The 50,447-nt window shown below is 59.4% G+C and carries 44 protein-coding genes and 1 tRNA gene; 14 read left to right on the plus strand and 31 right to left on the minus strand.

From position 1 onward, the window contains the following. Nucleotides 1-31: 31 nt before the first annotated feature. The gene (locus AB5Y67_RS09300) at nt 32-979 is read right to left on the minus strand and encodes an IS30-like element ISAs2 family transposase (RefSeq protein ID WP_019706001.1); all 948 of its coding nucleotides are present in this window, start codon (nt 977-979) and stop codon (nt 32-34) included. Between the two features lie 78 nt (nt 980-1,057). Here AB5Y67_RS09300 and AB5Y67_RS09305 point away from each other — a divergent pair, with 78 nt between their 5' ends. The 3 genes from AB5Y67_RS09305 (at nt 1,058) to yciA (ending at nt 2,944) form a co-directional block, all read left to right on the plus strand. Then, on the plus strand, nt 1,058-1,471 hold the full coding sequence (locus AB5Y67_RS09305; RefSeq protein WP_368207690.1) for a hypothetical protein: 414 nt from the start codon (nt 1,058-1,060) through the stop codon (nt 1,469-1,471). A 190-nt stretch (nt 1,472-1,661) separates the two neighbouring features. Beyond that, nucleotides 1,662-2,480 (plus strand): SDR family oxidoreductase, encoded by an 819-nt coding sequence (locus AB5Y67_RS09310; RefSeq protein WP_325793713.1) that lies wholly within the window; start codon nt 1,662-1,664, stop codon nt 2,478-2,480. A 59-nt stretch (nt 2,481-2,539) separates the two neighbouring features. Next, complete coding sequence (gene yciA, locus AB5Y67_RS09315; RefSeq protein ID WP_005337875.1) at nt 2,540-2,944, plus strand: acyl-CoA thioester hydrolase YciA; 405 nt, start codon at nt 2,540-2,542, stop codon at nt 2,942-2,944. On the opposite strand, the gene AB5Y67_RS09320 is transcribed toward yciA, so the two are convergent. Further along, nucleotides 2,945-3,169 carry a hypothetical protein gene (locus tag AB5Y67_RS09320; protein WP_005344394.1) on the minus strand — a complete coding sequence of 75 codons (225 nt, stop codon included), beginning with the start codon at nt 3,167-3,169 and terminating at the stop codon, nt 2,945-2,947. A gap of 107 nt (nt 3,170-3,276) precedes the next feature. Between AB5Y67_RS09320 and AB5Y67_RS09325 the strand changes: the two genes are divergently transcribed. After that, nucleotides 3,277-4,122 carry an endonuclease/exonuclease/phosphatase family protein gene (locus AB5Y67_RS09325; protein WP_368207691.1) on the plus strand — a complete coding sequence of 282 codons (846 nt, stop codon included), beginning with the start codon at nt 3,277-3,279 and terminating at the stop codon, nt 4,120-4,122. Nucleotides 4,123-4,246: 124 nt separating this feature from the next. On the opposite strand, the gene AB5Y67_RS09330 is transcribed toward AB5Y67_RS09325, so the two are convergent. The 9 genes from AB5Y67_RS09330 to AB5Y67_RS09370 form a co-directional block, all read right to left on the minus strand. Beyond that, nucleotides 4,247-4,543: a GrxA family glutaredoxin gene (locus AB5Y67_RS09330; RefSeq protein ID WP_224970215.1), complete on the minus strand. Its 297-nt coding sequence runs from the start codon at nt 4,541-4,543 to the stop codon at nt 4,247-4,249. Between the two features lie 94 nt (nt 4,544-4,637). Next, on the minus strand, nt 4,638-6,077 hold the full coding sequence (gene dacB / locus AB5Y67_RS09335) for a D-alanyl-D-alanine carboxypeptidase/D-alanyl-D-alanine-endopeptidase (protein WP_005350510.1): 1,440 nt from the start codon (nt 6,075-6,077) through the stop codon (nt 4,638-4,640). A 112-nt stretch (nt 6,078-6,189) separates the two neighbouring features. Then, complete coding sequence (locus AB5Y67_RS09340; protein ID WP_058058114.1) at nt 6,190-7,950, minus strand: DEAD/DEAH box helicase; 1,761 nt, start codon at nt 7,948-7,950, stop codon at nt 6,190-6,192. A 112-nt stretch (nt 7,951-8,062) separates the two neighbouring features. Then, nucleotides 8,063-9,100, minus strand: coding sequence for an HlyD family secretion protein (locus AB5Y67_RS09345; RefSeq protein WP_019445440.1), 1,038 nt, complete (start codon nt 9,098-9,100; stop codon nt 8,063-8,065). Between the two features lie 3 nt (nt 9,101-9,103). Continuing rightward, complete coding sequence (locus AB5Y67_RS09350) at nt 9,104-9,442, minus strand: DUF3302 domain-containing protein (RefSeq protein ID WP_005337862.1); 339 nt, start codon at nt 9,440-9,442, stop codon at nt 9,104-9,106. 223 nt (nt 9,443-9,665) lie between these two features. Continuing rightward, the gene (locus AB5Y67_RS09355; RefSeq protein WP_005350521.1) at nt 9,666-11,087 is read right to left on the minus strand and encodes a carbon starvation protein A; all 1,422 of its coding nucleotides are present in this window, start codon (nt 11,085-11,087) and stop codon (nt 9,666-9,668) included. A gap of 140 nt (nt 11,088-11,227) precedes the next feature. Continuing rightward, complete coding sequence (gene btsR / locus AB5Y67_RS09360; protein ID WP_005350523.1) at nt 11,228-11,932, minus strand: two-component system response regulator BtsR; 705 nt, start codon at nt 11,930-11,932, stop codon at nt 11,228-11,230. Then, a complete protein-coding gene (locus AB5Y67_RS09365; protein ID WP_199428386.1) occupies nt 11,929-13,599 on the minus strand; it encodes a sensor histidine kinase in 1,671 nt (556 codons plus the stop codon). Before AB5Y67_RS09365 ends, btsR begins: the two co-directional genes overlap by 4 nt. 353 nt (nt 13,600-13,952) lie before the next feature. Then, nucleotides 13,953-15,188: an HD-GYP domain-containing protein gene (locus tag AB5Y67_RS09370; RefSeq protein ID WP_031227798.1), complete on the minus strand. Its 1,236-nt coding sequence runs from the start codon at nt 15,186-15,188 to the stop codon at nt 13,953-13,955. A 230-nt stretch (nt 15,189-15,418) separates the two neighbouring features. Here AB5Y67_RS09370 and AB5Y67_RS09375 point away from each other — a divergent pair, with 230 nt between their 5' ends. Further along, a complete protein-coding gene (locus tag AB5Y67_RS09375) occupies nt 15,419-17,035 on the plus strand; it encodes a phosphoethanolamine transferase (RefSeq protein ID WP_199428387.1) in 1,617 nt (538 codons plus the stop codon). 71 nt (nt 17,036-17,106) lie between these two features. Here AB5Y67_RS09375 and AB5Y67_RS09380 read toward each other — a convergent pair whose 3' ends face one another. From AB5Y67_RS09380 to nagB, 3 genes are read right to left on the minus strand one after another with little or no spacing between them, the layout of a single operon-like run. Continuing rightward, a complete protein-coding gene (locus AB5Y67_RS09380) occupies nt 17,107-18,321 on the minus strand; it encodes an ROK family protein (protein ID WP_005334312.1) in 1,215 nt (404 codons plus the stop codon). Nucleotides 18,322-18,325: 4 nt separating this feature from the next. Beyond that, nucleotides 18,326-19,471 carry an N-acetylglucosamine-6-phosphate deacetylase gene (nagA, locus tag AB5Y67_RS09385; protein ID WP_021231107.1) on the minus strand — a complete coding sequence of 382 codons (1,146 nt, stop codon included), beginning with the start codon at nt 19,469-19,471 and terminating at the stop codon, nt 18,326-18,328. Nucleotides 19,472-19,480: 9 nt separating this feature from the next. Continuing rightward, a complete protein-coding gene (gene nagB, locus AB5Y67_RS09390) occupies nt 19,481-20,281 on the minus strand; it encodes a glucosamine-6-phosphate deaminase (protein WP_005334308.1) in 801 nt (266 codons plus the stop codon). Between the two features lie 273 nt (nt 20,282-20,554). Between nagB and nagE the strand changes: the two genes are divergently transcribed. The 3 genes from nagE (at nt 20,555) to glnS (ending at nt 26,824) form a co-directional block, all read left to right on the plus strand. Then, nucleotides 20,555-22,033 carry an N-acetylglucosamine-specific PTS transporter subunit IIBC gene (nagE, locus tag AB5Y67_RS09395; RefSeq protein ID WP_181224397.1) on the plus strand — a complete coding sequence of 493 codons (1,479 nt, stop codon included), beginning with the start codon at nt 20,555-20,557 and terminating at the stop codon, nt 22,031-22,033. A 121-nt stretch (nt 22,034-22,154) separates the two neighbouring features. Beyond that, the gene (locus AB5Y67_RS09400) at nt 22,155-24,818 is read left to right on the plus strand and encodes a beta-N-acetylhexosaminidase (RefSeq protein ID WP_043818486.1); all 2,664 of its coding nucleotides are present in this window, start codon (nt 22,155-22,157) and stop codon (nt 24,816-24,818) included. Nucleotides 24,819-25,162: 344 nt separating this feature from the next. Then, nucleotides 25,163-26,824 (plus strand): glutamine--tRNA ligase, encoded by a 1,662-nt coding sequence (gene glnS / locus AB5Y67_RS09405; RefSeq protein ID WP_129504345.1) that lies wholly within the window; start codon nt 25,163-25,165, stop codon nt 26,822-26,824. 114 nt (nt 26,825-26,938) lie between these two features. Here glnS and fur read toward each other — a convergent pair whose 3' ends face one another. Beyond that, nucleotides 26,939-27,367, minus strand: a complete 429-nt coding sequence (gene fur / locus AB5Y67_RS09410) for a ferric iron uptake transcriptional regulator (RefSeq protein ID WP_005334301.1) — start codon at nt 27,365-27,367, stop codon at nt 26,939-26,941. A 241-nt stretch (nt 27,368-27,608) separates the two neighbouring features. Here fur and AB5Y67_RS09415 point away from each other — a divergent pair, with 241 nt between their 5' ends. Continuing rightward, nucleotides 27,609-28,082, plus strand: a complete 474-nt coding sequence (locus tag AB5Y67_RS09415) for a DUF4442 domain-containing protein (RefSeq protein ID WP_021231104.1) — start codon at nt 27,609-27,611, stop codon at nt 28,080-28,082. A gap of 90 nt (nt 28,083-28,172) precedes the next feature. On the opposite strand, the gene fldA is transcribed toward AB5Y67_RS09415, so the two are convergent. From fldA to AB5Y67_RS09435, 4 genes are read right to left on the minus strand one after another with little or no spacing between them, the layout of a single operon-like run. Next, complete coding sequence (fldA, locus tag AB5Y67_RS09420) at nt 28,173-28,697, minus strand: flavodoxin FldA (protein ID WP_005334298.1); 525 nt, start codon at nt 28,695-28,697, stop codon at nt 28,173-28,175. Between the two features lie 39 nt (nt 28,698-28,736). Continuing rightward, nucleotides 28,737-29,033 carry a LexA regulated protein gene (ybfE, locus tag AB5Y67_RS09425; protein ID WP_005334297.1) on the minus strand — a complete coding sequence of 99 codons (297 nt, stop codon included), beginning with the start codon at nt 29,031-29,033 and terminating at the stop codon, nt 28,737-28,739. A gap of 20 nt (nt 29,034-29,053) precedes the next feature. Further along, complete coding sequence (locus AB5Y67_RS09430; protein WP_005334296.1) at nt 29,054-29,275, minus strand: DUF2788 domain-containing protein; 222 nt, start codon at nt 29,273-29,275, stop codon at nt 29,054-29,056. 55 nt (nt 29,276-29,330) lie between these two features. Further along, nucleotides 29,331-30,113 carry an alpha/beta fold hydrolase gene (locus AB5Y67_RS09435; protein WP_164979987.1) on the minus strand — a complete coding sequence of 261 codons (783 nt, stop codon included), beginning with the start codon at nt 30,111-30,113 and terminating at the stop codon, nt 29,331-29,333. A 274-nt stretch (nt 30,114-30,387) separates the two neighbouring features. Here AB5Y67_RS09435 and seqA point away from each other — a divergent pair, with 274 nt between their 5' ends. Beyond that, nucleotides 30,388-30,897 (plus strand): replication initiation negative regulator SeqA, encoded by a 510-nt coding sequence (gene seqA / locus AB5Y67_RS09440; protein ID WP_164979986.1) that lies wholly within the window; start codon nt 30,388-30,390, stop codon nt 30,895-30,897. A 58-nt stretch (nt 30,898-30,955) separates the two neighbouring features. Next, entirely contained in the window at nt 30,956-32,620 is a 1,665-nt protein-coding gene (gene pgm / locus AB5Y67_RS09445; RefSeq protein WP_150388794.1) for a phosphoglucomutase (alpha-D-glucose-1,6-bisphosphate-dependent), read from the plus strand. Between the two features lie 122 nt (nt 32,621-32,742). Here pgm and AB5Y67_RS09450 read toward each other — a convergent pair whose 3' ends face one another. After that, nucleotides 32,743-33,321 carry a TetR/AcrR family transcriptional regulator gene (locus AB5Y67_RS09450; RefSeq protein WP_190973273.1) on the minus strand — a complete coding sequence of 193 codons (579 nt, stop codon included), beginning with the start codon at nt 33,319-33,321 and terminating at the stop codon, nt 32,743-32,745. A gap of 109 nt (nt 33,322-33,430) precedes the next feature. Between AB5Y67_RS09450 and AB5Y67_RS09455 the strand changes: the two genes are divergently transcribed. Beyond that, nucleotides 33,431-34,096, plus strand: coding sequence for a peroxiredoxin-like family protein (locus tag AB5Y67_RS09455; RefSeq protein ID WP_144712447.1), 666 nt, complete (start codon nt 33,431-33,433; stop codon nt 34,094-34,096). An 84-nt stretch (nt 34,097-34,180) separates the two neighbouring features. On the opposite strand, the gene mltB is transcribed toward AB5Y67_RS09455, so the two are convergent. The 10 genes from mltB to AB5Y67_RS09505 form a co-directional block, all read right to left on the minus strand. Next, nucleotides 34,181-35,272, minus strand: a complete 1,092-nt coding sequence (gene mltB, locus AB5Y67_RS09460) for a lytic murein transglycosylase B (RefSeq protein ID WP_005334288.1) — start codon at nt 35,270-35,272, stop codon at nt 34,181-34,183. Between the two features lie 104 nt (nt 35,273-35,376). Then, nucleotides 35,377-36,018 carry a CDP-alcohol phosphatidyltransferase family protein gene (locus AB5Y67_RS09465; RefSeq protein WP_005334287.1) on the minus strand — a complete coding sequence of 214 codons (642 nt, stop codon included), beginning with the start codon at nt 36,016-36,018 and terminating at the stop codon, nt 35,377-35,379. A gap of 16 nt (nt 36,019-36,034) precedes the next feature. Continuing rightward, nucleotides 36,035-36,685, minus strand: coding sequence for an ATP-binding cassette domain-containing protein (locus AB5Y67_RS09470; protein WP_110302875.1), 651 nt, complete (start codon nt 36,683-36,685; stop codon nt 36,035-36,037). 23 nt (nt 36,686-36,708) lie between these two features. Beyond that, entirely contained in the window at nt 36,709-38,343 is a 1,635-nt protein-coding gene (locus tag AB5Y67_RS09475; RefSeq protein ID WP_199416218.1) for an ABC transporter permease, read from the minus strand. 77 nt (nt 38,344-38,420) lie between these two features. After that, nucleotides 38,421-39,617, minus strand: coding sequence for an ABC transporter substrate-binding protein (locus AB5Y67_RS09480; RefSeq protein WP_168769875.1), 1,197 nt, complete (start codon nt 39,615-39,617; stop codon nt 38,421-38,423). 17 nt (nt 39,618-39,634) lie between these two features. After that, nucleotides 39,635-41,788, minus strand: a complete 2,154-nt coding sequence (locus AB5Y67_RS09485; protein ID WP_199428388.1) for an FAD-dependent oxidoreductase — start codon at nt 41,786-41,788, stop codon at nt 39,635-39,637. Continuing rightward, on the minus strand, nt 41,788-42,369 hold the full coding sequence (locus AB5Y67_RS09490) for a carboxymuconolactone decarboxylase family protein (RefSeq protein ID WP_021231092.1): 582 nt from the start codon (nt 42,367-42,369) through the stop codon (nt 41,788-41,790). The genes AB5Y67_RS09485 and AB5Y67_RS09490 overlap by 1 nt, the downstream gene beginning before the upstream one ends. Nucleotides 42,370-42,394: 25 nt before the next feature. Next, nucleotides 42,395-43,069 carry a DUF1499 domain-containing protein gene (locus tag AB5Y67_RS09495; protein WP_110302879.1) on the minus strand — a complete coding sequence of 225 codons (675 nt, stop codon included), beginning with the start codon at nt 43,067-43,069 and terminating at the stop codon, nt 42,395-42,397. A 179-nt stretch (nt 43,070-43,248) separates the two neighbouring features. Next, the gene (locus AB5Y67_RS09500) at nt 43,249-43,527 is read right to left on the minus strand and encodes a peptidylprolyl isomerase (protein ID WP_005334269.1); all 279 of its coding nucleotides are present in this window, start codon (nt 43,525-43,527) and stop codon (nt 43,249-43,251) included. A gap of 123 nt (nt 43,528-43,650) precedes the next feature. Next, nucleotides 43,651-44,025 (minus strand): hypothetical protein, encoded by a 375-nt coding sequence (locus AB5Y67_RS09505; RefSeq protein ID WP_110302880.1) that lies wholly within the window; start codon nt 44,023-44,025, stop codon nt 43,651-43,653. Between the two features lie 514 nt (nt 44,026-44,539). Here AB5Y67_RS09505 and AB5Y67_RS09510 point away from each other — a divergent pair. Beyond that, nucleotides 44,540-46,315 (plus strand): autotransporter assembly complex family protein, encoded by a 1,776-nt coding sequence (locus tag AB5Y67_RS09510; protein ID WP_005334265.1) that lies wholly within the window; start codon nt 44,540-44,542, stop codon nt 46,313-46,315. 61 nt (nt 46,316-46,376) lie between these two features. After that, nucleotides 46,377-50,177 carry a translocation/assembly module TamB domain-containing protein gene (locus tag AB5Y67_RS09515; RefSeq protein ID WP_199428389.1) on the plus strand — a complete coding sequence of 1,267 codons (3,801 nt, stop codon included), beginning with the start codon at nt 46,377-46,379 and terminating at the stop codon, nt 50,175-50,177. A gap of 176 nt (nt 50,178-50,353) precedes the next feature. On the opposite strand, the gene AB5Y67_RS09520 is transcribed toward AB5Y67_RS09515, so the two are convergent. Next, a tRNA-Tyr gene (locus tag AB5Y67_RS09520) sits at nt 50,354-50,438 on the minus strand. Nucleotides 50,439-50,447: the final 9 nt, after the last annotated feature.

Genomic DNA, 50,447 nt, shown 5'->3' on the forward strand with positions numbered 1-50,447 from the left:
CGCGAATTCAACTTCGAAGTGCGACACTCGCCTATGCCGCCTGACGGTACTCTTCGAATACCTTGACAGGCTGCCTGAATCCGAGACATTTCCGAGGTCGTAGGTTGAGCCACTGCTCCGCTCTCCTGACATCCTCGTCCGTGACCTCTCTCAGGTCTGTTCCCTTTGGGATAAACTGCCTCAACAGCCCATTGCTGTTCTCGTTCAGACCGCGCTCCCACGAAGAGTAAGGGTGCGCAAAGTAAGTCTCGGCACCCAGCGCTTCCTCTATCGCCTTGTGTTCGGCAAACTCGCCGCCGTTGTCAAAGGTGATGGTATGCACCTGCTCGATGTAGGGAGTTAACATCTCGATTATCGCATCCCGCACCACCCCAGCCTGTTTGCTCGCGACCCGCTTGACCAGATAGAGCCGGCTCTTGCGCTCCACCAGGGTGACCAGTGCACCTGTGCCTTGCTTGCCCAGCACCGTGTCCGCCTCCCAATCACCGAGCCGCTCCCGGCTATCGACGATAGCCGGCCGTTCATCAATAGAGCGGGCTTCCTTGATGGGAGAACGCAGGCTGCTCGCCCCCTTGCGGTAGCGCTTGTGGCCCTGGCGCAGATGGCGGTACAACTGGCCACCCCGGGCTTTGTCGGCGGCCACATGGCGGTATATCCACTCGTGACTCACCATGAGGCCTATCTGCTTGCCCACCGCGCTTATCTGCTCCGGGCTCCACCACCAGGCGAGTGTCAGCTCGACAAACTGGATGACATCGGCAGATAGCCGAGATTTGGCCGCACTGGCCCGTCGGTGGGTGGCGTGCTGATGCGCATTGTCTGGCTGGTAGCCCTGCGGCCCGGCGTTACGACGCAGCTCCCGGTAGAGGGTGGAGCGATGAACGCCAATGGCGCGTGCGGTGGCAAGGATGGACATCCCCTGTGCGCGAAGCACCGATAACTGGTATCGTTGCCCCTCGGTCAACTGCTGATAGCTCATGGTGATACTGCTTTTACTTTGGCGAGCAGAAGGGTACCACCAATCAGCAGTTGGCCACCTCTCGCCATTCATCCATGAGTGTCGCACTTATTATCTGAATTCCCGCTATTCGGAAAAATTGATTTTTATGCCGACATCGGTAACAAAAAAGTAAAGTGTGTCGATGAGCGGATTACAGGTATAAGTCGTAGCGAATATCGCATTGCGACTAAATCAACAATTTCTCTTGATGGGCACTTGTACAATGAAAATGTTCGCTTTGTATTAATCTATTATTCAGATAATCAGAAGAAGTTTGCATTTTTTGAGAGGAATGGTTTTATTGGACATGAATGGAATAAGACGCCCAATCACATGGGGAATGCTGACTACACAGCTGAAAGTATAGCGGAAATGTTAGACCGTTATGGTTATTCAAAGATTTTCACTAATTATGTATGCCTTGAGAGTTGTGGCTTCAGAGATGGTTTTAAAGTGGCTTTTCAAAAATAAATTAACAATGGAGGTATCAAGTGTTTGTGCATTTAGCATACGTTATTTTGTGAGAGGCATTGTATATTAAAACTTTGATACTGAGAGCATTCGTAGTGAGCTGATTTTATCCATCTGCAGGCTAAAGCTTCCCTTTCTTACCAAGGCAGGTAAGCTGCGGGGAAAATAGTGTCAAGCAGGAGAAGGGACGATGACAGAGCAATATTTCGCCGGGACGATCGGTATTCTGGGGGCGGGTTGGCTCGGGCTGCCGTTGGCGCAAGCCCTGCAGGCGGCAGGCAAGCAGGTGGCGGTGACGGTCAGCAGCGCCGAAAAAGCGGCCCGTTTGCAGGGGGAGGGGATCAACGCCCACCCGCTGACGATTTCTGCCCATATGTCGGATGCGTGGCCCATCCCCTGCGACAGTCTGGTGATCTGCGTACCGCCCAGCAAGACCGATGATTATCCTCAGGCGGTGGCAAAGGCCTGCGCGTTGGCCAAAGCGCACGGCACGCGGCGGGTGCTGTTTGTCAGCGCCACCTCGGTGTGGGGCGCAGGACAACAGGAGGGGGAAGAACCCCAACCCCGCCATGCCCGTGGCGAGCGGATGCTGGCGGCGGAGCAGGCGGTGCTGGCGGCCGGTTTCGAGACGGTGATGATAGTGCGCCCCTCCGGCCTTTATGGCCCTGATCGCCATCCCGGTCGTTTCCTCGCGGGCAAGACGCTGGATGGCGGCGCCCAGTCGGTCAATCTGGTCCATCTGGACGATGTGGTGGCGGCTTGCATGTTGCTGCTGGAGCGGGGCAAGGATGGGGATGTCTTCAATCTGAGCGCGCCTGTGCATCCGCGCCGCGAGCAGTTCTACCCCTTTGCGGCGCGCCAGCAGGGGTTGCCTGTGCCGGTCTTTATCGAGCCTGCCGGTGAATTTCAGCCCATCGACGGCCAGCTGATTTGCCAGCAGATGGGATTCAACTATCGCTGGCCCGATCCGGCCCACTGGTTTGCCGTGCTCGCCGCCTCGGGCAATTGAGGTTTGCCAAGGGGGTGATCGCCCCCTATCATGCCGCCATCCATGAGAGAGAGGCGGTAATGATGGTAGATACAAAACGTCACCCCGATGGGGAGTTGTTGCTGAGAACCCTGGCAATGCCAGCCGATACCAACCCCAATGGCGACATCTTTGGTGGCTGGATCATGTCCCAGATGGATATAGGTGGGGGCATTATGGCCAAGGAGCTGGCAAAAGGACGTATTTGTACCGTATCCGTCGAAGGCATGACGTTTCACAGTCCGGTCAAGGTGGGTGATGTGGTCTGCTGCTACGGCCGCTGCATGAAGATTGGCCGCAGCTCCATGAAGCTCAAGCTGGAGGTGTGGGTCAAGCCGGTACTGCGGGAAAACGATGCCCAGCGTTACTGCGTGACCGAGGGGATCTTCACCTATGTCGCCATCGACGAACAGGGCAAATCCCGCCCGGTTCCGGTGAGTGCCTGATTAAATCAGCCGGGCATTGATGATGGATATTTCCTGCTCAAGCCCGGTTTTTTGCCGTATCATGCGTTCCAGCATCTCTTCCGAGCCCACATATTGCAGGGTGTCAAACAGGCAGAGATCGCATTGAGGGTCCCGTCTTATCTGATAGACGGTGGACAGCTCCACTTGATGACAATTTCCTTGTTGATCATAAAACGTCACGTTGTACCGAAGTTCTTTCGCCATGAGACAAGGTCCTTCTGGTTGGGTGGAACAGGGACTATCAGCTTAGTCGGCGTGGATGACGTTTGTGATGGTCGCAACAAAAAGCAAAGGCGGGCGGTTGTTAGCCAATGAAAAATAGTTATCGCATTCTTGGCACCTCCCTGCTGACCCTGGGGTTGGTAGGCTGTTTTGAGGTGCCGGATCAGAACCATCTGGTCACAGCTCAAGGGATTGTGCCGGGACTCGACTGCCAGCGTCCGCCGCTGGTAGCGTTGGCGACCACGGCGCTGCCTCGTGAATTCGGGGTCACGGTGTGGAATCTCTACAAGGGCCAGCGCAAAAACTGGCGCGAAGGGATGGACAGTTATGCCAAGGGGCAGGATCTGGTGCTGTTGCAAGAGTCGGCCACCCGTCCCGATATGCTCGACTGGCTGCGGGCCGGTGATTTCCAGTGGCAACAGCTGCAAGCTTTCACCCAGGGCGGCGTGTCGTTCGGGGTGATGACGGTGGCCAAGACCCCGCAGGCGTTCGTCTGTGGCGTGCGCTCCCCCGAGCCATTGCTGCGTATCCCCAAATCCGGGCTGGTGAGCCTCTATCCGCTGCAGGGCGATCCTGATGGCGTCATGGTCATCAATATCCATGCGGTCAATTTCGAGCTTGGGATGGCCACCTTCCGCGAGCAGCTCAACGATTTGACTGCCTTGGTGCGCCGCCATCAGGGGCCGGTGATCCTGGCCGGTGATTTCAACACCTGGAGTGACAAGCGTCAGTTCTGGTTAAGCAAATTGGTGGACGAGCTGGGCCTGCAAGAGGCCGTGCCGGTGCCTGACTTGCGCCGAACCGCCTTCGATCGCCCGCTGGATCACCTCTACTACCGCAATCTGGACCTGGTTGAGGTGAGTTCACCGGCCACCGACAGCTCCGATCACAACCCCATCATTGCGCGCTTTGCCGCCCAGTCTGTGACTCCCTGACCCCAGTCTGTGACTTCCTGACAAGATATGGTGCGAGTTCCGCTAATAAAAAAATCCGGCGCCTGATGGCGCCGGATTTTTTATATGCTCTGGCGGTCAACCCGCTCGGGATGACCCGCAGGCATTACTGGTAGAGACCCAGATTCGCTTTGGCGTAGGCTTCGAAATCGGTGCAGCCACCGATGTGCTGCTCATCCAGGAAGATCTGCGGCACGGTATTGACCGGCTTGCCGGCGCTCTTGGCCAGATCTTCTTTGGTGATCCCTTCGGCATGGATATCCACGTAGCGAAATTTGAAGTCATCGCGCTGTTCGGTCAGCTGCTCGGCGATCTGTACGGCACGGACACAGTAGGGGCAACCCGGGCGACCAAAAATCACTGCAAACATATTTTCTCTCCGTTTTTTAAGCCGTTTTTGTATGGCCGTTGATATGAGGCAGGCAACAGCATAGCCCTGCCTCGTGGCGACTTGAAGCCGAAATTATCGATACCCTGATTCGAGTGGGCCTATTGGCTCAGCTCTCATCGGCGATCTGGATAGGCTGCTGCTGATAGATGCTCTCCAGCACCCCCTTTTCGAATACAGTCCAGGGCCACGGCGCCTTGCTGGCACGGTAGCGCTCATGGGTGGCCGGATCTTGCGACAGGCCGCGCTGGAACATCACGAACGCCTTGCGCTGGCCGCCTGCCGTGTCGATAAAGCCCACCAGATTGGAGGTGCCGGTGATGGTACCGGTCTTGGCGTGCACCTTGTTCTTCATCATGGGGGCGGTGACGCTGCGCCGCCACGCCAGGGTGCCATCCACCTGCGAGCTTGGCAGCAGCTTGATCAGGCCAAGTTCGGCATCATTTTTCTGTATGAAGTTCAGCACCGACATCATCTGACGGGCGCTGATGAGATTGTGAGCGGAGAGACCGGAGCCGTCAGCCAGGGTGGCATTGCCCAGATCGATCCCGTTCTTGGTCAGAATGGCGCGCACCGCCATGGTGCCGCTGCGATAGCTGCCCGGCTTGTTGTAGTAGTGACGGCCCACGGTTTTGAGGAAGGTGTCGGCGTAGAGGTTGTCCGATTTCTTCAGCATCTTGGCGAGCATTACCGGCAGGGAGACCGAGTAGTGGGTGCCGAGGGTCTCTGCCCCTTCCGGGGCCTTGTGGGTGACCCGCAGCAGGCCATCATGCTTGATACCGGCCCGGTTCATCGCCCAGCGGATGTTGTCCCAGCCCCAGGCTTCCACGTCGTGAATGGCGAAACGCAGTCCCTGCGGCTCCTTGTTCGGAGTAATGCAGCCCTTGAGCTCGTAGAAGTTGCCCTTGGCCATGTCCACTTCCAGCGCGCAGAACTGGCGTGCCATGTCGCCATAGCTCATCACCTCCACGTTGTCGGCACCGATGCCGATGGGGACGCCGGTGGCCACGTTGCCCACCGCCGGTTTGCCAATCTGGGTGGCAGTGATGGTGCCGTAGGCGCAGTTCTTGTCGATGATGACCGAGGAGACGGGCGCGGCGAAGCAGAGGGTCTGATCCCCCCACGACCAGCCGTTGCCGCGCTCGTAGCCGTTGTAGGCGCCGGTGTTGACGTAGACATTGCCCTTGATGCTGGTGACGCCGAGTTGCTTGAACAGGGCCAGCAGATCCATGCGGGAGAGGGTGGGGTCGCCGACGAAGTTGATCCAGATATCGCCGTTGATGGTGTCACCCTGTTTGGCACCGGGTTGGGCCTGAATGTCAGTGGCGAAGCGGAAATCGGCACCCAGCTCGAGGCGGGCTGCCAGCGCGGTGAGCACCTTCATGGTGGAGGCGGGGGCGATCATCTGATCCGCATGGCGGGCGAACTCGACGCCGTTATTGCCCTGCACCATGATGGCGTACTGGCCACCCTGAGGGGGAGTCAGCGGGGCGGCGTGAGCCGCCAGAGAAGAAAAGAGAGCACAAAAACCAATCAACAGCCGCTGCATAACATCCTCTAACGTGACGAAGGGCCCGGCAGTGGTGCCGACCCTGATAATTCAACCAGCCGATGCGGGATCGACGGGATAACGCAATTCATGCCATGTATGCCGGTCGCCATCATGTCATCGAGTTGGCGGTACGATAGCGACCCTCATAATCAAAAATTTTCTCTTTTATCTGCCAGAAGCGACCCGATTTGCGGGCGATGACAAAATCCGGATGACGGAACTGGCTTTGCGCGGCCAGCACGCTCGCCAGGGTGGCAAATTCGGGCTCCAGCCCCGGGGCGGGCCAATGATGACGCACAAAGTGCTGTTGAAACAAGCGCCGTGCGCCCGGGGAGTGAAATCCGAAGTATTCACTGAGGGTCAGCCCATCCTCATCGTGGTAGGTCACCTCCAGCCGCTCCCCCTGTTTGCCGCGCCCGGCTGTGAGGGTTAGCCCCGCACAGCGGATCACCATGCAATCCTTGAGATTGAGCGCCTCTTTGAGCTTGTCGTCAGGGTCGACCAGCAGCTGATCGCAGCTCTGGCAGCGGCGGGCGGCGATGTCGTTCTCCGCACCGCAGCCGGGGCAGATCTTGGCGCGAAAGCGGTAGTCGCACTCCTCGCGGTTGCCCTCATCATCTTCGAACAGCCCCTGACAGCGGCGACCGTAGTGCTCGATCACCTTGCCATCCTCGTCGGTCTTGCCCCAGAAGGTGTTGGCAAAACCGCAGGCGGGGCAGGGCACCTGTACCGGTTCGGTACCGGCGTGGGGGCGAGGCTCCCCCACTTCGGGGGCAAACAGGTTGAAGTTGTTGCCCGCATAGTCGAGCACCAGACAATCCTCCTTGCCCGGCGAGAGGCGCAGGCCCCGCCCGACGATCTGCTGATAGAGCGAGACCGACTCGGTGGGGCGCAGCATCACGATAAGATCGACGTGGGGGGCGTCGAAGCCGGTGGTGAGCACCGCCACGTTGACCAGAAACTTGAGCTCGCGCGCCTTGAAGGCGTTGATGAGGGCATCGCGCTCCGGCCCCGGCGTTTCGCCGGTAATAAGGGCTGCCTGCTGGCCTCTGGCGCCAAGCAGGCCGTGAATTTCACGGGCATGCTCGACGGTGGCGGCAAAGATCATCACCCCCTGCCGGTCGGCTGCATACTCCAGCACCTGACTCAGGATATGGGGTGTAACACGCTCCTGCCGCTTGAGCTCGCCGTTGAGATCCGCCTCGCTGAAGAGGCCATTCTCCCGCGCCACCAGCTTGCTGAAGTCGTAGTGAACGATGGGGGCATCCACCATGCGCGGCGGCGTCAGGTAGCCGTTTTTGACCATAAAGCGCAGTGGCAGCTCGAACACGCAGTCGCCAAACAGCCGCTCGCCGTGGCTTTTGACCATGCCGTGGTAGTGGCGCCGGTAGATCCAGCCCAGCCCGAGCCGATAGGGGGTGGCGGTGAGACCGAGGATCTTGAGGGCCGGATTGGCGGCCTTGAGGTGGCCTAACACCTGATGGTACTGGCTGTCGTCATCCAGCGAGACCCGATGGCACTCGTCGATGATGAGCAGCGAAAACGCCCCGTCGAAGGCAGCCAGATTGCGCGCCACCGACTGCACCGAGCCAAACACCACCTGGGCGCTCGCCTCCTTGCGAGCGAGCCCAGCGGCGAAGATGTCGGCCTTGAGTCCCCATGCTTCGTACTTGGCGTGGTTCTGCTCTACCAGCTCCTTGACGTGGGCCAGCACCAGCACCCGACCGCGTGCCTTGCGGGCCAGCTCGGCGATCACCAGACTCTTGCCAGCCCCGGTGGGCAGCACAACCACGGCGGGATCCGGGTGTTTGCGAAAGTGGTTGATCACGGCGTTGACGGCGTCGGTCTGATAGGGTCTGAGAACGAACATGAGGGCGTGGCGTTTTGGCATGGTACGGCGCAGGGTGGCGCCATTATAGGGTGCTTGCCGCCACAAAAACAGCGGGCCGGCATGATGCCGGCCCGTTGAATAGATTGTGTGCTTAGTGGAAGGGGAAGAGGTAGTTCATCCAGCTTGCCATGCGCAGCAGCACTTTGCGCATTACAGAAACATGGTGGAAATACTCGGTATAGACAGCGGCCTGGCCGCTGGCACCGGCAATCACCTGATACTTGGCCCACTCGGGGTCGGTGATGGAGATGAGCACCGGCATGCGGCCCGGACGAATGGCGCTGGTCTGATCCAGCAGCATAGCGTTGGCCTGCACGTTACCGGCGGCAATGGCCGGGATCACGGCGGTTACCTTGCCCTTGAAGATCTTGCCGGGGATACCGTCAATCACCACTTCGGCCTCGTCACCCACCGCCAGACGCTGCATGCTGTTCTGCCAGAACCAGCCAACATAGGCAGTCTCATCTTTATGGATGAAGGTCATCACCGGACGGTACATAAACGGGGTGGCGATCATGCCTGGACGCAGGGCAAGCTGCACCACATGGCCATCGCTCGGGGCATAGACCACGGTCTGGGCCAGCTGGTATTTGGCTTCATCGAGCTGGGCCTGCAGATCTTCCAGCGTGGCGCGTTGCTGATCCATCTGGGCGGCGATCTCATCTACGCTCGCTTGAGTCACGTCGAGGTCACGCTGCTTGCCGACGCCGCGGCGCATCAGGTCACTGGCGCGATCTCTGTCCAGTTTGGCGGAGCGTAGTCTGGCGTCAATGGACTTGAGTTGATCCTTGTTGGCATCAAGCCGGGCGCTCAGGCTCTCCACTTTCAGTCTGAAAGGCTCGTCATCGAGGCGAAACAGCACATCGCCCTTCTTCACCGGCTGGTTGGCTTGCACCGGCACCTCGACTACCCGGCCCTTGACCAGCGGTACGATAGGGGTGGAGAGGTAGTAGTTGCGCGCCATCTCGGAGTAGGGGTGGTTGTAGTTCATCAGCATGATGAGGGTGCCGATGAGCACCACACCACCCAGCGCGGCAGTCGGAACAGTCCACTTGTTGAGCGGGATGCGGAAAATTTTGAATATGGCGACACACAGCGCCGTGTAGGTCAGGATCAGTAGCAGGTCCATGGTTTATCCCTGTTGCTCACTCTGTTCGATAGTGTTGATACGGCTCTTCAGATCCGCCAACTCCTGCTTGAGGGCCGCCAGCTCCTCTTCATCTTTTTGCAGCCGCTGGCTAAAGCCCCAGCCGCGATCGGGGCGATAGATGGTTGCCCAGATCCAGAGGAAGGGCCACAGCACATGCAGGGTAAACAGGCTGACCCAACCTGCCACGTGAATGGCATCCTGATGAGGGTGATTCCGATGTTTGGCAATCTCGTAAGGAATATCGTGGATAACGATGACTCCATAAAAAATGACCAGCCCGACAAAGACGAGCAGACCAAGTGCAAAATAATCAAGGGCCATTTATAACCTCCACTGGCATGACGCACAGCTTAATCATTGGTTCCAACAAGCACGAAAGCAATTAAGAATCACACATTTATCGTCAGTTCGCCCGGAATCTTAAAGCTATTCGCTGTATTGAAGCTGAAGCCGTTCAACAGTTGCATTATTAGTCTTTTTGTCATTAAAAAAGGCGCCATCAGGCGCCTTTTTTGTGCTGCTTTCGCTGCATTTTTTGCTGTTTTTACCCTTCGCTGGTACTGCTGACCAGCGGCTGGCGGAACTTCATCAGGAAGGCCACGGTAATGGCCGCCGTTGCAGTCAGGCCGATGATGGTGGAGGTCCCCATCTCCAGCCCGAACCCGATGGGGGCGTTGGCCAGATAGGTGATCACCACAGCGGTCATGAACATGGCTGGAATGGTGCAGATCCAGTGCAGCTTGCCCTCTTTGATGAGGTAGGCAGCAGCGGCCCACAGCATGATGACGGCGGTGGTCTGGTTGGCCCAGCCGAAGTAGCGCCAGATCACCCCGAATTCAGCCTTGGAGATGATGAAGCCAAGGATAAACATGGGGATGGCGATCAGCAGACGCTTGGCCAGCGGCTTCTGGGTCATCTTCAGGAAGTCCGCCACGATCAGGCGTGCACTGCGAAATGCGGTGTCACCAGAGGTGATGGGCAGGATCACCACGCCGAGGATGGCCAGAATGCCGCCCACGGTGCCGAGCAGGCTGGTGGAGACTTCGTGTACCACGGCTGCCGGGCCGCCGTTGGCCATGGTAGCGTTGAGCGCTTCGGTGCTGTCGTAGAAGGAGAGACCCAGGGTGCACCAGATAAGGGCGATGATCCCTTCACCGATCATTGCACCGTAGAAGATGAAGCGGCCGGATTTTTCGTTCTGCATGCAGCGCGCCATCAGCGGTGACTGGGTGGCGTGGAAGCCGGATACCGCGCCACAGGCGATGGTGATGAAGAGCAGCGGCCAGAGCGGCAGTTCGGTCGGGTGCAGGTTGGAGAAGTCCATCCCGGTGTTGTAGAAGCCTTTGCCGGAGGCGATCAGGCCAACGATGAGGCCGACCGACATGAAGACCAGCAGGGCGCCGAAGATGGGATAGAAGCGACCGATGATCTTGTCGATGGGGACTATGGTCGCGAGGATGTAGTAGGCAAAGATTGCCACGATCCAGTAGACCAGATCGGTGGAGGTTAGGTTGGCGAGCAGCCCTGCCGGGCTCAGCACGAATACCACGCCCACCAGCATCAGGAGCACCACGGCAAAGAGGTTCATGAAGTGCTTGGCGGCGGTGCCCAGATGCTCACCGACCACGGTTGGCACCGAGGCACCCTTGGCGCGCACCGACAGCATGCCGGAGAAGTAGTCATGTACCGCACCGGCGAAGATGCAGCCAAAGACGATCCAGAGCATGGCGACCGGGCCGTAGAGGGCACCCAGGATCGGGCCGAAGATGGGGCCGACACCTGCGATGTTGAGCAGTTGAACCAGATAGACTTTCTTGTCCGACATCGGGACATAGTCCACCCCGTCAGCCATGGTGATGGCGGGGGTTTTCAGCTCGGGTTTCGGGCTGAATATCCGTTCGATGAATTTGCCGTATATGAAGTAGCCGGCCACAAGTAAGCCGACACAGAGGAAGAACCAGATCATTGCTACGCTCCTGCATTGTTATTTTTTAGTGTGCAGAGCGAGTCTAAAACGGTTGCGCCTGACTGGCAGGTGAAACTCCCCGAGCGGCGCTTTGGCGCGCCGAACGGTCGGCGGCTGTGATCAGGCGCACACTCCGCGGCTCAGTCCAGCCCCAGCTGATCTTTGAGCTCCTTGAGATAGCGACGACTGACCGGCACCCGGGCGCCGCTCGGGGTGACAATCTCTGCCAGCTGGTTATCCAGCAGCCGGATCTCGAAGATGGCGTTGGGGGAGACCAGATACTGGCGGTGGCAGCGCAGCAGCGGGCTCTTCTCCTCCAGGGATTTGAGGGTGAGCTGGGTGTGGAACAGCTCGCCCTGGCAGGCCACATGGACCCCGCCCAGATCGGAGAAGGCATATTCCACCTGCGCGATGGGCAGCAGCCTGACCCGATTGTGCAGATAGCCCGGAATATGTTCTATGGTGGGGGCCAGCCGCTCGATGGGCTGCGGGGAGATATCCTGCTTGAGGCGAGCGAGGGTCTTGGCGAGCCGGGCGGGCTCCACCGGCTTGAGCAGGTAGTCGAAGGCGTTCTCTTCAAATGCCTGAATGGCATATTCGTCAAAGGCGGTGACAAAGACGATGCGGGGCAGGGGGTCGAGCATGGCGACCAGCTCCATGCCGCTCAGCTTGGGCATCTGGATATCGAGGAACACCACGTCAGGCTTGAGGCGCTGAATAAGCGGCAGCGCCTCAATGGCGTTGGCCGCTTCCCCCACGATCTCGATGGCGGGATCGCAGGCCAGCTGCTGCCTCAGCTCTTCGCGGGCATAGTGTTCGTCATCGACAATCAGGGTGCGGATCATGGTTGCTCCTTGGGGATGGTGAACGAGACCCGGGTCCACTGCTCAGGCTCGCAGGCAATAGTCACGCCATAGCGCTCGCCAAAGGCGCTTTTCAGTCGCCGATCGACAATGGTCATGCCCAGGCCGTCGCCCGCGGGGTGCGCTTGCCAAGTGCCTGCATTATCTTCCACATGGATGGTGACGCTGGTGGGATGCTCATCGGTCCAGAGGCGAATGCGCCCCTGCTCCAGCAGAGTCGAGATGCCGTGCTTGATGGCATTTTCGATCAGCGGTTGCAGGGTGAAGCTGGGCAGGTGAAGTGTGGCCAGATGGGGCGGGATCTCGTTTATCACCGTCAGCCGATCGCCAAAACGGGCCAGCTCAATCTCCAGATAGGATTGGCAGTGCTCCTGCTCCTCTTGCAGGGTCGCAAGGCCGCTCTGGCGTTTGAGGTTCTTGCGAAAGAACAGCGAAAGATGCAGCAGAAGATCTCGCGCCTTGTCCGGATCACGCCGGGTGATGGCACTGATGGTGTTGAGGGTGTTGAACAGAAAGTGGGGATTGATCTGGGCCTGGATAAGTTTCAACTCGGACTGCACCAGCAGCCGCTGATGCTGCTCCAGCCGACCGGCCAGCAACTGCTGTGACAGCAGGTTGGCAATCCCTTCCCCCAGGGTGTGGTTGATCTTGAGAAACAGCCGCTTCTTCGGCTCGTAGAGCTTGATGGTGCCGATCACTCCTTTGTCCCCCTGCAGCGGGATCACCAGCACCGAACCCAGCTGGCATGCGGGGGAGAGGCTGCAGCGATAGGGCTGACTGTTGCCATCGGCAAACAGCACCTTGTTCTGGGCGATGGCCTGCATGGTGATGGTTGACGCGATGGGGGTACCCGGTAGGTGGTGATCTTCGCCGGTGCCGATAAAGGCGAGGATCTGCTCGGTGTCCGTGATGGCGACAGCCCCCACGCCGGTCTCCTCCTGAATGATGCGGGCAATCTTGTTGCTCGCCTCCGGGGTAAAGCCCTGACTCATGATCCCCACTGTGCGGTTGGCGATATTGAGCGCCTTGGCGGAGAAGACCCGGGAGAACTTCTCATACATCCGCTGCTGGTCGCGGATCATGCTGATAAAGAGCGCCGCGCCGCAGGAGTTGGCCAGAATCATCGGGGTGGCGATGGTGCGCACCAGCAGCAGGGATTTGTCGAACGGGGTCGCCACCAGCAGGATGATCACCATCTGCATGATCTCGGCATAGAGGGTGGTAAAGAAGGCGATGCGTGGTTCAAACAGGGCATCCGTTCGCCCCGAGCGCATCAGTCGCCAGTGCACTATGCCCCCGAGCAACCCCTCGCAGGTGGTGGAGATGGCGCAGGCGAGATCGGTAAATCCCCCCAGCGTATAGCGGTGCAGACCGCCGGTCAGCCCCACCAGAAAGCCCACCAGCGGTCCCCCCAATAATCCCCCCAAGACGGCGCCGACTGCCCGGGTGTTGGCGATGGCATCGTCGATATCGAGGCCCACATAGGTGCCGAGGATACAAAAGCTAGAAAAGATGATGTATATCAGTATCTTGTGAGGTAGTCTCACTGAATAGTTGGCAAGCGGGCGCAGCAGCGGGCTTTTCGAGAAGAGATAGGCGATCACTAGGCTGACGCTCATCTGTTGCAGCAAGGAGAGGACCAACTGCATAAAAAACGCTCCTCATAAGCCAGCTGAAAAAATAGCCAGCCCGTGAATAAGTGTGATCAGGATCTTGTTCTGTTGGCCCAACTGGGCGCAACGGGCCGTCAGTTTGCCAGAACAAGTGGATAAAACCATATTAAATCAGCATGTTAAATTGATATTTGTGTAAGCGGCAGCGGGTTGATATTGATGGATGGAGCATGAATGTATCCGCTGGATACGCCACACGGAGGTGGCATGCTCCGCCCGGCCCCTTGGCTGGGCGTTTTTTATACATGGTCAGTTGGCAACCTTCTGATGGGGGTTTGAGCAATTATTCCGGTTTGTCCAATGAGTTATCCCCAGCTTCTGGGGATAACTCAGAATGCAAAGTAGTAGCAGAAGCGGCGGGTCAGGTTGAAGAACTGCCGTTGTCCCTCATCGAGCTCTTCCTGTTTGATAAAGGCGGTGATGGTGCGTTCATCTTCCCGCAGATCGATCATGGCGACGGCTTCAGGCCGCTGGGCCTTGATATAGGGCAGGATCTTCGGCTTGAGGGGCATGGTGGGTTCGGTAGAGAGCACCAGCGCGATGCTCTCGTCCGAGAGTTTCACCAGTGATCCCGGCGGATAGACCCCCAGCACCTTGACCAGCAACTTGACCAGATTCTGGTCGAACTTTTTCTGGGATAACTTGTAGAGCTGGCTGATGGCCTGACTCGGCGCGGCCGGGTTGCCGCTGTTGCGGGGATGGAGCAGCTCGTCGTAGAAGTCGACCAGCCCGATCAACCGCGCCAGCGGCGGGATCTCCCCGCCCTTGATCCCGAGCGGATACCCGCTGCCGTCGAGCCGTTCGTGGTGCAGATGGGCGACCTGACGGATTTTCGGTTCAAAGGCGTTGAGCTGGGTCAGCATCTCCAGCCCGTACTGGGGATGCATATTGAGGAAGTTCTGCTCGGCCTTGCTGAGATCCCCGCGTTTTTGGGTGATCTGGCTAGGGATCTTCAGTTCACCGATATCGTGGATAAGTCCCGCAAGTCCCGTCTCTTCCAGTTCTATAGGATTCATCCCCAATTCGCGTGCCATCAGCATGGCAATGAAAGCCACATTGAGGCTGTGTTGCAGCAGGATATCTGTGTGGGGGCTGCGAATAAGGTGGAGCCCGAGAGGCCCTTCATGCTGACTGAGGGTGAAGGCGGCATTACGGACGATCTGGGCGGTGTTGGCCAGCCCTTCATCCGGTTTGAGGTTCAGCGCCCCGAGTGCATCGCGCAGCTCGCTCATGGATTGGCCAAAGGCTTTGTCGGCGGCGCGCATGGAGCGGCGAAAGGCCTTTTCGTCAAAGGGGGGCGGGCCCGAGGCAATCAGCTCTTCCAGCTCATCAAGATCAGGCCCGGCATCCGGGATATCGCCGCGCAGCAGCGGCTCTATGGGCAGATCGCTCTTGTCGGGGTCGACCATCAGCAGGGTGAGATCAAGATGACGGAGAATGTCGAGTTGCTGCTGATCCTTGATCTTGAAGGTATTGAACATAAACGGGTGGTTGGTCCATCCAGTGGGAAGATGGATATAGTGGCCTACTCTCAATTGCTCTATCGAGGCTTGGATCAGTGCCATCGGTTAACCTGCATTTCGTGAATGCCTACTCAACAAGCTAGCAAAATCCGATGGATAGACAACTAAAAATCCATTTCGGGGCTGCGGAGCACCCCGTGCTGTGATGGGGCGCACGAGCGCCGTGCTTCTCCTCTTAATTCGCGCTTAAGTTTTACTTCCTACGCTGGCCCCGTCGTTTTTGTTGGCTTGGCCGGCCCGCTGCACTGCAGGCCGGTATGTAGGAGTTGTTTATGCGTGTAACTCTCGGTGTACTGCAGACCAATCTGTTGCTGGTACTCTTTTTCGCCCTGGTACTGAATTGGCCAATCTTTTTGCATTTCTATACGGTGCTCAGCGCCCTGACCCATGTCAAAGCCGGATTTGCCATCTCGATTCCGCTGGTGCTGATCGCGGCGCTCAATGCCGTGTTTATTCCCTTCACGTTCCGGTTTGTGCTCAAGCCCTTTTTTACCGTGCTCATTCTGACTGGCTCCATCGTCAGCTACGCCATGCTCAAATACGGCGTGATCTTTGATGCAGGCATGATCCAGAACATAGTGGAGACCAACAGTGGTGAGGCGGGGGCCTATTTGAATGGCTCGGTTGCGCTCTGGTTTCTGCTGACCGGGCTGCTGCCTGTTCTGGTGCTCTGGTCGCTGCGGATCCGCTATCCGGCTCGCTGGTATCAGGGGTTGGCGTGGCGGGCAGGTGCACTGGCTATCTCTCTGCTGTTTATCGGGGGCGTCGCGTCACTTTACTATCAGGATTACGCCTCGGTCGGGCGCAACAACAAGTCGCTTGCCAAAGAGATTGTGCCTGCCAACTATGTGCACGGCCTCTACAAATATGGGCGGGATGTGCTGTTTGCCACGCCGATCCCCTACCAGCATCTGGGGACCGATGCCAGGGTGGTGGCACGGGGAAGCAAGCCGACTTTGATGTTCCTGGTGGTGGGGGAGACGGCGCGCAGCCAGAACTACTCCCTTAACGGGTATGGCAAGGCGACCAACAGCTTTACGGCAAAAGAGCAGGGAGTGGTGTCGTTCAAAGATGTGCGCTCCTGCGGTACAGCAACAGCCGTTTCGGTGCCCTGCATGTTCTCCAACCTCACGCGCCGTGGCTACGATGACCAGCTTGCCAGCTCCCGTGACGGCCTGCTCGATGTGCTGCAACATGCCGGAGTCTCGGTATTGTGGAAAGAGAATGATGGCGGCTGCAAAGGGGTGTGCCGCAATGTGCCGACCATCGAGATCCTCCCCAAGTCCTATCCTGCGCTCTGTCAGGGGGAGTCTTGCTATGACGAGGTGTTGCTGGAGGGGCTGGATCAGCAGATTGCCGGCATGAAGGGCAACAAGCTGGTGGCTTTTCACCTGATGGGCAGCCATGGCCCGACCTATTTTCGTCGTTACCCTGCCAGCGAGCGCGCCTTTATGCCGGACTGCCCGCGCAGCGACATTGAAAACTGCAGCAACGAAGAGCTGGTCAACACCTATGACAACACCATCCGCTACACCGACAAGGTGGTGGGGTTAATGATCGACAAGCTCAAGTCGCTGGAGAGCCAGTACGATGTGGGGCTGGTCTATCTCTCCGATCACGGCGAATCCCTTGGGGCCATGGGGCTCTATCTGCACGGCACGCCCTACAAGTTTGCGCCGGATGATCAGACCCGGGTGCCGCTGCTGACCTGGTTCTCGCCTCAGTTACAGGCCGATCGCCAGCTGGATATGGGTTGCCTGGCAGCGGAGGCGAGCAGTCAGCGTTTCTCCCATGACAACCTCTTTCACTCCATGCTGGGGGTCATGGATGTGCAGACGAGTGTTTACGACAACAAGCTGGATCTGTTCAAGCCATGTCGGGCGGGCTAAACCGCCAGCAAGCACACAATAGAAAACGGCAGCCACTGGCTGCCGTTTTGTTATCTCGCAAGATCAGTGTCTTACTTCTGCTCCATGATGATCTGCAGCAGATCCCCCTCCAGCAGGGCGCGCTTGACCAGTGCAAAGCCGCCATAGGTCGGCTGGTTCTGGAAGCGGGCTTTCACGATGGGCAGGCCACGGTGGAAGCTCGGCAGGGATTGATGCTCGACGCAGCGACGGATGGCCGGGAAGAGGATCTCTTCGGCGGCGGTGATTTCGCCGGCGATCAGCACCTTCTGCGGGTTGAACAGGTTGACCGTGATGGCCACCGCCCGTCCCAGATGCTCACCCACGTTCTCGATCACGCTGCGGGCCAGCTCATCACCTGCCAGTGCCGCCTTGCACACCTCCTGAATGGTGATGTGCTTCTCCTGCAGTGCGCTCTGGTGACCGCGGCTGATGAGCTCCTTCACCTTGTCGATGATCGCTTCGTTGGAGGCGATGGTCTCGAGGCAGCCGAAGTTGCCGCAGTGGCAGCGCTTGCCGAGCGGCTCGACCTGGATATGGCCGATCTCGCCGACGTTGCGGTTCTGACCGAGGAACACCTGACCCTTGGTGATGATCCCCGAGCCCGTCCCCTGGTGGACGCTCACCAGAATGGAGTCCATGCAGTCGCGGGACTCGCCGAAGAAGTGTTCGGCCAACGCCAGCGAGCGGGTGTCGTTGCCCACATAGCAGGGGAGGTTGAAGTGGTTCTCAAGCAGCTTCGCCAGTCCCAGATTGCGGATCTGGTACTTGGGGGTGTAGATGACCATGCCGGATTCCGGGTTGACCAGACCCGGCATGGTCAGCGCGATGCTGATGAGGTTGCGACAACGTTCGCGGTTGGCATCGATAAAGGCGCCAATCTCTCGCAGCAGCATGTCGACCACGGGTTGCTGGTCGATCTCGGTCACCTGAATGACGTGCTGGTCGAGCTCCTTGCCATCGAGGTCATAGAGACTCAGTTGCAGGTAGCCGCGGCCCAGCTTGGCAGAGACAAACTGAAAGCGATGTTTGATGGTGGTCAGGGAGATGGCACGCCGCCCGCCGGTTGAGGCTTGCGGAGAGGTCTCCTTGATCAGGCCATGCTCGATCAGTTGCCGGGTTATTTTGGTCACGCTGGCCGGGGCCAGCTGACTCAACTCGGCAATCTTGACCCGGGAGATGGGGCCTTGCAGGTCGATGAGCCGATACACGGCTGCACTGTTGACCTGCTTGATAAGATCTACGTTTGCTATTTGTCCGCCAGTCATGATGTCACTGTTGTGTGTAGTGTCCGTTAACCACGGTCCCACGGACCGTGAAGTCCTGATCGAAGACAGTGAGGTTGGCTACTTTACCGACCTGGATACTACCGAGACGTGAGTCCCATCCAATGGCGCGAGCGGGGTAGAGGCTGGCCATTCTCAGTGCTTCATCGAGCGGTAATCCGACCTGCTTGACCAGATTTTCCACCCCCTCAATCATGGTGAGGGAGGAACCGCCGAGTGTACCATTCTCGTCGACACACTGACCATCGCGTAAAAAGACGGTGGTGCCACAAAAATCAAATTTCTCAAAGCCTTCCGGTGCACCGGCTGCCGCGGTGGCATCGGTGACCAGCACCAGTCGCTCCCCCAGCGCCTTGTGAGCCAGACGCACGTTGGCCCAGTGCACATGGTGGCCATCGACGATGATGCCCGCATAGACATCCTTGCGATCGTAGATGGCGCCCACGACGCCCGGCTCGCGACCGTTGAGGGTCGGGGTCATGGCGTTGTAGAGGTGGGTCGCAAAGCGAATACCGTTATCGAACCCAGCCATGGCCTGATCGTAACTGGCGGCAGTGTGACCGGCCGAGACCAGAATGCCCGCTTCCACCAGACGGCGGATATGGGCCGGCTCGTTGCGCTCCGGAGCCAGGGTGATTTTGGTGATGGCATCCGCGTTGGCGCAAAAGAAATCGATCATCTCGTCCGCTGGCTGGCGAATTTGCGCAGCAGGGTGGATCCCCTTGCGCTTGAGGTTGGTGTAAGGCCCTTCCAGATGGACGCCCAGCACCTCGTTGGGGTGTGCAGCCATGTAGTCACGGGTCACCGCAACGGCCTGCTTCATATCCGCATCCGGACTGGTGATCAGGGTCGGCAGGAAGCTGGTGGTACCGGATTTGAGGTTGGCCGCCTGCATGGTCGCCAGGGTCTCGACCGTGATGTCGGTGTTGAACATCACTCCGCCACAGCCGTTGAGCTGGACGTCGATAAAACCGGCGGTCAGGTTGGCGCCTTTGAGGTCAATCTGCTCGATGCCCGCAGGCAGTTCGGCCAGGTGAGAGATGGCGACAATTTTGTCGCCCTCGATAAGCACCCCGTAGCCGGTCAGCACGCAGCTGCCGGTGTAGAGGGTGCAGTTGGTCAATGCGTACATGACGACTCCTTACAGACGGCCGATGTTGGCGGCTTCCAGCTGCTGGAAGTAGCGAACGGTCTTGACCTTGAGCTCCATGGTGGAGGGCTCGTCGCACACCATCATTCCCTTCGGATGCAGTTGCAGGGTGGAGATGGTCCACATGTGGTTGACGCTGCCTTCCACGGCGGCCTGCAGGGCCAGTGCCTTGCCGTGACCGGTGACCAGGATCATGATCTCTTCCGCATCCATCAGGGTGCCGACACCCACGGTCAGGGCCAGTTTGGGCACCTGCTCCATGTCGCCACCGAAGAAGCGGGAGTTGGCGATACGGGTGTCTTCGGTCAGGGTCTTGACCCGGGTGCGGGAGGAGAGGGAAGAGGCCGGCTCGTTGAATGCGATGTGGCCGTCGTTACCCACGCCACCCATGAACAGGTGGATCTTGCCGTAGGACTTGATCTTGTCTTCGTAGCGCTTGCACTCGGCCACCAGATCCTCGGCATTGCCGTTGAGGATGTTGATGTTTTCGGGACGAATGTCGATGTGACTGAAGAAGTTGTTGTGCATGAAGCTGTGGTAGCTCTCCGGGTGATCTTCCGGCAGGCCGACGTACTCGTCCATGTTGAAGGTGACCACGTTCTGGAAGCTCACTTCACCGGCTTTGTGCAACTCGATCAGGCGCTTGTAAGTGTTGAGCGGGGTGCCACCGGTGGGCAGGCCCAGTACGAAAGGGCGATCGCTGGTCGGCTTGAACGCGTTGATGCGGTCAACGATGTAACGAGCAGACCACAGGCCTACTTGGCTGGCAGATTTCAACGGGATCAGGCGCATATGGGATACCTCTGTGTCGGGTTGCGACCGGTTTGGCGGTGGCAATTGGCTAAGACGGATTCAAGTTGTTTTATAGCGTAAATAAAGATTGCGAACTAAGCCACATCTATCCACCACCTTTATCTTGTTTGGGTGATAACGATCACGATTATCGGTTTATTAATTTGCGCAGCGAAATAAAAGCCCTAGACTGCCAATCAAGCCTTGATGGCTTATGCGTCAAACGTGATAAGCACTTAATTTCTAGAAAAACATTAACTAAGGAGAGGAACCGTGAACATTCTCGGTTATTTGCAAAAGATCGGCCGTGCCCTGATGGTGCCGGTAGCGGTATTGCCTGCCGCAGCGATCCTGATGGGGGTTGGCTACTGGATTGACCCGAATGGTTGGGGTGGTGACAGTGCGCTGGCTGCCTTCCTGATTAAAGCGGGCGCAGCCATTATCGATAACATGTCCGTACTGTTCGCAGTCGGTGTCGCTTACGGTATGTCCAAGGATAAAGACGGTTCTGCTGCCTTAGCAGGTCTGGTCGGCTTCCTGGTCGTTACCACCCTGCTGAGCCCGGGTGCTGTGGCCCAGATCAAGAGCATCCCGGTGGAGCAGGTTCCTGCCGCGTTTGCCAAGATCAGCAACCAGTTCGTGGGTATCCTGTGTGGTGTTATCGCCGCTGAGCTGTACAACCGCTTCAGCAGCGTCGAGCTGCACAAGGCACTCTCCTTCTTCTCCGGTCGTCGTCTGGTACCGATCGTAACCTCCGTGGTGATGATCGTCGTATCTTTCATCCTGATGGCCGTATGGCCGGCAATCTACGGTGGTCTGGTCTCCTTCGGTGAGTCCATCGTGAGCCTGGGCTCTACCGGTGCCGGTATCTACGCCTTCTTCAACCGTCTGCTGATCCCGATCGGTTTGCATCACGCCCTGAACTCCGTGTTCTGGTTCAACGTGGCCGGTATCAACGACATCCCGAACTTCCTGGGTGGTCAGGCTACCATCGATGCCGCTCTGGCCGCTGGCAAGAGCCTGGAGCAGGTGAAAGGCGTGGTCGGTATGTATCAGGCTGGCTTCTTCCCCATCATGATGTTCGGTCTGCCGGGTGCCGCTCTGGCCATCTACCACTCCGCCAAGAAAGAGAACAAAGAGAAAGTTGCTTCCATCATGATCGCAGCTGCCTTTGCCTCCTTCTTCACTGGTGTAACCGAGCCGCTCGAGTTCTCCTTCATGTTCGTGGCGCCGGTACTGTATGTCATCCACGCCGTACTGACCGGTATCTCCGTGTTCATCGCTGCCTCCATGCAGTGGATGGCCGGTTTCGGTTTCAGTGCCGGTCTGGTGGATATGGTGCTCTCCAGCCGTAACCCGCTGGCGACCAACTGGTACATGCTGATCCCTCAAGGTCTGGTCTTCTTCGGCCTCTACTACACCGTGTTCCGCGTAGTGATTGCCAAGCTGAACCTGAAAACCCCGGGTCGTGAAGATGACGAAGATACTGCTCCGGCTGCCGCTCAATCTACCAACCGTACCGAGCTGGCCAAGCAATACCTGGAAGTGCTGGGTGGTCAAGATAACCTGGTCTCCATCGATGCCTGCATCACCCGTCTGCGTCTGACTCTGAAAGACCGCAGCATCGTCGATGAGCGCAAGCTGAAAGCCCTGGGTGCGGCCGGTGTGGTCAAACTCGGTGAGCAGAACCTGCAGGTGATTCTGGGCCCATTGGCCGAAATCATCGCCGGTGAGATGAAAGCCCTGCGTTAATCGAGCGACTCGCTCACCTCAAGTCTAAGTCCATTGTTGACATAACTAAGGGCCCCGCTCAGGGGCCCCATATAAAAAAGCCAAGAAAATCCAACCTTTACTTCAAATGAGAGCAGCAGTTATGAACTTGAAACATTCTCTGTTAGCCATTGCCATGTCTACCGTTTTTGTCAGCCAGGTCCAGGCAGCCGATGCCGCCAAGCAGGCCGTGGTCGACTCCCTCGCCAACAACCTGGTGGTCAAGTATGAAGTGGTCACCAACGACGGTGCCGGTGCCGGCCTCGATTGCCAGGCGCTCGGTTCCGAGTGGGCAAGCTGTGGCGTTGCCAAGCTGCACCTGACCAATACCGGTGCGGACGTCACCTCCAAAGACTGGAGCATCTACGTCTCCTCCATCCGTCGTATCCAGCGTGTGGATAACGACCAGTTCACCATCACTCACCTGACCGGCGATCTCTATCGTTTGACGCCAACCGAGAAGTTCCAGGGCTTTGCCAAGGATGCCACGGTCGAAGTGCCGCTGGTGGTGGAATACTGGGTACTGTTCGAATCTGACATCATGCCGAACTGGTATGTCGCCAGCGAAGGTGCCGAGCCGAAAGTACTGGCCAGCATGAGCAACATCAATGATGCCAGCACCTACGAGAAGCCGATGCCGGCTGATGGCTGGAAGCGTACCAAGGATGACAAGAACATCCTGATGAACAGCGAGACCCGTTTCGCGGCCAACCAGACCAGTACCCTGCTGCCGGCTGGCAAGATTGACAACCAGATCCTGCCGACCCCGATGAAGCAGGTAGTCAAAGCGGGTCCGCAGGTTGACTTCTCTACCATCAAACTCAATGCCCTGGATCTGCCGAGCGATCGCGCCGAGGCCCTGAAGGCTCAACTGACCAAGCTGGGTGTTACCCTCTCCGACACCGGCTACCCGGTGACCATCAAGCTCGGCAGCAAGCTCAAGCAGGCTGAAGGCTATGACATGACCATCGGTCAGAAGGGCACCGTGATCCAGGGTCGCGATATCGACGGGGCATTCTGGGGTGCACAATCCCTGATCTCCCTGCTGGGTGTTGATGACAAGCTGGTGAGCCCGATGACCGTCGAGGATGCGCCGCGCTTTGAATACCGTGGCATGCAGACCGACGTGGCCCGTCACTTCCGCAGTCTGGATACCATGAAGAAGCTGGTTGACCAGATGTCTGCCATGAAGCTCAACGTGCTGCACCTTGGCCTGACCAACGATGAAGGCTGGCGTCTGGAGATCCCGGGTCTGCCGGAGCTGACCCAGGTCGGTAGCCAGCGTTGCCACGACGAGTCCGAAACCAAGTGCCTGATGCCGCAACTGGGTTCCGGCCCGACCAGCGACAACCAGGGTTCCGGTTTCTACAGCAAGTCTGACTACGTGGATCTGGTGCGTTATGCCAAGGCCCGCGGTGTGACCGTGATCCCCGAAATCAACATGCCGGCCCACGCCCGTGCTGCCGTGGTCTCCATGGAAGCGCGCTACAAGCGTCTGATGGCGGAAGGCAAAGAAGCGGAAGCCAACCAGTTCCGTCTGACTGATCCGGCTGACACCTCCAACGTCACCTCAGTCCAGTTCTACGACAAGATGTCCTTCATCAACCCTTGCCAACCGGGTGCTGCCACCTTCGTGGCCAAGGTAATGGATGAAGTTGCCCAGATGCACCAGGCCGCCGGTCAGCCGCTGACCGCATGGCACTACGGTGGTGATGAGGCTAAGAACATCATGCAGGGCGGTGGCTATCAGGATCCGGCCGTCACCAAGAAAGAAGAGCTGGTCGCCTGGAAAGGTAACGTCGACTCCAGCAAGCAGGACAAACCGTTTGGCAAGTCCCCGATGTGCCAGAAGATGATCGACGAAGGCAAGATCAAGGAAGTGGGCGAGCTGCCGGTTTACTTCGCCAAGGAAGTGGGCCAGATGGTCAAAGACCGCGGCTTCTCTACCCTGCAGGCGTGGGAAGATGGTCTGAAGTACGCCAGCGGTGCCAAGGACTTCGCCACCGACAACACCCGTGTCAACTTCTGGGAAACCCTCTACTGGGGTGGCTTCAACGAAGCGATGAAGTGGGCCCACAAGGGTTACGAAGTGGTGCTCTCCAACCCGGATTACCTCTACTTCGACTTCCCGAACGAAGTACACCCGGCCGAGCGTGGCTACTACTGGGCAACCCGTTTCAACGACACCCGCAAGGTGTTCGCCTTCGCCCCGGAAAACCTGCCGCAGAACGCCGAGACCTCGGTTGACCGCGACGGCAACGCCTTCGTGGCCAAGGGTGATCAGGATCCGGTCAAGTTCAAGGGGATCTCCGGTCAGCAGTGGAGTGAAACCGTGCGTACCGATGCTCAGTACGAGTACATGGTCTACCCGCGTATCTTCTCCGTGGCTGAGCGTGCCTGGCACAAAGGTGGCTTCGAGCTGAACTATGTGAAGGGTCGCGAGTTCTCCGGCGAGACCAAGTTCGTCAACAAGGCCACCCTCAACAAAGAGTGGAACCAGTTTGCCAACGTGCTGGGTCAGCGCGTGCTGCCGAAACTGGATCAGGCCGGTGTTGAATACCGCCTCTCCGTCCCGGGTGCCAAGGTAGTGAACGGTGTGCTGGAAGCGAACGTAGATCTGCCGGGTCTGCCCATCCAGTACAGCCTGGACGGTACCAACTGGAGTGCCTATGACGCCGCGGCCAAGCCGAGCGTGAATGGCAAGGTCTACCTGCGTACCACCAGCTTCGATGGCAAGCGCACCAGCCGTGTCACCGAACTGAACTGATAGCAGTCAACCGTTAACATGAGGTGGGTCGCAAGACCCGCCTTTCCCAAGGGCGATGGCGCATCGGGTTTGGGAAAGGTTGACTGTGCGTGTGAGCCTTTGTTGTGTGTAATTGTCTGTTTTGTGTTTTTCATCACTTTCAGCCCCGCCCAGTGCGGGGCTTTTTTATGCATTTGGTGTGCAATGTGCCAAGCCACACCGTTTTTAGCGGCGCAATGGCCCGGAAGTGCCAAATTCAGGTTGAGACAGCGCCCGTAATAAGGGATCATACCCGGCTTGACGGCGGGGGGATGAGGGTGCCAGCCGGCACAACTTCCGCCAGTGACGCTTTTTTGAGGTGAGCCATGAGTCAGGCGAACAGCCCAACTAACTTTATTCGTCAGATCATTGATGAAGATCTGGCCAGCGGTAAGCACAGCAGCGTGCATACCCGTTTTCCGCCCGAGCCGAACGGTTATCTCCATATCGGCCACGCCAAGTCCATCTGCCTGAACTTCGGCATCGCCCGCGACTATCAGGGCCAGTGCAACCTGCGTTTCGATGACACCAACCCGGTGAAGGAAGATATCGAGTACGTAGAGTCCATCAAGCAGGACGTTCAGTGGCTCGGCTTCCAGTGGAATGGCGAGATCTGCTACTCCTCCGACTATTTCGACAAGCTGCACGGCTACGCCATCGAGCTGATTGAAAAGGGTCTGGCCTATGTGGACGAGCTGACGCCCGAGCAGATGCGCGAGTACCGTGGCACCCTGACTGAAGCTGGCAAGAACAGCCCGTTCCGCGATCGCAGCGTGGAAGAGAACTTGGCGCTGTTTGCCAAGATGAAGAATGGCGAGTTCGCCGAAGGCACCGCCTGCCTGCGCGCCAAGATCGACATGGCATCCCCCTTCATGGTGATGCGTGATCCGGTTATCTACCGCATCAAGTTTGCCCACCATCACCAGACCGGTGACAAGTGGTGCATCTACCCGATGTATGACTTCACCCACTGCATCTCGGACGCGCTGGAAGGGATCACCCACTCCATCTGTACTCTGGAGTTCCAGGACAACCGTCGTCTGTACGACTGGGTGCTGGACAACATCACCATCGACTGCCACCCCCGTCAGTACGAGTTCTCTCGTCTGAACCTCGAATACACCGTCATGTCCAAGCGCAAGCTGAACCTGCTGGTGACCGAGAAACACGTCGATGGTTGGGATGACCCGCGCATGCTGACCGTCTCCGGTCTGCGTCGTCGTGGTTACACCCCGGCCTCCATCCGCGAGTTCTGCAAGCGCATCGGCGTCACCAAGCAGGACAACATCGTCGAGATGAGCATGCTGGAAGCCTGCATCCGCGAAGACCTCAACGAGCATGCACCGCGCGCCATGGCCGTGCTGCATCCGGTGAAAGTGGTCATCGAGAACCTGGCTGCCGACGAAGTGCTGACTGCCCCGGCCCACCCGAGCAATGCCGAGATGGGTACCCGCGAGTTGAACTTCACCCGCGAGATCTTCATCGATGAAGCGGACTTCAAAGAAGAGGCGAACAAGCAGTTCAAGCGTCTGGTGCTGGGCAAGGAAGTGCGTCTGCGCAATGCCTATGTGATCAAGGCCGAGCGTATCGAGAAAGATGCCGATGGCAAGGTCACCTGCATCTACTGCACCTACGATCCCGAGACTCTGGGCAAGGATCCGGCCGATGGTCGCAAGGTGAAAGGGGTGATCCACTGGGTCAGCGCCACTCACTCCCTGCCAGCGGAAGTACGTCTCTACGATCGTCTGTTCAAGGTGCCGAACCCGGGCGCCGAGGATGACTTCGAAGCCGCGTTGAACCCGGAATCCCTGGTGATCATCGAGGGGGCTCGTGTCGAGGCTTCCCTGAAGAACGCCAAGCCGGAGCAGGCTTACCAGTTCGAGCGTGAAGGTTACTTCTGCGCCGACAACAAGCTCTCCAGCCCGGAGCATCTGGTGTTCAACCGCACCGTTGCCCTGCGCGACTCCTGGGGCAAGGTAGAAGGCTAAGCCGATGGGGCAGGGGAGACCCTGCCCTGTGCTGCCAGCGGCCTGCGCCGGACAATAAAAAAGCCAGCTAATGCTGGCTTTTTTATTGTCCGTTATCTGCAAGTCACGGGCGACTTATTCGTCGTGCTTGCACTCACCTGTTGCACAGTGACCGTAGAGGTAGAGGCTGTGGTTGGTGAGACGGATATTGAATTTCTTGGCGATCTCGCGCTGACGCTGTTCGATCACTTCGTCGGAGAACTCGATCACCTTGCCGCAGTCGAGGCAAACCAGGTGGTCGTGGTGCTCCTGAGTGGCCAGCTCGAATACCGACTTGCCACCTTCGAAGTGGTGACGGGTAACGATACCGGCATCATCAAACTGGTTGAGAACGCGATAAACGGTAGCGAGACCAATCTCTTCACCCAGGTCGATCAGTCGTTTATAGAGATCTTCGGCGCTGGTGTGCTGGCAGTCCGGCTGTTGCAGGATTTCCAGGATTTTGACCCGGGGCAAGGTGATCTTGAGCCCGGCCTTTTTTAACGCTTGGTTGTTGTCTGCCATATTCTACTTATTCGCATTCTCGAAGGTGGGGTTATTCTGATGGACTGCCGCAGGAATGGCAACCTTGAACTCGCTTGGCCTGTCATTATAGGTCGTAGCCTCCCTAAAAATAAACCCAGCAATTCAAGGGGTTTAGCCATAAATGGCCGGTTGGATTGAAATAATCAATCGTGTCGTCCGACTTGCTGGCATGGCAGATGTTGATAAGATGTAACTTTCATATTCTGGTCGGATGAGATCCATGGATTGGCTTTTTGACAATGCGGCTTGGGTGCGCCGTGCACTCAACGCCTGGCCCCCTTTCTGGGGCGCCGGTATCAAGATAGAGACCCTGAGCGATGACTTTCGCTACTGTCGGGTGACCCTGAAATCCCGCTGGTGGAACAAGAATGCCAACCGCACCCAGTTTGGCGGCAGCATGTTTGCCATGACTGACCCCATCTATCCGCTGATGCTGATGGGCTACTTCAAGAATCGCTACTACGTCTGGGACAAGGCGGGCAGCATCAACTACATCAAGCCGGGCAAGGGCAAGCTGGTGGCCGAGTTCAACCTGACCGAGGGCAAGCTGGCCGAAATAATGGCGGCGACTGAAGGTGGCAACAAACACTTCCCAGAATTCGAGGTCTCGGTGCAGGACAAGAGCGGCGAACTGGTTGCGCAGGTCAAGCGCACCCTCTATGTGCGAGCCAAACCGGAGCACAGAGGTGAATAACAGGGAAGAATAAAGGCAGGCATCGCAACAAGCAGATACAACAAGGGCCCCGTCGGGGCCCTTGTTGTCAGAGGTATGAGGGGAGGCGGATTACTCCAGCTCGCCCAGGCACATCTCTTCGTGCAGCTGCTTGCACCAGCCCTTGACGCGCTCGGCAGTCAGCTCCGGCTGGCGATCTTCATCGATACCCAGACCGACAAAGTGCTTGTCATCAACCAGTGCCTTGGAGGCTTCGAACTCGTAGCCGGCAGTCGGCCAGTGACCGATGATGATGGCGCCTTTTGCTTCGACGATGTCGCGCAGGGTGCCCATGGCGTCGAGGAAGTACTCGGAATAGTCTTCCTGATCACCGCAACCGAAGATGGCGACCAGCTTGTTGGTGAAGTCGATTTCGCCCAGATCGGGGAAGAAGTCGTCCCAGTCGGCCTGGGCTTCGCCGTAGTACCAAGTCGGGATGCCGAACATCAGCAGATCAAAGCTCTCGATGTCGGCCTTGCTGCTCTTGGCGATGTCACGGACTTCAATCAGGTTTTTGCCCAGCTCTTTCTGGATCATCTTGGCGACAGCTTCGGTGTTACCGGTATCGCTGCCAAAAAACAGACCTACACTTGCCATAGTGTTTAGTTACCCGTATTTGGTGTTAATGCTCAACGCTCAGACTGCAATGTCCACCGCAAAGGCGGACTCAATCTGTTGTTTCAGGATAGATTGGATCAGCTCGGCTCGGCTGATGTTCTGTTGTAACGCAAGTTGGTTCAGGCGCTCCAGCAACTCGGCCTCCACCTTTAACTCTACCCGCTTCAGCCCATTTTCCCGATCGCGCTTAAGCTGGTTACGCTTGTTGATCTTGAGCTGGGTCTCGCGGGGGAGTGGATTGGTCTTTGGCCTGCCGGGGCGCTTCTCATTTGCGAACAGATCCAGTGTTGTTCGATCAGTTTGCTGTTTGGCCATACATCACAGATGAAAATAAGTTAGCCGAGTCCTGAGCCTTCCCAGCCCAGTTCGATCAGCCCCTTGGCGACAAAACCCGCACAACCCAGAAACAGTACCAACCAGACGATAAAACGACCGAAACGGGGCACATTGCCGCGCTTGAGCACGTCCTGAATGGCCAGGCCAATCAATATGAAAATGGCCACAAAGAATAACTTGAGGCCCAAACTTTCGATCAGGTCGATATGTTCACTTAGCATGGATTGCGCACACTCCTTATGACGGGCGCACTATATCACAAAGGATTTGAAACTGTTAACCGCCTGTCGACAGGAAATCCACAACCAATTTATTGAACAAAACCGGCTTTTCGGCGTGCAGCCAGTGGCCCGTGCCCGCAATAACCCGCACCTTTGCCGCCGGGAATTGGGCCAGTGCCGTCTCGCTGTATTGCGGCTGCATATAGTCGGAATCCCCCCCCTTGATAAAGAGCACCGGCCCCTCGAAGTGGCGATCATCCTCTGGCCAGCCCATGATGTTGGCGTAGTTTTGCTCAAGGGCTGGCACATTGAAGCGCCAACCCCAACCATCCTCGCCTTTGGCGAAGGATTTGAGCAGAAACTGGCGCACCCCGGCGATCTCGATGTGCTGCGCCAGCATGGCTTCCGCTTCACTGCGGCTTTGCGGCGGCGTGCGCAGTGTAGCGTTGAGTCCGGCAAAGACATTCTGGTGGCGGGAGTGGGGATAGGCGACCGGCGCCATGTCGGCCACCACCAGCTTGGTCACCCGCTCTGGCGCCAGCTTGGTGACCTGCATCCCTACCTTGCCACCCATCGAGTGGCCAATCAGGGTGGCTTCGGCAATATTCAGCCGATCCATCAGGGTCAGGATATCGGTCGCTTGAGCTGGATAGCTCATCTCGCTGTTATGAAAGGAGGCGCCGTGGTTGCGCAGATCGACGCTGATCACCCGATAGTGTTCGCATAGGGCTCGGGCCAGCAGGCCGAGGTTGTCGAGGCTGCCAAACAGGCCGTGGATCAGAATGACCGCCGGGCCCTGACCCTGCTCCTTGAAGTTCAATATGCTGTTTTGTTGCAAAATGACACCTTGTCGGTCGTGGGTGCGTATCGCTGTTTTATTTAACGCACTGGAAAGAAAAGGATTTCGTCCAATGGATTGGGATTTTATGTGGTTTTTTTTCTAAAAAATCCTGTCCGGATCGGCTATCAGTGCGGCTGATCACACACTTGGCCCGCTATTATGCCGTATTCTCGATGAGATTCATGTACATCTGCCAGCCCCTTGCTTGGGCTGTCGGGTTTGCCTATGTATAATCGCCGCATCCGAATTTCGACGAGTCCAGCGCATCCCTATGAAAACCATCGAGCTTGATGACGATCTCTACTTCTATATCGCCAGCCAGACCCGGCACATTGGTGAGAGTGCCTCCGATATCCTGCGCCGTCTGCTGGAACAGCCTGCTCACCAACGTGTGCCGGTTGCCGAGCCAGTTGCCGTCGCGCAGCCCAGTACGGTAGCCACCCAACAAGGGCTGCAAGCCTTGCTCGATTCCGGTGAGCTGCAAAAAGAAGATAAGTCCATCAACCGCTTTATGCTGGTGCTGAGTACCCTCTACCGGGATAACCCGGAAGGCTTTACCCAGGCCACCGAAATCAAGGGGCGCAAGCGCGTCTATTTCTCGCAGGATCCCGAGGCTCTGCGTGCCAGCGGTAGCACCACCAAGCCCAAGCCGGTACCGGAGACCCCGTTCTGGGTGATCACCAACACCAACACCAGCCGCAAGCAGAACATGGTGGCCCAGCTGATGGCCAGCATGGGCTATGGCGAAGAGGTGATCGCGCAAGTGTGTGGCGCAATTTAACGATTCTTCAAGACTCAGGCCTTGCCCGGCAAGGCCGCCATTACGCAAGGAAAACGCCATGGCTCAGCATTCCCACGCCGGTCAACCGGCCCGTTTAAGCGACCTGACCAACATCCCCCGTCTGGTCAGCGCCTACTACCTCAACAAGCCGGACATGAGCCGCCCCGAGCAGCGGGTGGCCTTCGGTACCTCCGGCCACCGCGGCAGCGCCCTGCACTGCGCCTTTACTGAATCCCACATTCTGGCGGTGACCCAGGCACTGGTGGAGTATCGCCAGCAGGCCGGTATTACTGGCCCGCTGTTTGTCGGTATGGATACCCACGCCCTGTCCGAATCCGCCTTTGCCAGTGCGGTCGAAGTGCTGGCGGCCAACGGTGTTGAAACCCGCATTCAGGCTGGCCTCGGCTTTACCCCGACCCCGGTCATCTCGCACGCCATCCTGCGCTACAACTCTGGCAAAGAAGGGGCCAGCAAGCCTGCAGCGCGCGCCGACGGCGTGGTGATCACTCCGTCCCACAACCCGCCGGAAGATGGTGGCTTCAAGTACAACCCGCCCCATGGTGGCCCCGCCGAAGGGGAGATCACCAAGTGGGTGGAGGACCGTGCCAACGCGATTCTGGAAGCGGGTCTGGCTGGCGTGAAACGGATGCCGTTCGCCGAGGCGCTCAAGAGCCCGTTCGTGGTCGAGCACGACTATGTCACCCCTTATGTGGATGATCTGAAGAACGTGCTGGACATGGACGCCATCAAGAACGCGGGCATCAAGATCGGTGTCGATCCGCTGGGCGGCTCCGGCGTTGCCTACTGGGACGTCATCGCCAAGACCTATGGCCTGAATATCGAGGTGGTGAACTACAAGGTCGACCCGACCTTCTCCTTCATGACCCTGGATAAAGACGGCAAGATCCGGATGGACTGCTCCAGCCCGTTCGCCATGGCGAGCCTGATTGCCCTTAAAGACAAGTTCGACATCGCCCTTGGCAACGACCCTGACTACGACCGTCACGGCATCGTCACCAAGTCTGGCCTGATGAACCCGAACCACTATCTGGCGGTGGCGATCCAGTACCTCTTTACCCATCGCACCGGCTGGTCTACCGATGCGGCCGTCGGCAAGACGCTGGTATCTTCTTCCATGATCGACCGGGTTGCCGGCGAGATTGGCCGCACCCTGAAAGAGGTGCCGGTCGGCTTCAAGTGGTTCGTGGATGGCCTCTACAACGGCGAGTTTGGCTTTGGCGGCGAAGAGAGCGCGGGTGCCTCCTTCCTGCGCAAAGATGGTACTGTCTGGACCACCGACAAGGATGGTTTCATTCTGGCGCTGCTGGCTGCGGAAATTCTGGCGGTGACCGGCAAGGATCCGCAGGCCCACTACGACGCACTGGAGGCGAAATTCGGCCGCTCCAGCTATCGCCGTATCGACGCCCCGGCCAACAGCGCCCAGAAAGCGGTGCTCTCCAAGCTGGATCCGGCACTGGTAGAAGCCTCCACCCTGGCGGGTGAGCCCATCATCGCCAAGCTGACCAAGGCGCCGGGCAACGATGCCGCCATCGGCGGTCTCAAGGTAGTGACCGAGAACGGCTGGTTCGCGGCGCGCCCCTCCGGCACCGAGTCCATCTACAAGATCTACATGGAGAGCTTCAAGGGCGACACGCACCTCGACCTCATCCAGCAGGAAGCCCAGCAGATCGTCTCCGCGGCACTGGCTAAGGCAGGTGTCTAAGCCACGCATCACGTCAGCGCCCGGGTCCTCGGGCTAAAGACAAGGTGAAGAGAGGAGTCAAATCGGCTCCTCTGTTTTTCTGTGGTGGCTACGAATTGTGCGAGGGGCTGCTGGTCTGTGGCTTAAAGCATGGCCTGTATCTGGGCCAACACAGCCTGTACCTTAGCGGCAGGTGGATGGGTGCGACCCAGTACGCGCATTCCCCACACCATGGTCATCAACAAAGCCGCGAGGGTGTCGATATCGCGCTCGGCGGCCAACTCTCCAGCTGCTTGTGCCTGGTGCAAGTTATTGGCCACCCGCTGTTCCACTTCGGCCAAGTGAACGCTGGCTTCATGCTGAATCGTTGGATTTTGGCGCCCCACTTCCAGCAGGGTATTGACCAGCAGGCAGCCACGATGTGCCTCGCTGGCTATGGCATCCCGAGCTACAGCATCGAGCAAGGCTCGTACACCGGCTAGGGGAGAATCTGCCGAGGCCAACAACAGTTCGATCTGCGCCAGACTCTGTGCTGAATAACGCTGCAACACTTCGATAAACAATCCCTCTTTAGAGCTGAAGGCGCCGTACAGGCTGCTGGGCTTCAACCCCATTCTGTCAACGAGTGTGGCGATGCCAGTGTTGCTGAAGCCCGTTTCCCAGAAGCTGTTGAGGGCAATCTCCAGAACTTGTTCTCTGTCAAATGATGCCGGTCTTGCCATTTCGATTCCTGCTTGTGTTGTCTTTTTGTAGTGATCACTAAAAAATATCTTGACCAGTGTTGGTGGCTTGTTTGATATTGTAGTGACCACTACAGAAAGGATGATAATCATGCCCACACTTGAGCAAAAAATCAAAGAGTACGATGCGATAAAGCGAACTAAAGTCCCTGGTGATGTACTGGCGGTGATGGAGGGGGCAACAGAAGCGCTAAGGGCGAGCGGATTGGGACAAGGGGCATTTGTCACTGGCGATCAGTTTCCTGACTTTGCGTTGCCCGATCAGCACGGGGTGGTACGCCCGCTCTCCCACTATCTGGCTGAGGGGCCTGTGGTGCTCAACATCTATCGAGGTGGTTGGTGTCCTTATTGCAATCTCGAGATGCAGGCACTCAATATCGCTTTGCCCGAGTTTGTGAAACGGGGGGTCACCCTCCTCGGTTTGACTCCCGAGATGCCAACAACCGCGCAGGACACTCTCACCGCCAACGAGCTGGCGATCACTGTGCTCAGCGATGAAGGCAACCGGGTGTCGGCTTCGCTGGGGTTGGTATTCGAGCTGCCCGAGGTGCTGCGCCCAATCTATGAGCGTTTTGGTATCGATATTCCGGCCAGCAACGGGGATGACAGTTTTACTTTGCCTGTCCCGGCGACGTATATCCTTGGCCAGGATCGGGTGGTGCGCTACCACTTCGTCAATGTGGACTACACCCAACGGGCAGAACCGACCCAGCTGATCGTTGAGCTGGACAGACTGGCCGCGGCCGGGATGCTTTAAACCGACACTGCGCCAGAAGGTGCAGTATGGAGTGCAGACGAGGCGGGCCTTGACGGGCCAGCCTCGTATTTATAAGCGGATGACCTAGTAACCGCCTTTGGCCTCTTTCACCGCCAGACCCAGCTGCCACACCGCCATGGCGTAGTGGGTGCTGTGGTTGTAGCGGGTGATGGTGTAGAAGTTGGGCAGGCCGTACCAGTATTGGTAGCCGGTGCCGACATCGAGGCGCAGCAGGCTCGACTCGCTGTGGTTGCCGAGGGGGCTGGTGGGCGTCAGCCCCGCGCGGCGCAGGGTGGCGACCGGGTAGCGGGTCTGGAAGCCATGCTCATAGCCGGGCAGTTGGCCCTGACCGCGCACCGCCACCGGTTGGCCTTTCTCCCAGCCGTGGGCCTTGAAGTAGTTGGCGACGCTGCCGATGGCATCCACCGGATCCCACAGGTTGGTGTGGCCGTTGCCATCAAAGTCCACCGCATAGCGCTGGAAGCTGGAGGGCATAAACTGGCCGTAGCCCATGGCGCCCGCATAGGAGCCCTTGGGTTCGGTGGGGTCCATCCCCTCATCGCGGGTCATCACCAGGAAGGCTTCCAGCTCGCTGGTGAAGAATTCGGCGCGGCGTGGGTAATCAAACGCCAGGGTGGCCAGCGCATCCAGAATGCGGGTCTTGCCCATCACCCGGCCCCAGCGGGTCTCCACCCCGATAATGCCGACGATGATCTCAGGCGGCACCCCGTAGATCTGCTCCGCCCGGTTCAGCTCGCTTGCGTATTCACGCCAGAAGTTGACGCCATTCTGTACGTTGTCCGGGGTGATGAACTTGGCGCGATAGCGGTTCCAGGCACCGGTCGGGCCGGTGGGCTTGGCGGTAGTCGGCGCCTGGGCATCCATCAGGCGGATGATCCAGTCGTAACGCTCTGCTTGTGCCAGCACCTGATGCAGCTGGGCATTGTCAAAACCGTGCTTCTCGACCATCTTCTGGACGAACCGGTCCACGTTGGGGCGATTGGCGAAGTCCCCCTTGCTAACCCCTTGTGTATAAACGGGTTTGCTCGATGGCGCCTGATTGATAAAGGCGCTCTTGGGCTGGGGGACGACCAAGGGCTTTGGCGCGGGGGCGCTGCTGCAGCCACCGAGCAGGGGGAATAATGACAGAGTGAGAAGAGAGGCAAGGCGACGCATAGGGTTCTCAAAGAGACTGATAAAGTGTCGCAATGGTAAAACATTGTCATCCCCGTGCAAGTGTTCCGTGCGCCTTGTTTGCCGCCAATTCATCGTGCGATGGATTAGCCCTTCTGTGAGGGCTGTGCTGTTTCGCGCTGGGGGGGACGCAGGGTGTGGTAACCGCTCCAGAGTCGGGTCAGGGTGGTAATGGCGCAGAGCATTGCAAAGCCGTAGGCGAGCGGGGCGAAGGCGGCGGGCCACAGGCACATCAGCACAAAGAGGGCGATGGTCTCGCTCCCCTCGGTGAGGCCGCCCAGATAGTAGAGGGACTTGTGGTGATAGACCGGATTGTCGATCCCCCGCTTGCCCGCCATGATGGCAAACGCCAGAAAGCTCGAGCCGGTGCCCATAAAGGCAAACAGCAGGGTGGCGGCGGGCAGCGCATTGGCAGGGGCGGCGAGGGCAAAGCCCAGCACCACGGCGGCGTAGAAGATAAAATCCAGCGTGATGTCGAGAAAGCCGCCGCAATCGGTGATGCCGGTTTCCCGCGCCACGGCGCCGTCGAGCCCGTCCAGCAGCCGGTTGAGCAGGATGGCCACAAGCGCCCATGAATAACAGCCAAAGGCCAGCAGCGGCAACGCCAGCATGCCGATGGCAAAGCCGGTGAGGCTCACCTGATTGGCACTGACCCCGGCGCGGCAGAGCGGTTTGGCAAGCTGAGTGAGGGGGCTTCGGATCACGGGGATCAGATGGCGATCAAACAAGGTGAACACTCCTCGGTTAACAGTGGCATTCGGTGAGGTTGAGTATGGTGCCCGGCGCGTCTTCCGCATCGTGGGTCACCAGAATAGCGGGGATGGCCAGCGCCTTGATCTGCGCGAACACCAGCTCGCGAAAGGCTGCCCGCAGCGGCTTGTCGAGGCGGGAGAAGGGCTCGTCCAGCAGCAGGGCGTCGGGTTCCGCCAACAGCGCCCGCAGCAGGCTGACCCGCGCCCGCTGACCCCCTGACAGCAACTGCGGCAGCTTGTCAGCCTGATCCGCCAGCGCGACTTGTGCCAATGCGGTCAGTGCCTTTTCCCGCCGCGCGCGTTTTCCCTTGATGGTCGCTGGCATGCCGAACATCAGGTTCTCCGCCACCGTCAGATGGTCGAACAGCAGGTCATCCTGAAACAGCATGCCGATGCGCCGCGCCTGCGGCGGTAGGGCGTTGAGTGGCCGCTCGCCGAGCCTTATCTCCCCCTCCAGCCGGATCGGGCCGCTATCTGTCTGCGCGCCGGGCAGTACCCCGGCCAGCCCCGCCAGCAGGGAGCTTTTACCGCAGCCGCTCGGCCCCATCAGTGTCAATACCTCGCCGGGGGCCACCTGCAGGGCAGGGAGCGAGAGCAGTGGATTTTCATCAAGGTAAAGTCGAAGAGGCGTGGTGCTCAGCATATGGCTGTTTCCATCATCAGAGTTCATCGTGAGCCGCCCCCCTTGAGCGCCGGATTGATCCGCGCCGGCAGCCAGAGCGCCAGCAGATAGATAACGAGCGGCAGCAGCAGTTGCAGCAGGCCGTATAGCCCCGCCAGTCGCCGGTTGAGGCCGCTGCCGATGGCCACCGCTTCGGTGGTGATGGTGACCACTCTGCCAGCCCCAAACAGCAGGGTCGGCAGGTATTGGGCCAAACTCACCGCCGCCCCGACGCTGAAGGCAAACAGCAGCGGGCGCGCCAGCAGCGGCGCTTTCACCTGCCACCAGGCTCGCCATGGCGTAGCCCCCAGCAGCAGGGCGCTCTGGGTGATCCGCGGATCGAACTTGCGATAGGGGCCGTGCAGGCACAAATAGACATAGGGAAAGACAAACAGCAGCTGGCTCCAGAGCACCCAGCTCCAGCCAATGCCGCTGCTTATCGCGTCATGTGCAAGCCAGTCCAGCCCGATCCGGATGCCAAAAAGCAGGCTCGCCTGCGGCAGCAACAGTGGCAGGCAGATAAGCCAGAGTGGCCAGGGGCGGCGGCCGGCTTGTGCCTCCAGACTCAGCACCGCCATCATCAGCGCGAGCAAGCCGCTCGCCAGTGCCAGCAGTGCGCTGGTTGCCAGCAGTGGCAGCAGGGTTGGCAGCAGATCCAGCCAGTAGTTACCACTCCACTGACTGGGCCAGAGGGCGGGAAAGGGCCAGCGGCGCGCCAGCGACCAGAGTAGCAGGGCCGCCAGCACCGCCAGATTGAGGGTGATCAGGGTGAAGGCAAAGCCCGCTGCGAGCCGGTTGGCAAAGAAGTGGGGCGCCGCCCGTTTGCCATTGAGCCAATAGCCTTTGCCCATCTCTTTATGAAGCCACTCCAGTAATCTGAGCATGGCAATGAGCAGCGCCGTGATGGCGAGCAGCAGCAGGGCGCCGCTGGCGGTGGCGCCGCGCCAGAGCAAATCCGGATCCTGATACCAGAGCCACAACCGCACCGCCAGCGGGGTGGGGGAATCGGGCCCGAGCAGTTGGGCGAGATCCACCACCGCCACACCGTAGGCCGCCACCGCATAGATGGGCAGGCGCAGGGCAGGCCAGAGCGCTGGCAGCAGCAGGCGCCACCAGATCTGGGGGGCGCTAAAACCGAGGCTCGCCCCTAGCCACTGCTGGCGTGCCAGGTGGATGGGTTGCTGTGCGGCCATCGCCATCAGCAGCAAAAAGGGGGTCTCCTTGAAAACGAGCAGTGCAATCAGCCCGAGCCCCCAAGGGTCGCGAATGGTCTGCCAGTCGGGGGGGAGATCAAACCCGGTCAGCGCTGGCGAGACGAGCCGCAGCAGCCAACCGGAGGGGGCGAGCAAAAAGGCAAAACCGATGGCAAAGGCGACGTGGGGCATGGCCAGCATCGGCGAGAGCAGACGACGGAGCAACCCGAAAGCCCGGCTGTCGCTGTGGGCCAACAGCAGGGCGGTCAACAGCAGGCTGCCAAGGGTTGAGGCGGCGCCAATCCACAGGCTCAGTGCTGCTGAGTGCCAAAGACCGGGTTGGGCGAGCAGCAAGGCGAGATGAGAGGCGGCCATCCCCTCCGCCAGCAGTTGCCACAGTCCCGCCAGCAATGGGATGACGAAGATCGCCAGATAAATGACCGCCATCCCCGCACTCATACTGGGGTGGCGTGTCAACCGGCGCCACGGTCGGGAGCGGGAAAGCGGGTGACCAGAGGCACTCATCAGTGACCGTAACGCTCGGCCCAGGCTGCTTCCAGCTTGAGCTGCCAGCTGGGGTGAGGCTCGGCCACTGCTTTGAAGCGTAGTGCCGGTTGCCCCTTGGCTGAATCAGGCAGGGTATCGGCCCGCAGCACGCTGGGATCACCCCAGAAGGCCGGATTGGCTTTTCGTGCCTGCGCCGCCGGGCTCAGCAGGAAGTTGGCCACCACCTTGGCACCCGCACGGGCGCTGGCGTTGAAGGGGATGGCGAGAAAATGGCTGTTGGTGAGCGCCCCTTTCTCCATGGCGACAGCTTCAACACTGGGGGGCAGGGCGCCAATCTGGGCGGCGCTCTGCGCCTCCTGCGGATTGAAGCTGATGGCCATGGCCAGTTCGCCATCATCAAGCAGCTGGCGGGTTTCGGCGGCGCTGGTGGGGAACAGTTTGCCCTTGCGCCAGAGTGCCGGATGCAGCTCATCGAGCCAGGCCCAGAGCGGGGCGGCCACGTTGGCAAAGTCGCGCTCGGTCGCCTCCCGATAGAGGGGGGCGGGGTCTGGCGTCAACTCCAGCAGGATCTGCTTGAGAAAACTGGAGCCATGGAACTGGGGCGGCTTGGGATAGGTGAAGCGGCCGGGATGGGCCTTGGCCCACGCCAGCAGGGCTGCTGCCGAGCTGGGCGCTCTGGCGACCTCTTCGGTGTCGACCATCAGATTGAGCTGGCCGATGCCCCAGGGGGCTTCCAGCCCTTCTACCGGCAGGGTGAAGTCCTCACTCACCGGCAGGGTGCTGTCTACTAGCGCCATGTTGGGTAGCTCGGCGGTAAAGGGAGCGCCGAGCAGCCCCTGCTCCTTGAGCGCCTTGAAGTTCTCGCCGTTGACCCAGAGCAGGTCGATGGGGCCGCCAGCTTGCTTGCCCGCCTGCTTGTTGGCCAGCAACTGGCTGACGCTCTGGGCGATGTCATCCACCTTCACCTGCACCAGTTTGACCTGATAGTTGCGTGCCAGCTCCTGCCCGGCCCACACCAGATAGGCGTTGATCTCCGGGCTGCCGCCCCAGGCGTTGAAGTAGACGGTCTGCCCCTTCGCCTCCTCAAGGGTCTGCTGCCAATGGTCATTAGGGGTGGCTAACAGCGGGCCGCTGGCCAGCAGTGGCAGGGTGCACAGCAGGGCACTTAGCCGCCGTTTGAGCTGTGAGTTGAGTTGTGAGAATGGCTTGAGCATAAACGTTTCTCTGGTTGTCAGGCGCCACGGCGCCAGCGGTGATAACGGGCCAGCAACGCCAGCACCCGGGTGGGTTGGTGGGCCCGTTTCCATTCACCCGCCACATATTTGTTCCCCTCCATCAGGGTGGGATAGGCGTGAATGGTGCCGAGGATCTTGCCAAGGCCGAGGCGGTGACGCATGGCGAGCACGAACTCGGCGATCCGCTCACCGGCGTGAGTGCCCACTATGGTGGCGCCAAGGATAGTATCCTTGCCCGGCACGGTCAGCACCTCGACAAAGCCGTGGCGCTCGCCATCGGCAATGGCGCGCTCCAGCTCGGCCAGCTCGAAGCGGGTCGCCTCGAAGGGAATCCCCTGCGCCTCGGCCTCCTTGCGATTGAGGCCGACCCGGGCAATCTCCGGCATGGTGTAGGTGGCCGCCGGAATGACCCGATAGTCGGCCCGAAAGCGCTTGAACTGGCCAAACAGGGCATTGACCGCCGCATACCAGGCCTGATGGGCGGCAAAGTGGGTGAACTGGTAAGGGCCCGCTACGTCTCCCACCGCCAGTATGCTGGGGAAGTTGGTGGCAAGAAAACCATCGACCGCTATGGTGCCGCGGGGGGCCAGCTCGACCCCCAACGCTTCGAGCCCGAAGCCGCTCACATTGGCGACCCGACCCAGTGCCAGCAGCAGTTGATCCCCTTCCACCACCTGTGTCTCATCGCCACGGTGCAGTTGCAGCCGGATGGGGAGAGCCCCCTCTGCTGCGGGCAGATAGTCGGCTCGTTCGGCGCGCCAGCCGGTGAGTAGCTGCACGCCATCTTGGCTCATTTGCCCGGCCAGGGCGTCGGCTACCTCTCTCTCTTCGCGGGGCAGCAGTTGCTCCGAGAGTTCCACCAAGGTCACGGGAATGCCGAGCAGGGCGAAGCTCTGGGCCAGCTCGCAGCCGATGGGGCCGCCGCCCAGCACCAGCAGGCGGCGCGGCGGGGTGCGTAGCTGCCAGAGGCTATCCGAGGTGAGGTAAGGCACCTGATCCAGCCCCGGCAGCTTGGGCACCAGCGGTCGGGCGCCGGTGGCGATGACGATATGGCGGCTGGCAAGGCGCTGGCCGTTAACCTCCACCTCCCAGGGAGAGACCAGCCGCGCCTCCCCTTCGATGCACTCCACTCCAAGCCCTTGATAGCGTTCGATGGAGTCGTGTGGCTCGACCTCCTTGATCACCTCAGCCACCCGCTCCATCACGGCGGCAAAATCGGCGCGGGAGTGGCTTGGGCTAAAGCCCAGCTCGTCGGCTTTACGCTGCTCTGCGGCAAAGCGGGCGCTTCGGATCAATGCCTTGGAGGGGACGCAGCCGCTGTTGAGGCAATCGCCCCCCATCTTGTGCTTCTCGATGAGCGCCACCTTGGCTTTCACCGCTGCGGCGATATAGCTGGTAACCAGCCCACCTGCACCGGCACCGATCACCAGCAGGTTGTAGTCGTAGCGAGCGGGTTTGCGGTAGGGGGTGAGCAGGCGCCGCTGGGCAAGGTGTGCGGTCAATTTCTTGACCAGCCATGGCATCAGCCCCAGCAGGGTCAGCGCGACCATCAGGCCGGGGGAGAGGATATTGCCGGTGCTGGTTAACTGGCCAAGCTCGCTGCCCGCCAGTACATAGACGAAGGTGCCAGGCAGCATGCCAAGCTGGCTGACCCAGTAGTAGGTGCTGACTCTGATGGGGGTGAGCCCCATCAGCAGATTGACCAGAAAGAAGGGGAAGATGGGGATGAGGCGCAGGCTCAGCAGATAGAAGGCCCCCTCCTTCGCCATGCCGGACTGAAAGGTGGCCAGCTTGTCGCCAAAGCGGACGGTGACCCAGTCGCGCAGCAGAAAACGGGCGCTGAGAAAGGCCAGGGTCGCGCCTATGGTGCTGGCAAAGGAGACCAGCAGCAGCCCCCAGGCGACGCCGAACACAGCGCTGCCACCCAGGGTGAGCAGGCTGGCGCCGGGCAGGGAGAGGGCGGTGCTCAGCACATAGATAAGCACGAACAGCAGGCTGGCCGAGACAAAGTGGCTGTCAACCCATTGCGCCACTGCCGCCTGCTGGGCCTGCAAGGCGTCCAGAGTGAGGTAACGGCCAAGATCGAGGGCAAAAAAGGCACCGATAAGGCTCCCCATCACCAGTGCAAGCAGCAGGCGGGTCCGGTTCATCAGGCGTCCTTGCTGTCTGGCTGGGCAGGGCGTTCCGGTTGCACCGGCAGCTGGCAGAAGCCCTGCGGCGCGATATCGAGGGCGGCGTTGAACTTGGCCGACATGTTCTGGAATGCGATAAGGCCGGTCAGCTCCACCATGGCGTCGTCGTCGAACCAGGGTTTGAGGCGGGCCGCCTGCTCATCGCTCACCCCATCGAGGCCAGTCATCGCTTCGGTATAGTCGAGCACTGCTTTCTCCCGCTCGTCAAACAAGGGGCTTTCGCGCCAGTTGGCCAGCGCCTCCACCTTCTCGCTGGAACCGGCTCTCTTTACCAGGGTCATGGCGTTGATGTCGACGCAAAAACGACACCAGTTGAGCTGGGAGACCCGCACCGTCACCAGTGAGCGCAGCACGGGATCGATGGGGGAGCGCTTGCGGTTGATGACCCCGTAGAGGGTGGCGACGGCGGCAAACAGGCGCGGCGAGCGACCCCAGCACTTGCCCGGAATAAGCACCTGACCATAGTTGCGCTTTTGCAGCCAGAAAAAGGGGCGGATAAACCAGGCATATTCCCGGTCGGGTTTGACCTCAACGCGCATCAGTTACCTTCTTGTTGTTTCACACTTACGGTTTCAAATTGGGTTTGTAGGCCTGACCAAGGCGCTCATTCAGGCGGATCAGGAAATCCTCGATCCGCGCCCGGTTGGTGCCCAGATCGCTTTGCCCCTGACGGGAGGCTGATCGCATATCGATGCGGGTCTCTTTGGGGCCGGCAAAGACCCGCAGCGCCACATCATCCTGAAAGCCGAACCAGCCGGTGGTAACCACCGCATCCAGACCGTCGGGGCTGGGTCGTACCTGCCAGCCCAGCTCCTGCATCAGTTCGCTGGCTTCAATCAGCACTTCGGCAGGAGAGGCCTTGGTAAAGAGAGGACCGGGTTTTGCCTCAACTGCTTTCAGCGGTGCGCTATTTATTGGCAGATCCTGCGCTGTTCTGAGCTCTGCCGCCCAGCGTAGCTGGGGGGGATTGTAGGGATCTGTGCTCACATCATTGATCAGCGGCATCCGCAGCGCCTGCAGCACAAAGGTCAGCGGCAGCAGTAGCGGCAAGGCGCCAAGGCCGCTGGCGTAGCGGTTGCGGCTCCAGGGCAGGCGTACCAGCAAGATCAGGGAAACAAGGGCTCCGATGAGACAGATCGCAAAACCGATCCACCAAGGCCAGAGATGAAGGCGGCTGCCGAGGGCGCCAGCGAGCGGGAGTAACCAGGCCAGCAGGGGCCACAAGCAAGAGCGGGGCATAGCACGGGATCCATCGTCGAATGTGGACAATGCCGAGAAGGATAAACTTAATTGCCTGATAACGTTAGTAAATTGATGAGAGTTTGGCGTGGTTTTGGTCAGTTTTGCGAGGGAGATGCAGAGGTCGGTGAAGCCCGCCTGACGGGAGCTTCACCGAGAAAATGGTCAGTTGCGATGACTTAGTTGCGATAGAGCACTTTGATCAGATGGAAGCCGAACTTGGTGCGCACCGGTCCCAGCACCTTGAGCAGTTCGCCCTTGAAGACGGCATCGTCAAAGGGCTTGACCATATCCCCTTTATTGAACTCCCCCAGATCGCCGCTGCGTTTTGCAGAAGCGCAGGTGGAGAAGCGCTTGGCCATCTGGCCGAAGTCGGCTCCCTTCTCGATCTTCTCCTTGATCTCCAGACACTGTTTTTCGGTCTTGACCAGAATGTGCTGGGCACAGGCTTTTTTCATCGGGGCGCTCCTGGGAGTAATGGCGAAGGTTGTTAACGCCAAGGGTGGTAGCAAATCGGGGCGCAAGAGTACCCCAATTTGCCACTGGCGTCAGCCATCACAGCCCGCCCTTTATCGGCCGTATTATTGGCGAGCGCGGGTGGCCAGCATGGCGCGTGGACGAGCTTGCCAGATGATCTCCAGCCCGAGCAGGGCGTAGAGGCTCCAGACAGCCAGCGGATTGAGCCATTCGCCCCCCAGTTGCAGGGTCATCAGAGCGCAACCTGCCAGCAACAAGGTGACCCCCGGCAGCCGCCAGTGGACGGGCAGGGGGGCCAGCATCGCCATCGCCAGCAAAATGCCGAGGCCAAACGGCAGGTTCAGGGCGGTAAAGGCCAGCGCCTGTTGGCCACTCATGCCGGTCAGCAGGGCCAGCAGGGCACTGCAACAGGCGAGAAAGGTGATGAACTCGAGACGATCGGCAATATAGTCAGCCATCTGTTCGCTACGTGCATGCATGATGTGTCTCCTTCAGTTGATGGTTCAAGTGTGAGGGAGGGACGTCTGCAAAGGCAGCGGGATAATTCGATTGCGCTGAACGAGCAATTCTTAATCACCCGCTACGGCGGGCTTTGGCGTGTGCCGGGCTGGTTAAACGGTGAGGGTGGGGCGATGCCGACAAACTCTGTCGTGGTGGGTTTCTGGTGGTAAAGAGAGGGGGAGAGGTGACAAATGGTGCCTGACGACGAAGGCAACCTTGTTCAGAGCGGGTCAGTTCGCTCCCATCGGGAAAGCGGGCGGTGTCATTGTCACCAAAATGTGTGATTTGTGGTCAACCTCTTAAAAGATATGGCGAATTTGCCAATGGCACCGCGCTGTCGCTGGCCGATGCCTATGTTAGGATAAGGTTCGCCATTTTTCTGGCGCGCATTTTTGTGTCACGGCCATGCACGGCATGGCGTGCTGCGCCGCATTCGGGGTTGGCCCGAAAGGGCGCTGGTTTCCTTCACCACAGATTCAGGAATATTGACCTTTGACAGGATGCATTTCATCCCTGCTGGCAGGGCGTTCACTGTCCGGCCCTGCGTTTCGCCGCGGCCTGCGGGTACTGGGGGTGGGCCTGTTGCTGTCGCTGCTGGCTTCGCCCGCGTTTGCCGCCAAGCTCACCTATCAGGTCAAGGGGTTGAAAGGGGAGAACAAGGATAACGTCGAAGCCTACCTCAATGCCCTGCCGGTCTATCAGGAGCGGCAATACCGTCCGGCCCGCGCCAAAATCACCGAGAGCGTGCAAAAGGCGCTGCAGGTTTATGGCTACTACCAGCCGAAAATCACCCTGAGCCGCGACAAGAAGACTCCGTCCAAAGTGGTGATTGAGGTGGACAAGGGGGAGCCGGTCATCGTCTCCCGCCTCGATATTCTGCTGGAGGGGGATGCGGGCAGCGACGAGCTTTACAGCGCCCTGCTGGACAAGTTGCCCCTCAAAGAGGGGGAGCCCCTCAACCACGCCAAATATGAATCCATCAAGGCGGATCTCGGCAGCCTCGGGCTGGCCCGCGGTTACTTTGATGCCAAGCTGAGCAAGAGTCAGGTCAAGGTGTTCCCGGACAAGGGGACGGCAGAGATCTTTATTCTGTTCGAATCGGGCCATCGCTACCGTTTTGGCGAGATCCGCTACGATGCCACCCCCGAAGCGCTTCACCTCATTCGCCCGCTTATCAACATCAAGAGCGGCGACCCCTATCTCGCCATCCGTCTGGCCGAGATGTCGCAGGATGTCTCCTCCACCAAGCTGTTCCGTCAGGTCGATATCAAGCCGGTATTGAGCGAGGCGAGCAACTATCGGGTGCCCATCGCGGTGACGCTGGATAACCGGGTCGATCACGAAATCGAGACCGGTATCGGTTACGCCACCGACGTAGGGCCGCGGATGAGTGCCACCTGGGAGAAGCCCTGGGTCAACCGCTACGGCCACCGTCTGTTTGCCACCGCCAAGGTGTCGGCGCCGGAGGCCGAGCTCAGCTTCGACTACCAGATCCCGGTGGGTAACCCGCTGCGGGACTACTACTCCATCCAGACCGGCTACCAGTACAAGGACAACAACGATACCCGCTCCGATCTCACCACTATCGGTGTACACCGCTGGACGCGACGGCCGGAGAGCTGGGATCGGGACGTCTTTATCCGGCTGGAGAACGAGATCTATACCCAGGGTGCCGACGAGGGGAACAGCTTGCTGCTGATCCCCGGGGTCTCCTGGTCCCGACTGCGGGTGCGCGGCACTCTGGTGCCCGATTGGGGGGATCGCCAGCAGCTGACGCTGGAGTTCTCCGACCCCAGATGGGGCTCCGACATCAGCTTTATGCGGGTGTGGGGGCGCAGCAAGTGGCTGCGAACTCTTGGTGATAACCACAGATTCCTGATGCGGGCAGAGCAGGGGGCCATCATAGGTGACAGCTTCTCGCTGGTGCCGCCGTCCTTGCGCTTCTTTACCGGTGGCGATCAGACGGTGCGCGGCTTTGGTTACGAGAGCATCTCCCCCACCGGGCCGGATGGCAAGCTGACCGGTGGCCGCTACACCAGCGTGGCCAGTCTGGAATACAACTACCGCTTCAGCGAGAAGTGGCTGGGGGCCATGTTTGTGGATGGCGGCACCTCCACCACCGATTACAGCGAACCCTGGAAAATAGGTACTGGCGTCGGTGTGCGCTGGGTCACCCCCATCGGTCAGGTCAGGCTGGATCTGGCGGTCGGGGTATCGGAGGAGGACAAGCCCTTGCGGCTGCATTTCGCATTGGGGCCTGAATTATGATGTTGTCTAAACGCTTTTTTCTTTGGCCGCTGCGGCTGTATCTTGCGCGGGGGTCTGCATTGTGATCTGGCTAAAACGTATTTTTCTCTGGCTGATGGGGCTGGTGTTCCTGCTGCTCATCGGCGTCAGCCTGCTGGGCTTTACCCATCAGGGCAACAAGTGGTTGTGGCAACAGGCCAAGGGAGCGCTTCCTTCTCTTAAGGGGGAGCTGGTGGCCGGTCAGCTTGGCTATGGCTGGACTCTGGAAGGGGCGGGTTGGCAGGATGAGCTGGTGGATGTCACTGTGGATCGCGCCGTGCTCGACTGGGATCTCGGCAAGTTGCTGCAGGGCAAACTCTGGATCAAATCGCTTGAAGTGACTCATCCGGTGGTGAAGGTGGCTGACTCGGAGCCTGCACCGGAAGAGCCTTCCGAACCCTTTGTCTGGCGCCCGCTGCCACTCAAAATTCAGGTCGACAGCCTCAAGGTAGCCGATCTCGATCTGGCGGTGCCCGGTGTGGCTGTGACCCTGGGGTCCCTCGATATCGGCGCCACCCTCAATCGCAAGGGGCTGATTGTACGCGGCCCGGTGCTCGATAACCTGAAGGTGACGCTGGATGATGCGGCACCCGCCAGCGCAGCCAAATCTGCCAAGCAGCCGGCCGCTAACGAGAAGCAAGCCGGTGCTGCGGTGGCGCGCAACGACAAGGCCAGCGCCAAGACCCCCAAACAGGGCAAAGGGGCGCCAGCTGCAAATACGGCAAAGGCAGCCCCCATTCTCCTGCCCGCCATTCACCTTCCTTTCCCCATCCAGCTGGAAGGGGTCAGCGCGACCCGGGTGCAATATAAGCAGGGCGAGCTGATTGAAGGGCTCGACAAGCTGCTGCTGTCGGCCACTGCTGCCGACGATCGCATCGAGGTGCGCGAGCTCTCGCTGCGCCACGCCATGGCCGATCTGGCGCTCAAAGGACACATCCAGCTCAGTGATGACTACCCGCTGGCGGTGACCCTGGATGCCAAGGCCCGCAAGGGACTGCTGGATGGCGAGCTGCAAGGGGAGCAGGCCACGCTGGCGCTGAGCGGTTCGGTCGGCAAGCTGGGGTTGGCGTTGTCGGCAAAGGGACCGATTGCAGCCAATCTCAAGGGCTCGCTGGCCGCCCTCGACCCGGATCTGCCCTTTGATCTGGCCCTCGACTGGAAGAGCCTCGGTTGGCCTCTTCACAAGCCAGCCAAAGATGAGCCGAGCTATCGGCTGGACAAGGGGAGCCTGACTGCCAAGGGCAAGCTCTCCGGCTACCAGTTTGCCCTCAATACCTCCGGCAAGGGGACCGATGTCCCCCCCTTCAAGCTTGCGCTGGACGGCAAGGGGGATCTGGAGCGGCTCAGCAAGATCGCCTTGCAGCTCAATGCCCTCAAGGGTGAGCTGAAGCTTGATGGCAAGCTCGCCTGGAACAAGGGGATCGAGTGGCAGGGGACCACCCTGTTCAAGGGGATCAATCCGGCCGAGCTGCTGCCCGAGCTGAAAGGGACGCTGGCCGGTGAGCTGGAGAGCCGTTTCGTGATGAACGAGGCGGGTCACTGGGAGCTGAAACTGCCCAAGCTCAAGGTGGATGGCAAACTCAACCAGTACCCGCTGGCCCTCAAGGGGGAGCTCAGCGGCAACGACAAGATGGAGTGGCAGATCCCGGCGATCTCGCTGCAAAGTGGCCCCAACCAGTTGCAGGCCAAGGGCAGTATCAGCAGCGCCCAGTGGAAGCTCGATGCCAACCTGCAGGCTCCCCAGCTGGGGGGCATCTATCCCGGCCTGAAAGGGGATATCAAGGGGCAGGTGAAGGTCAGTGGCAATCAGCAGACGCCAAAAATCGATGCGGATCTCGCCTCCGAGCGGCTCTACTATGCCGGCACCGACCTGAAGGGTATTAGCCTCAAGGGCAATGCGGTGATCGGCGCCAAACCGGCCGGTGAGCTCGCGTTGTTGGTGGCGCAGTTGAAACAGGGCGAAACCAAGCTCAGCCAGCTGGCCCTGAACCTCAGCGGCGATATCAGTCAGCATCTGTTGACCCTGACCATGAAGGGTGACCCTGTTGCGGCCAACCTCAAACTGGGTGGCGGCGTGCGCGGGGATCACTGGCGCGGGGCGCTCTCCGAGTTGCGGCTGAAAACCCCGCTGCGCCGTTGGGACTTGAGCTCCCCCTGGGCGCTGGATCTCGATCTGCCGCGTCAGCGGCTGGCGATGGGGGATCTCTGCCTCGGCTCCCAAGGGGCCAGCCTCTGCGTCAAGGGGAGTCAGGTCTCCGCTGCCCAGGGTACCCTGGAGTTTGCCCTGAGCGAGTTTGATCTCAAGCGGCTGCGCCCCTGGTTGCCGGACAACTTCCGCTGGCAGGCGATGCTCTCGGCCGATGGGCGTGCCAGCTGGCGTGGCAATCAGCCGACCCTGCATGCGGTGGTGCGCACCACGCCGGGCACTTTTGTGGCAGATGGCCTCAAGACCGACTATCAGCAGCTGGCTCTGGCCCTGGATTTCGAGCGGCAGCAGGCGGCCATTCGCCTCGATTTTGCCTCCAAGCAGATCGGCAATATCGATACCGATCTGCTGATCAAGGAGCCTGCCGGTCGCGGTCTGCTCGGCGGTCAGCTCAAGTTTGACGATCTCAAGCTCAATACCTTCGCGCCGCTCATCCCTGAGGTGCGCTCCCTGCAAGGGATCATCTCCGCCGATGCCCGTTTCGACGGCACGCTTGCGGCGCCCCTGCTGTTTGGTCAGCTCAACCTGCGTGACGGTGAAGTGCAGACCCACTCCGATATGGTGACCCTGACCAAGCTGGTGACCCGCCTCAAGATCGAGGGCAACCGCGCCGAGCTCGATGGCTCCATGCTAGTGGGCAAGGGGCCGCTGGCGTTGGGCGGCTGGCTCAGCTGGGCCAAGATGCCGGTCAGCGGCAGCCTCACCATTCAGGGCAAGGATCTGGAGGCGCAATATCCGGGCATGGGCCGGGTCAGAGTCTCGCCCGATATCGCGGTGTCGCTGGGGGAGGAGACCCGGATTACCGGTCAGGTGGATATTCCCTGGGCACGTATTCTGGTCAAGAGCCTGCCGGATTCGGCGGTGGCGGTCTCCGACGATGTGACTGTGGTCTATGACGATCTGCCCCCGGCTCCCAAGCAGGCCAGCCTGCCGCTGGCGATGAAGGTGGCGATCCGCCTTGGCAACGATGTGAAGCTTGATGCCATGGGGCTGAAGACCGATGTTTCGGGCGGCCTCAATATCCGTCAGGATCCCGAGAAGCCGCTGGCAGGTAACGGCCAGCTGGTGCTGACCAACGGCCGCTTCAAGGCTTACGGTCAGAACCTCATCATCAAGGAGGGGCGTATCCTCTTCTCCGGTCCGCTGGATCGGCCCTTCCTCAACATCGAGGCCAACCGGGATCCCGATACCATCGAGGGTCAGGTGACGGTCGGGGTGCGGGTGACTGGCCCTGCCAGCAAGCCGGAGATCACTGTCTACTCCGAGCCGCAGATGGCGCAGTCGGAACAGCTCTCCTATCTGCTGCGCGGCAAAGGGTTGCAGACTGGCGGTGAGGATGGCGGTTTCAACGGTCTGCTGGTGGCCGGTGCGGTGAGTCAGGCCAACGGCGTGGTGTCGAGCATCGGCGAGTCGCTCGGGATGAGCGATGTCTCCCTCGATACCGCGGGCAGTGGTGACAACACCCAGGTGACGCTGTCTGCCTATCTGCTGCCGGGTTTGCAGTTCCAGTACGGGGTTGGGGTTTTCAGCCCCATCGCCGAATTCAAGCTGCGCTACGAGGTATTGCCACGGCTCTATCTGCAGGCGATGAGCGGGGTGGCTCAAGCAGTCGATATCTTCTATCGCTTTACCCTGTAACGCGTCACTCTGTAACAAGGCAGAGATGAGAGTAAACGGGAGGCGCAGGCCTCCCGTTTTTTATTGCGCAATCGACCGCGGGCAAGCCGTGATAAAGGTTGGCAGTGCAGAGGGAGAATGGATTGCGATGGGCCAAAAATGCGAAAACCCGGCGCTAGGCCGGGCTTTCTGAATGATGGTGGAGGGAGAAGGATTCGAACCTTCGAAGGCAGAGCCGTCAGATTTACAGTCTGATCCCTTTGGCCGCTCGGGAACCCCTCCACGGGGTAT

Origin of the sequence: Aeromonas sp. s12 (assembly GCF_040907925.1) — a bacterium.
Lineage (GTDB): Bacteria > Pseudomonadota > Gammaproteobacteria > Enterobacterales > Aeromonadaceae > Aeromonas > Aeromonas veronii.

Coding starts and splice junctions, on each gene's coding strand:
- AB5Y67_RS09300 (WP_019706001.1), bottom strand. CDS start 979: ATGAGCTATCAGCAGTTGACCGAGGGGCAACGATACCAGTTATCGGTG.
- AB5Y67_RS09310 (WP_325793713.1), top strand. CDS start 1,662: ATGACAGAGCAATATTTCGCCGGGACGATCGGTATTCTGGGGGCGGGT.
- yciA (WP_005337875.1), top strand. CDS start 2,540: ATGATGGTAGATACAAAACGTCACCCCGATGGGGAGTTGTTGCTGAGA.
- AB5Y67_RS09320 (WP_005344394.1), bottom strand. CDS start 3,169: ATGGCGAAAGAACTTCGGTACAACGTGACGTTTTATGATCAACAAGGA.
- AB5Y67_RS09325 (WP_368207691.1), top strand. CDS start 3,277: ATGAAAAATAGTTATCGCATTCTTGGCACCTCCCTGCTGACCCTGGGG.
- dacB (WP_005350510.1), bottom strand. CDS start 6,077: ATGCAGCGGCTGTTGATTGGTTTTTGTGCTCTCTTTTCTTCTCTGGCG.
- AB5Y67_RS09340 (WP_058058114.1), bottom strand. CDS start 7,950: ATGTTCGTTCTCAGACCCTATCAGACCGACGCCGTCAACGCCGTGATC.
- AB5Y67_RS09345 (WP_019445440.1), bottom strand. CDS start 9,100: ATGGACCTGCTACTGATCCTGACCTACACGGCGCTGTGTGTCGCCATA.
- AB5Y67_RS09350 (WP_005337862.1), bottom strand. CDS start 9,442: ATGGCCCTTGATTATTTTGCACTTGGTCTGCTCGTCTTTGTCGGGCTG.
- AB5Y67_RS09355 (WP_005350521.1), bottom strand. CDS start 11,087: ATGATCTGGTTCTTCCTCTGTGTCGGCTTACTTGTGGCCGGCTACTTC.
- btsR (WP_005350523.1), bottom strand. CDS start 11,932: ATGATCCGCACCCTGATTGTCGATGACGAACACTATGCCCGCGAAGAG.
- AB5Y67_RS09365 (WP_199428386.1), bottom strand. CDS start 13,599: ATGCAGTTGGTCCTCTCCTTGCTGCAACAGATGAGCGTCAGCCTAGTG.
- AB5Y67_RS09370 (WP_031227798.1), bottom strand. CDS start 15,188: ATGGCACTGATCCAAGCCTCGATAGAGCAATTGAGAGTAGGCCACTAT.
- AB5Y67_RS09375 (WP_199428387.1), top strand. CDS start 15,419: ATGCGTGTAACTCTCGGTGTACTGCAGACCAATCTGTTGCTGGTACTC.
- AB5Y67_RS09380 (WP_005334312.1), bottom strand. CDS start 18,321: ATGACTGGCGGACAAATAGCAAACGTAGATCTTATCAAGCAGGTCAAC.
- nagA (WP_021231107.1), bottom strand. CDS start 19,471: ATGTACGCATTGACCAACTGCACCCTCTACACCGGCAGCTGCGTGCTG.
- nagB (WP_005334308.1), bottom strand. CDS start 20,281: ATGCGCCTGATCCCGTTGAAATCTGCCAGCCAAGTAGGCCTGTGGTCT.
- AB5Y67_RS09400 (WP_043818486.1), top strand. CDS start 22,155: ATGAACTTGAAACATTCTCTGTTAGCCATTGCCATGTCTACCGTTTTT.
- glnS (WP_129504345.1), top strand. CDS start 25,163: ATGAGTCAGGCGAACAGCCCAACTAACTTTATTCGTCAGATCATTGAT.
- fur (WP_005334301.1), bottom strand. CDS start 27,367: ATGGCAGACAACAACCAAGCGTTAAAAAAGGCCGGGCTCAAGATCACC.
- AB5Y67_RS09415 (WP_021231104.1), top strand. CDS start 27,609: ATGGATTGGCTTTTTGACAATGCGGCTTGGGTGCGCCGTGCACTCAAC.
- fldA (WP_005334298.1), bottom strand. CDS start 28,697: ATGGCAAGTGTAGGTCTGTTTTTTGGCAGCGATACCGGTAACACCGAA.
- ybfE (WP_005334297.1), bottom strand. CDS start 29,033: ATGGCCAAACAGCAAACTGATCGAACAACACTGGATCTGTTCGCAAAT.
- AB5Y67_RS09430 (WP_005334296.1), bottom strand. CDS start 29,275: ATGCTAAGTGAACATATCGACCTGATCGAAAGTTTGGGCCTCAAGTTA.
- seqA (WP_164979986.1), top strand. CDS start 30,388: ATGAAAACCATCGAGCTTGATGACGATCTCTACTTCTATATCGCCAGC.
- pgm (WP_150388794.1), top strand. CDS start 30,956: ATGGCTCAGCATTCCCACGCCGGTCAACCGGCCCGTTTAAGCGACCTG.
- AB5Y67_RS09450 (WP_190973273.1), bottom strand. CDS start 33,321: ATGGCAAGACCGGCATCATTTGACAGAGAACAAGTTCTGGAGATTGCC.
- AB5Y67_RS09455 (WP_144712447.1), top strand. CDS start 33,431: ATGCCCACACTTGAGCAAAAAATCAAAGAGTACGATGCGATAAAGCGA.
- mltB (WP_005334288.1), bottom strand. CDS start 35,272: ATGCGTCGCCTTGCCTCTCTTCTCACTCTGTCATTATTCCCCCTGCTC.
- AB5Y67_RS09470 (WP_110302875.1), bottom strand. CDS start 36,685: ATGCTGAGCACCACGCCTCTTCGACTTTACCTTGATGAAAATCCACTG.
- AB5Y67_RS09475 (WP_199416218.1), bottom strand. CDS start 38,343: ATGGCGGTCATTTATCTGGCGATCTTCGTCATCCCATTGCTGGCGGGA.
- AB5Y67_RS09480 (WP_168769875.1), bottom strand. CDS start 39,617: ATGCTCAAGCCATTCTCACAACTCAACTCACAGCTCAAACGGCGGCTA.
- AB5Y67_RS09485 (WP_199428388.1), bottom strand. CDS start 41,788: ATGAACCGGACCCGCCTGCTGCTTGCACTGGTGATGGGGAGCCTTATC.
- AB5Y67_RS09490 (WP_021231092.1), bottom strand. CDS start 42,369: ATGCGCGTTGAGGTCAAACCCGACCGGGAATATGCCTGGTTTATCCGC.
- AB5Y67_RS09495 (WP_110302879.1), bottom strand. CDS start 43,069: ATGCCCCGCTCTTGCTTGTGGCCCCTGCTGGCCTGGTTACTCCCGCTC.
- AB5Y67_RS09500 (WP_005334269.1), bottom strand. CDS start 43,527: ATGAAAAAAGCCTGTGCCCAGCACATTCTGGTCAAGACCGAAAAACAG.
- AB5Y67_RS09505 (WP_110302880.1), bottom strand. CDS start 44,025: ATGCATGCACGTAGCGAACAGATGGCTGACTATATTGCCGATCGTCTC.